This window comes from Oceanobacillus sp. FSL W8-0428, assembly GCF_038004405.1.
GTDB lineage: Bacteria > Bacillota > Bacilli > Bacillales > Amphibacillaceae > Oceanobacillus > Oceanobacillus sojae.
Map to the genome: position 1 here is coordinate 2,998,915 of NZ_JBBORB010000001.1, position 57,671 is coordinate 3,056,585.

The following is a 57,671-nucleotide window of genomic DNA, read 5'->3' on the forward strand; positions in this document are numbered from 1 at the left end:
AGAATGCTCCAGATCAAAAAGATGGGCAGATCCGCGTGCCATCGATCTTAGAATAAAGGAGGGAATAGGATTCATGTCTTTGTTTGACTATACAATAAAAGAATTAGAAGCAAAATTACATAATCATGAGATTACTGTAGAAGATTTAGTAAAAGAGTCTTACGCACAAATTAAAAAAGTGGATGGAGATGTCCATGCATTCTTAACACTTGATGAAGAAAAAGCATTGGAAAAAGCGCGAGAATTGGACAAGTGCGAGGATAAATCCGGTATCTTATTCGGTATTCCGGCAGGTATTAAGGATAATATCGTAACGAAAGGGCTTCGTACTACCTGTGCAAGTCAGTTTTTAGATAACTTTACAGATCCGCTGTACAATGCAACCGTTGTTGACAAGCTGGATGCTGAAAATCCGGTTGCTGTCGGCAAATTAAATATGGATGAATTCGCAATGGGTTCTTCCAATGAAAATTCAGGATACGAACCGACTCGTAATCCATGGAATATAGATCATGTTCCCGGCGGTTCCAGTGGTGGATCAGCTGCAGCAGTAGCAGCAGGTGAAGTATTGTTTTCACTTGGTTCTGATACAGGCGGATCTATCCGTCAGCCGGCAGCATTCTGTGGAGTTGTAGGAATGAAGCCGACATATGGCCGTGTGTCTCGTTTTGGTCTTGTGGCATTCGCCTCTTCATTAGACCAGATTGGCCCGTTAACTCGTACAGTAGAGGATAATGCACGCGTGCTGGAAGTTATTGCTGGTCATGACAAAATGGATTCTACCAGTGCGGATGTAGATGTTCCGGCTTATACAGAAGCATTAACCGGTGACGTGAAAGGCTTAAAAATCGCTGTACCCAAAGAATACCTCGCAGAAGGTGTTTCTGAAGAAGTGAAGAATTCTGTGATGGAAGCATTAAAGGTCTATGAATCACTTGGTGCAACCTGGGAAGAGGTTTCTTTACCGCATTCTAAATATGCCTTGGCAACTTATTATCTACTATCATCCTCAGAAGCATCTGCGAACTTAGCACGTTTTGACGGCGTCCGCTATGGTGTTCGCTCAGAGAATGCAGAAAATATGCTGGATATGTTCGTGAAATCCCGCAGTGAAGGCTTTGGTGATGAAGTAAAACGCCGTATTATGCTTGGAACGTTTGCGCTTAGCTCCGGATACTACGATGCTTACTATAAAAAAGCGCAAAAGGTACGTACATTAATTAAAAATGATTTTGATAAAATTTTAGAAGAATATGATGTGATTGTTGGACCGACAACACCAACACCAGCGTTTAAAGTTGGAGAAAAAACAAGCGATCCTTTAACCATGTATGTGAATGATATCCTGACCATTCCTGTTAACTTAGCAGGTGTGCCTGGAATATCTATTCCATGCGATTTCTCTGAAGAAGGGCTGCCGATCGGCTTGCAGATTATTGGAAACTATTTTGATGAAAGCACTGTTTATCGTGCTGCACACGCATTTGAACAAGCAACAGAACACCATAAAAAACGACCTCAACTGGGAGGTGCCAAGTAATGAATTTCGAAACAATTATTGGACTTGAGGTACACGTAGAACTAAAAACAGCATCAAAAATCTTCAGCCCGAGTACGAATGAATTTGGTTCAGCACCAAATACAAATGTGAATCCAATTGATTTGGGTTATCCCGGAACATTACCGGTGTTAAATGAAGAAGCGGTAAACTTTGCAATGAAGGCTGCAATGGCGCTCAATTGCGAGGTAGCAACTGATACAAAATTTGATCGTAAAAACTATTTCTATCCAGATAATCCGAAAGCCTATCAAATCTCGCAATTTGATCAGCCAATTGGTGAGCATGGCTGGATTGAAATTGAAGTAAATGGCAAGAAGAAAAAAATCGGCATCACCCGCCTGCATTTAGAAGAGGATGCAGGAAAACTGACACATGGGGAAGATGGCTATTCCTATGTCGACTACAATCGTCAGGGAACACCATTGATTGAAATTGTGTCTGAACCGGATATGCGTTCTCCGGAAGAAGCTTATGCATACTTGGAGAAGCTGAAAAATATTATTCAATATACAGGTGTATCTGATGTGAAGATGCAGGAAGGTTCTTTGCGCTGTGATGCCAATATTTCACTACGTCCAATCGGACAAGAAGAATTTGGTACAAAAGCAGAATTGAAAAACTTAAACTCCTTCTCCTTTGTACAAAAAGGATTAGAATTTGAAGAAAAACGCCAGGAAAAAGTACTATTATCCGGTGGAGAAATCCTGCAGGAAACACGCCGTTACGATGAAAAAACAAAAGAAACCATTCTTATGCGTATCAAAGAAGGATCTGATGACTATCGTTATTTCCCAGAACCGGATCTTGTTCCGCTGTATATTGATGAGGCATGGAAGGAACGAATCCGCAATGAAATTCCTGAGCTTCCAGATGCAAGAAGAGCCCGCTATGTGAGTGAGTTAGGTTTGTCTGAATATGATGCCAATGTTTTAACAGCGTCCAAGCAGATGTCTGATTTCTTTGAAGAAGCAGTAGGCTATGGAGCTGATGTGAAACAAGTATCCAACTGGTTAATGGGAGAAGTTTCCGCATATATGAATAAACATTATAAAGAAATTGAAGAGCTGGCCATTACACCAGATGCTCTGGCGAAAATGGTTAAACTGATTGAGGATGGTACAATCTCATCTAAAATTGCGAAGAAGGTATTCGCCGAACTGGTTGAAAATGGCGGAGATCCGGAAAAAATCGTTGAAGAAAAAGGTCTGGTTCAAATCTCTGATCCAGAGCAATTAAAACAGATTGTAAATGAAATTCTTGATCAAAATGAACAATCTATTATTGATTTCAAGGATGGAAAGAAAAAAGCAAAAGGCTTCCTGGTAGGGCAAATTATGAAAGCAACAAAAGGCCAGGCGAACCCGCCGCTTGTAAATCAGATTCTTGCAGCCGAGCTAGAGAAAAGATAAGCTCTCTTGATAAAAAAGCAAAAAGAATAGGTAATACCTAACAGATGGGCTGTCGCAGAAATTAGATGTGGCAGCCTATCCAATGGGAAAAAGATGAAAAAATCATTAGCAGCCATTGTAGAAAACAGTTTCGTTTTATCGAAGCCTGTTATTTTTTGTTCATTTTGCTTTTCAAACATATAAAAAAGGGCTATGATATGGATTAGGTGAGTTTGTTTAATAGGGAAGCATATAGTATGGTTTCAGAGATTTTTTCTGGAGACTTAAATATATGAATAACTTTATCTAACATCATAAAAGCGATCACCTCACTGGAATTTATTTTTATATGTGAGGTTTCGTTTTATAAGCTTTTTACAATGTATTATATATTTTTTAGCTAAGTTCTATGCAATGTATGTAACAAAGTAAAAACCTCTCAATAATCGAGGTTCACTTTAATTTATACGTGTCTGACAAAATCCAAATTACAATATCGACTGGACCGTATGGGGAGGAAAGAACATGAAAAAGGCCCGAATCATTTATAACCCAACTTCGGGACGCGAAGCTGTCAAAAAAGAATTGCCAAATATCTTGGAAAAGCTGGAAAGAGCGGGGTATGAGACATCAGCACATGCAACGACCTGTGAGGGAGATGCAACTGCTGCAGCAAAAACGGCTGTGGAAAGAGGCTATGATTTAATTGTTGCTGCCGGTGGTGACGGTACTATTAATGAAATCATTCACGGAATGGCAGAACAGGAGCATCGGCCAAAGCTGGCAATCTTACCTGCCGGAACTACAAACGATTTTGCCAGAGCGCTCAGTATTCCTAAGGATATCGGTAAAGCAGCTGACATTATTTTGGAAGGTAATTCGATGAAATTAGATATTGGAAAAGTGAATGAGCATTATTTTATCAATATTGCTGGAGGCGGGAAGCTGACAGAATTAACATATGATGTGCCCAGTAAATTAAAAACAATGATAGGCCAATTGGCATATTATATGAAAGGTATTGAAATGCTCCCTTCCTTAAAAGCGGCCAGGGTAAAGATTGAATATGATGATCAGGTGCTGGAAGAGGATATTATGCTTTTTCTAATTTCTAATACGAATTCCGTCGGCGGTTTTGAAAAGCTTGCTCCTGATGCGCGTTTAAATGACGGGTATTTTGATGTTCTGATTTTAAAGAAAACAAATCTGGCAGAGTTTATTCAAATTGCTACACTCGCACTTCGGGGAGAGCATTTAAAAAGTAAGAATATTATCTATACACAGGCAAAGCGTGTTAAGGTTACCAATGAGGAAAAAATGCAACTGAACATTGATGGAGAATATGGCGGCCTGCTTCCTGGAGAATTTATTAATCTACAGGAGCATATTGAGTTCATGGTTCCAGCTGAATTTATTGAACACCAGGAAGATTTGAAATAATTTTGAAAGCCTCTGAACATGACATTGTTTTGGAGGCTTTTATTATGCGTATGTAGTTTTTTCTGGAAAAGCACGGAACAAGATAAAACTGCCATTCCTTACGTCAAGAAAGCCTAATAAATGAGGACAGTTGTTGTTCTCTAAACGGGTATGATAAAATAAGGTATTAAAATCGATTACGAAAATAGAGGAAGATAAAAATGGCGAAATCACCAGGAAATACTCCTGTCCAAAAAAATGAACAATTAACTATTACGATTGAGGATATGACCCATGAAGGAAGCGGGGTAGGAAAAGTAGACGGTTACCCTTTATTTATTCCTAAGACCCTGCCGGGAGAAGAAGCAGTGATCAAAGTAGTCAAAGTAAATAAAAACTATGGCTTCGGGAAGCTGTTAGAATTGAAGAAAACAAGCCCTGAACGTGTAGAGCCGACCTGCCATGTCTATTGCGGAGGATGTCAGCTTCAGCATATGAGCTACTCTCTTCAATTGCAGATGAAGCAGAATCAGGTCCATAACGTGATGAAAAAAGTAGCACATCTGGAGCATGTTCTTATTTCTCCGATTATTGGTATGGATGACCCTTCTCATTATCGAAACAAGATTCAAATTCCTGTTGATGAAAAAAACGGTGAATTAATCACAGGCTACTACCAGAAAAGAAGCCACCGGATTTTAAAAAATCAAGATACCTGCTATGTTCACAGTCATGCAATGAATGAGGTTCTTCCATTTGTTCGTCATTTAATGAATAAATATGGCGTCAAAGCTTATGATGAAAAAACGCATCGCGGCGAATTGCGCCATATTATGATTCGGACAGGCCATTTCACAGGTGAAATGATGGTTGTCTTTGTGACTCGTACAGCAAAGCTGCCCGCAAAAGAACAAATTATTGAAGAATTGACAGAAAAATTCCCTTTTATCAGTTCGATCGTGCAGAATATTAATGATCAGCGTACGAATGTTATTTTAGGGAAAAAGACGAAAGTGCTATGGGGAGCAGCCTACATTCATGATACAATAGGCGACCTTACCTTTGCGATTTCTCCGAAGTCATTTTATCAGGTCAATCCGGTTCAGACAAAAGTGCTTTATGATAAAGCTTTGGAATATGCCAATATTGATGAAAATGATGTTGTAATTGATGCATATTGCGGGATAGGAACAATTTCTCTTTTCCTTGCTCAAAAAGCTAAAAAAGTCTACGGAATTGAAGTTGTTCCAGAAGCCATTGAAGATGCAAAGAAAAATGCAGAGCGCAACGGAATAGATAATGCTGAATTTACAGTAGGACGGGCTGAAAAGGTGATGCCTAAGTGGAAGAAGGAAGGGCTGAAACCGGATGTGATTGTCGTTGATCCTCCAAGAAAAGGCTGTGATCCTGAGTTTCTGGATGCAATGATTGCAATGGAACCGAAGCGAATTGTTTATGTTTCCTGTAATCCTTCGACGTTAGCTAGGGATTTAAGGATTTTGGAGGATGGCGGTTTTGAGACGAAGGAAGTTCAGCCGGTGGATATGTTTCCGAATACGGGGCACGTGGAGGCGGTAGCATTGATGTCAAGGGTGGTAGAGTAATAGCAGTTGAAGGGTTGATATAATAAGGTTTGAAGGGTTTCGCTCTAGTTTATCTTATGAATAAACGGGTGAAACCCTTTCTGTTATTGGTGTAAGAAGTGCTGGAAATTGAGGTTGAGTTGATAGAATAGATGAATAGTGTAAAACATAATATATTTTTCGGTTAATTTTTGATTTATATTTGCGAGGGTTTAGCATTATAGGTATAAAAACATCGACAAGAAAAGTGGAGTAAAGAACGATTGATCTGATTCTAAGCAATGAAAAATATATCGGTGCAGTTAGCTACTAAATGCGAGAGAACATTATGTCTCCGAAAATAATCATCCAGCAGCCATTTTAAAAGAGCAATTTGAAGCGGTGCAGATGGAAAAGAAGAGCAGGAATAATGTTGTGAAAAACGAAGATGGAGTACAAAGAAATATAGTTCAAAAAAGTAATAAGCAGACTTGATAATTCATTTTGATTTCTTACAAAATGTTGTTTGGGAGAGTGGGGATATCTTGGGGTATGATAAATTCAAAAATAAAGTATGTAATTATTATAGGACATACCAAAATACAAAAAATAAAATTGAACAGTTTAAGTATACTCTTGATAAAGTAGTTTCTCACGAACTTCCAAAAAGAGATAATGAACAGTTTTTTCAAGTTAGGGATTTTACAAACACTTCAGGGTTAAAATTAAACTTAAATTACAATAACATCATGTGCTATTATTCGAATGAAGAAAATGCATTGAAAGTGGGGGTTATTTGTCCTAATTGGAGTCGTGGGTGGAGAGGTATATCGAAAGACAAATTTGTTTCCGATCAGATAGATATTTTGTTCCATTTTATATCTCAGTATGTTTATCGTAGTTACCAAGTAAATTTAATAGGAGCCATTGCGTTATCTACAGGTATTCCAATAGATTTTAGAGGAAATACTCTTAAGTATATATACGGAGATAATGTTGCACAAGAGGTGAGAGGTTTTAAAAAATATATAGATGGGGAATCTTCTATTTTAAACTCGAAAACATTAAGTTATCTAAAATTAATAAATGCGCTGGATCCTTATGTAAATAAAGCAGTGTTTTATTATGTTAGATTTTTGGAGTTAGATGAATTTAACTTTACAGAAGAAGCTTTAACAGCAGCAGATAATATGGTCGATGTTATATTTCAGTCGTTAAAGAAGCGGCTTAAAAAACCAACACAAAGCCGTGAGCAAATGAGTAAATATATATATGATGAAATTAAGTTTTACGATAGTGTTGCAAAACATCATTTGGATAGATTGTATTTGTTAAGGTGTAGATTTACTGCACATCCATCAAAATCAAAATGGTGGGATTTTCATGAAATATACGAAGATGAGATAGAAGCAATAAAAATATCAGTTCGTAAATTATTGGTAGACTATTTAAAATATGAAAATGAAAATAGAGAAGTTGAAGCAAATCCTATGTTATGGAGTTCATGGTTCAAAGAGCACTGTGACATTATATATGATGCTGTATGGTTTCATGAAATACCGTAAAAATAGCTTAATCAAAATCTACATCTCGACTTGAAAATATTGATGTCAAGATACTTGATGATAAGGTTTTAGTCGGTTTTTTTACGAAGTATAGAATAGACTAAGTACATCATGTGGAGGCTATAGTTTCGATACAACGGAAAATTACGTAGAACTCCTTCGTTTCAATGCGTTCCGCAAAAATTACCAATTTGTGCCAGATGGTCAAAATGGCGCAAAAAAGTGCTAAAACACCATGTTGTCATTTCAGTGGGAATCAATCTGGTATATGGAGACACAACAAAATAAAAATTCCATAATAAGCAAGTTTAAAATTTTAGGCGTTCAAATAATTGAACGTCTATTTTTTTGTATTAATTGTAAAAAATGAGCTTTTGTTCAGCTAATCCCCTTTCTTATTCAAATATATACTTGAATATATAAAGGAAATAAGATAACCTATAATCAAATAAATATTTGAATGAAACGGAGTGATAAAATTGGCTAAAAAAGACATATGTGAAGTTTATTGTTATGACGAGGAAAAAGTCAATCGTATACAAGAAGAATTACTAAAAGAAGATTTATCTTACGTTTCCCAATTATTCAAAGTACTTGCAGATGAAAATCGAACAAAAATTTCCTATGCGTTATGTATAGATGATGAGTTGTGTGTATGTGATATAGCAAATATCATTGGTTCTACTGTAGCAACTGCCTCCCATCATTTAAGGACGCTTCATAAACAAAAAATTGTGAAGTATCGTAAAGAAGGAAAACTTGCTTTTTACTCATTGGATGATGAACATATTAAGCAATTAATATCAATTACATTAGTTCACCAAAAAGAGGTAAAAGCAAATGTCTGAATCATTAAGCAAAGAAGAAATGAAAGCTTATCGTGTACAAGGATTTAGTTGTGCAGGTTGTGCAAAAACTTTTGAAAATAACGTAAAGAAATTACAAGGTGTGGAAGATGCTGAAGTAAATTTTGGAGCATCAAAAGTTTTTGTGAAAGGGAAGATAACCATTGAGGAGCTAGAAAAAGCAGGATCATTTGAAAATTTAAAGGTGCGAGATGAAAAAGAACAAAAGGTAGTTCATGAACCTTTTTGGAAACAAAAAGAAAATATAAAGGTCTACATTTCAGCAATATTGCTTTTAGTTAGTTGGTTTTTAGGAAAACAATTAGGAGAAGAACACTTTCTTCCGACTATTTGGTATGCACTATCTATTTTAATTGGCGGCTACACGCTCTTTATTAAAGGTCTTAGAAATCTTAGTAGACTACAATTCGATATGAATACGCTTATGACTATCGCGATTATCGGTGCAGCCATCATTGGTGAATGGATGGAAGGAGCGACAGTTGTTATCCTTTTTGCTATTAGTGAAGCATTGGAACGTTATTCTATGGATAAAGCCCGTCAATCCATCGAGTCATTAATGGATATTGCACCAAAAGAAGCTTTAATTCGTCGAGGCAATGAAGAAATGAGTATCCATGTGGATGATATTCAAGTTGGTGACATTATGATTGTAAAGTCTGGTCAAAAATTAGCAATGGATGGCACAGTGTTGAAAGGAACATCCACCTTAAATCAAGCTGCCATTACAGGTGAAAGTGTTCCAGTTACAAAAACGGTAAACGACGAAGTATTTGCTGGAACTTTAAATGAAGAAGGTATGCTTGAAGTTAGAGTAACCAAAAGAGTGGAAGATACCACACTTTCCAAAATCATTCATCTTGTAGAAGAAGCCCAAGCAGAACGCGCACCTTCTCAGGCATTTGTAGATAAGTTTGCCAAATATTATACTCCCACTATCGTAATTTTAGCTATGTTAATAGCTATTATTCCACCATTGATTGTTGGTGACTGGAATACATGGGTTTATCAAGGTTTAGCTGTTCTCGTAGTTGGTTGCCCTTGTGCTCTCGTTGTTTCTACTCCAGTCGCCGTAGTTACTGCTATAGGAAACGCTGCAAAAAATGGTGTACTAATTAAGGGCGGTGTCTATTTAGAAGAGACTGGAAGCCTTAAAGTCATTGCTTTTGATAAAACAGGAACCTTAACAAAAGGGATTCCCGTTGTGACAGACATTGTAACGTATAGTGGAAATGAAGATGAATTAATGACGATTACAGCAGCAATTGAAAAAGGATCACAACACCCTCTTGCTTCCGCTATTATAAGAAAAGCAGAGGAAAAGAGATTACATTTCAATGATGTATCTATGGAAGAATTTCAATCTATAACAGGAAAAGGCGTCAAAGCACAGATAAATAATAAAATATATTATGTTGGAAGCCCAAGTCTTTTTGAAGAACTGCACAATCAAATAAGAAGTGATCAAAAAGAAAAAATTATCCATTTACAAACTGCAGGAAAAACGGTTATGGTTTTAGGGACGCAATCAGAAATTCTTGCATTTATTGCTGTAGCAGATGAAATAAGGGAAACATCCAAAGAAGTTATCAATCAACTAAATCATCTTGGAATAGAAACAGTCATGTTGACAGGTGATAATCGACGAACTGCAAAAGCTATTGGACAACAAGTAGGGGTTGTCGATGTTGAAGCTGATTTACTGCCAGAAGATAAGTTGACTTTTATTAAAGAACTTCGAAGAGAACATAAAAATGTCGCCATGGTTGGTGACGGTGTGAATGACGCTCCAGCACTGGCAGCTTCTACAGTTGGGGTAGCTATGGGTGGTGTAGGAACTGATACAGCATTAGAAACAGCAGATATTGCTCTTATGTCTGATGATTTAAATAAGCTGCCTTATACTGTTCAATTAAGTCGAAAAGCATTGACCATTATCAAGCAGAATATTACTTTTTCTTTGGGAATTAAAGCTCTTGCATTATTGTTAGTTGTACCTGGTTGGTTAACATTATGGATAGCGATATTCGCAGATATGGGAGCTACATTACTTGTAACATTAAACAGTTTACGATTACTGAGGATAAAAGATAAAAAATCAAATTTAAATTAAATACATCTATATTCATATTTGAAACGTTATGTGAACGGTATTTACTGACAGATAGCGTTTTTTTGTATTCAAAATTAGAGGCGAAATAATGATTAAACTCAAAAATGATAAAGAATTAAAAATTGGAAGCCTTTTTGATGGTATTGGAATTTTTCCTTTAGCAGCTTCTTGTTATGGAATGAAACATGTTTGGGCAAGCGAAGTAGAAAAAGCACCAATTTCTATTACTAAACATTATTTTACCAACATGCTTCATCTTGGGGATATTACAAAAGTAAATGGAGGAGAAATACCTCTTGGATGGTTCTCATCTGACATGCTTTTTTTATGGTTTAAAAGCAGGAAAGGAGAAAGATATATGATGTCTTTAAAAGAACAGGAAATATACGAAGAAAAGGTGATGGAGTGGATTGGGGATCATTTTGTGTTGAATGAGGTTGAAATTGAAGACTATCCGTTTTTTCTTCATGGAAAATTATTTCGAGATAAACAAGGCGAATCAATAGGTGTTTTTTTGGTGTGTGATATATGGACGTGTTGATTATCGTTTTCAAGACGCATAAACAGTTGCGATTGAAAGAATAAACTATTCTATTTTTTATAATATTCCACTGCCAATGAGCACTATCTCGAATAAAAATAGTGCTCTTTTTATGGGCAACTTTACCAATGTGGAATTATTTAATCGACAACATCCCCGAATTAGGATATTTGGGGAGGTGGAGCCTGCACCATCATTCTTTCAATTAAATCACAGTACCTTTTTCATAACGAGTCCAGTCTGAGGGTCGTTTATGTTATTCCAAGCATGAAAAAGACCATTACCAGTATATCGTTAAAATTAAAATCATCTGCTCCAGTCATATTAATCCTTCACAAGTAATTAAGAAAATCTGTGATTGAACTCATAAGCAAAAAACTTTGCGAACAAGTAACGTTTCATAAACAAGTTTTCCATACAAAAGTACTGAGGGGAGAAGCCTATTTGGAATTATGCACAAGTACATGAAACACAAGGACTCCAGGCTCTAAGCAATGCGTTTTTGGATGCTGATTTTCAGAAAGCCGTGGATTAAAAAGCATTAGTGCTTCTCAGCTTGCTCGTAAAACAATAAAATCAATCTTTCCATTTTAGCAACGCTGGTGATGATATAATAATTATTTGTTTCTTATCTATCGAAGATTTAATTCTACTAAATTCATTTTTGTTTTTCTGATATAACTTTATAGTCCTCAATTTATTGACATAAATTAAGAAAGATAATTATGGTTATTTAAGATGTTCCTAACTAATGAATTAATGATGCTCTCAAATCACAAATTCCATTTTCTAAATAACCCTTTAAACAAGTTAACATATATACCCAACCTTCTTTTTGTCCCAGCATTTTGCTTACTATTTCAGGATCATGTTCATTCAGGCCAGATTCGTTCACTTCAATAATTATACTCGTATTATCTAACTCTTTTAGTGTAATTGTAACAACTGTTACTTCATTAGATTCTTCACCCCATGAAAATTTGATTTCCTTATTTTTCTCAACTTTTAATACATTTATTATACCTTCTGCTTCATATTCATCATATCTCAAAGTGATGGACTTGCCTTGTTCCCAACTCTCGGAACTCGAAGAGAACCAGAAATTTCCGATTTTCAAAGGGTCTATTATTGCTTCAAACACCTCATTAGATGGTTTATATATTTTAAATTTTGTAGTTACTTGAGTATTCATAACAAAATCAACTCTCTTTCAAATTATTTAATACTTTTTTATCATTATATAATAAATGATGAAAAAGATAAAAAGCACCATTATTATTTCAATCGGATTTGACTAAGTAGTAGCATAGCACCCTGAAAATTTTATCATAATTTATTTTTATAATTTTAGGCATTCACTTACCTGGACGCTTATTTTTGATTTTAATCTTTCTAAATGTAATCGCATTTCAGATCCTGAAAATTCAATAGTCAGTTGTAAATAATGTGAAATTTTCAATATGTATTACCAGCAACTCAAATAGTCAGCTTTGCTGTAAGTTAAAAATTCAAAGGTGAATAATATATAGCGGTGAATCATAATTTTCCCGCCTAATAGATTCCTATTAATAGATAATTACGATAAAATAATATTGTTAAAATAAATTACTACAGAATCAACTCTCAGTTCTGAATGAATAATTTCCGCTTAGAGAAGATTTATTGGAGGAGGAATTGCTGCATGTTTAAAAAGATTGCTAGTGATGCATTAGGATTAAGTGACATTGGAAAAATTATTCGCCCGGATGATTTCGATAAAACGGAATCAGATGATTACGTATTGCATGAAGAAGGAGAGCAAATTCATTTTCTGATTAAATCTAAATCAGATGAGTATTGCTTTACAAACCGTGCCCTGATCCACTTAGATGGGGAAAAGGCAACAAGTAGTAAGCGGAATATTTATCGCTATGATTACTATCGCTATCCTATTCAAAATATTTCCGTTGAAACGGCTGGTACGATTGATCTCGATCTTGAAATAAAATTTACAATCGGCAGTCAGCCTATTTCTGTAGATATAGAGAAAAAAGAAGGCGAGGCTATTGCTGATTTATATAAATCATTAGTTACTATTTCACATATCCAGGACAGTGATGCACGTGTTAAAGGCTATGCAAAAGATAGTCTGGAATTATCCAAAACTTTATTCACTGACAATCGCTTCCAGGAAGGAACCATTGCTAATGAATTTGAAAAAGCTGCTAAATTTGCTTTTGATTGGCTAAATACAACATACAATGAGAATACAAGAAAAGATTTTGGCGATATCTTTAATAAATATATCCAAAATTAATAAGGATTATTTTTTATGAATGATGTTTCTTGATATAATACTGCAATCTGGTTTTCGCCAGTAGCTTCTGAATAAAAACAAGTGCATTGCAGAAGATAGAAGAACAATCGATAGCCATGAAAAATAATTAAAAGTCAGGAGAATGCCAAATGGTCAATGGAGTGGAATTTGATTTTGTTGTAAAAGACAGCAAAGCTGCGCTGGAGCAATACAAATCTATTTTTGATGTAGAAGTAGTAGAGGTGACAAATTTTAAGACAGGAAACAATGAAGCGGTGTTCAATATCTTTGGCACACGTTTTCATATGCTTGATGAGAATCCTGAATATCAGTTATTTGCTCCGAAAGAAGGGGATACGCAATCATTTTGGTTTAATGTCGTAGTCCCAAACATTCAAGAAACATATGACAAAGCGATGGCTGCTAATGCAACAGAAATACAGCCTGTCACAAGAATGGAGGAAATGGGTATTTCTAATGCCATGTTTTCCGATAGCTATGGGTATGTATGGATGTTACATGAGATTCATCGTGAAGTATCCTTTGAAGAACGCGTAGATATTTTAAGTAAAGATTTTGAATAAGTATTCTGTGCTTAAATAGCGCAGGATTTTTAAAGGACAAACAGCTTTCTATTATACATTAACTTATTGAAGAAGGGCGCTTACTAATTCCTTTATGGAAGATAGAAGCGTCTTTTTAGTTAAAAAACTATTTTTAATAAAAAAATTCATATGAGAAATGCAAATATAGTTGCTGCCACCCTTTGGATATTTCTATCTTCATTTGCAACCATATACTAACTTTTCTATAAACATGATAAAATGTAAAGCAAGTCATCTGGAGGTGTCTTTATGCCATTTCAAATTATTCGCAACGATATAACAAAAGTCCAGACAGATGCAATTGTGAATCCAGCTAATTCCACTTTGCTTGGAGGTGGAGGAGCAGATGGAGCAATTCATAGAGCGGCAGGACCTGAATTATTAGAGGAATGCCGCACTCTTGGAGGATGTAAAACAGGACAAGCTAAAATAACAAAGGGCTATCAGTTACCTGCCGAGTATGTTATTCACACTGTCGGACCAGTCTGGCATGGCGGAAAAAGTAATGAAGAGAAATTGCTGTCGGATTGCTATCGGCATTCCCTTGCATTAGCAAAGGAATATCAATTAGAGAGCATTGCTTTTCCACTCATCTCTTCGGGTGTTTACGGATATCCCAAGGATAAAGCGTTTAAAGTGGCAGTCTCCGTAATTAGCGATTTTTTGTTACAGAATGAGATGCAGGTTTATCTTGTTGTGTTTGATAATGCCGCATTTACCTTGTCAGAGAAGCTGTTTTCATCCATTAAGCAATATATTGATGATAAGTATGTAGAAGAACAGCCTGCAGATCGGGGAAATCGGTATGATGAAGTACGTCTTTTTAAAGAGGCTTCTCTGGGAGAACCAGAGGATGAATATGTAAGCAAGAGAAACTTAACAGATGTTGTTAACGGTATGGAAGCAACTTTTTCACAGATGCTGCTGCGCTTGATTGATGAAAAAGGTATGTCAGATGCAGAAGCGTATAAAAAAGCAAATATCGACCGGAAGCTGTTTTCAAAAATCCGTAATGATGTTCATTATCAGCCAAGTAAGTCTACAGTTATTTCCTTTGCGATGGCATTAAAGCTAAATCTTGATGAAACAAGGGATTTGTTACTTCGTGCCGGCTTTGCACTTTCACGAAGCAGTAAATTTGATATTATCATCGAGTATTTTATTGAAAAAGAAAATTATAATATTTTGGAGATCAATGAAGCTTTATTTGCTTTTGATCAAAAGCTTCTGGGAGTGTAAAGCACAGCAGAAATATGTCGCTTTGTATGCGACCTTTTTATTCATAGAGAATGATATTCTATCATCATAATAAGTGATTAGGAGATGATAGAATGAAAAAAGATTTAACAGAACTTGTATTTATTTTGGACAGAAGTGGTTCAATGAGAGGGCTTGAAGGAGAGACAATCTATGGATATAACACCCTCCTGGAGAAGCAGAAAAAGGAACCTGGTAATGCTGTTGTGACGACTGTTTTATTTGATAATGAGTATGAATTGCTGCATGATCGGGTGAATATTCAAGATATCGGGCCAATCACAGATAAAGAATATAATGTAAAAGGGTTTACGGCGCTTTTAGATGCAGCAGGAAAGACCGTGAACAACATCGGCAATGCATTAAAAAATACAGTTGAAGCGGAACGGCCGGAAAATGTGATGTTCGTCATTATTACGGATGGCCTGGAAAACGCAAGCCGGGAATTCGATTATGAAAAAGTCCATAAGATGATTGAACATCAAAAGAGTAAATATAACTGGGAATTTATTTTTCTTGGTGCAAATATCGATGCAGTTGCTGCAGCCGGCCGTTTTGGCATCGGAAAAGACAGAGCAGCAAATTACCATGCAGATAGTGTGGGGACCTCGCTTAATTATGATGTTATCAGTGAAACAGTAAGTCATTTTCGCTCCAATCATAGTATTTCCGAGAACTGGAAGGAACAGCTTGAAGATGATTTCGGGATGCGGGATGGTCAGGAATAAAAGTCTCAGTATTAATTTTTCTGTTGTATTTAAGGACGGAGTTAAAATATCTATGTGAATATAATCCTCGTAACGACCGTTAATCAGGAGGCAGGTTCTCTTGATTAATGGTTTTTTATACATAGGAAGTTGCCGGTGAAATATGCTATCAATGCTTATAGATATGGAGGAAATATATGAAGAAATTGGAGAAACAGTCCATTATAATTTGGATATTGGAAGATTTTCAGTATTTTTTTCTATAAGATGATAAATATTTTACCTTAGTACATGATAGAATAATAAATTAGATTACATACAAAAGGAGACAGTTACATGTACAAATCACTCTCCTGGATTGCTGTTATATTTTGGATGGCACTTATTTTTTATTTATCACATCAGCCAGCTGCAATTTCCAATGAACTCAGTTCAGGAATTACAGAAATGATTGTAAATACCTTGGATAAACTTGCTTCACAATTCCAATTTAACATTGAAGATATGCACCATATCGTTAGAAAAAATGCGCATTTTTTTGCCTACTTAACGTTGGGTATTCTCGTTTTGAACGGATTAAGAAGAAGTGGTGTAAATGCCAAGCAAGGTGCAGGGATTGCGCTGTTGATATGCATTCTATATGCCATAACAGATGAGGTGCATCAGCTGTATATCCCTGGAAGATCAGGAGAGGTAAGGGATGTTTTGATTGATAGTGCTGGTGCGAGTATAGGAATTATTATTTATTTAATTGTTTCCAGGCTTACAGGGTGCCTTAAGGATAAGCGTACCATCTGACTAATAGTTTATGGGATTTCGGGTAGAATAGGGGTATCTATATTGAAAGCAACAAATGAGTAAACTTTTTGTGAAGCTGTCTCTTCATGTCAATGGAACAAGCATAGAGGCGGTTTTATTCTTGTGAAAAAGGAAAGAAATACAGAAGTACTAAGGTTTGTTTTGTGTGCTGATATATTTCTTAAGAATGTTTAAATATACTTGAACAAATGCAATGTTGTATTTGATTTTTCTCTTTGAGGGAAAAAGCATCAAACAGGCTTTTATTACTTCATGAAGCGAAAAAAAGCAGGATAAATTTTATATTAATGAAATATACGAAGGTACGAGGTGTCTGTTTCATAGCAGAAAAAGGTAAATAGAGTGTGAGGAAAAATATGGTACAGAATAAAATGATGTTAAACCAGGAAGTAAGAAAGGCGACCAATATTGATGAAATTGTAAAGGTATATGCAAAAATAGATGAAGGCTGGCTCCGATTTCATTATAAATTATCAATATGGCTGGTAGCCTTTGCCTTTATAATAGAATGTCTCCTTAGCATCATGATTGTCCAGACAGATCTTTTAAGTACCTCCGTTCCTGTCTATATTTGGAGATATATTGCAGTGCCAAGCGGTGTGAACCTGATATGCATTGGCATCGGAACCGTTGTCATGCGTTCCCAGCGTAGTATCTCACATCAGGTGAAAATGTATACGATATCTCTTCTTTTAGTTGCTGTAGCTTTCATTTTATTTACAATCCATACGATATTTGTATCGAGCTATTTTATTTTTGCGATTGCAATTATGTTGAGTACTGCCTATACGTGCTATAAGGTAACCACAGTAACAATAACAGCAAGTCTTATTGGTTTTGCTGTATCAGAAATATTTATTGTATGGGATACGGAGAAAAGTATTATTTTTAACAATGCGTTAAGATTAGGTGATTTTTTAGTTGGATTAGTTATTCTCCTGGCTTTTTCTTTTATTTGTATGGTTTTTATTCACTACCAGAGAAAAAAATCTTGCCAGTATCCAGTTGGAATTAGAAAGATTCCGTTTAGAGAAAAAGCTGGAAATAGATGAAATGACAGGGGTCAATAATCGGACAGCTTTCCTGCGCAGTTTGAAAAATATAGAAGGTACTTTGGATAAAAAGTATATTCTGGCTATCGTGGATATTGATAATTTCAAAAAAATTAACGATACATGGGGGCATTATAGTGGCGATGAATGTATTGTCCAATTTTCAAGAGTGTTAAAAGAAAATAGTGAAAAGTATACTCCTTACCGTTATGGTGGAGACGAATTTTGTCTGATTTTTCAAGATATAGATCTGGAAGAAGCAGAAGAAATTTGCGGGAGAATACAGGAACAGTTAAATAAAGTAGATATCAAAAAACTTCCTGATTTGAATCTGACAACAAGCATTGGAATGGCGGTATATATAGATGAAATGGAAGTTTCTGAATGGTTTGGCTGCGCAGATCGAGCTTTATACCAGGCGAAAGAGGTACGGAATGCGATAAGAGTTTATTGAGAATATGTAGGGAGCTAGGGAATTACTTGAGCTATTTGTAATATGACATTGTTAATGTTACAAGAATAAAGATGATAAAAAAACGAAATCAGCGATGCTTCAATACGAAGTGTCGCTAATTTCATTAAAGAAACATGATTCTAGAAAATAACTAAAGGATTATAAGAAACGAAAAATCCTGGCTATTTTACAAAGACCGAGCTATTAGTATTTCATATTTATTCTGAGCTTCCATCTGTCAAATGGGATTCCAAGAACCAGAGACTTTTGTCCAGCTTACGGGATACCTCAGTAAATAAATCAGATGTATCCGGATCCTCGTCAGCCGAAATTTCAACCGCTTCCCGGATATTATTAGCCACAATTGCCCACCGTTCAGTCAGATTTTCAAGTACAAGAATATCTTTTGTATTTTGAAGTTCCCAGGCAGGAAGTCTTGTTTCTGATGCGATAAATTGTACCGGTTTTCCAGCAGACCCGCCTAAGCTTGCAGCCTGCTCCGCAAGAGAGTCAATTAATTCCGGAATTTCCCCGGCCAGGTCATCGAAAAATTCATGATAGGCAATGAAGTGTGGTCCACGGACGTTCCAATGTGCCAGCTTTGTCTGAATAAAAAGGTCAGTTAAGTCGGTTACCTGCTGATTAAGTAGTTCTATCATATGTTCTCTGGATTTTTCTGAATGTGCTTTTCTAAATGTACTCATTTTCTTTCCCTCCTGAAATGTTTTTCCTCCAATGTTTTCTGGATAGCCTCAACGGATGAATGTCTAAAGAGGCGGGAGTACCTTAATTGGCTGCAAAAATTATTAGAAAGATAGTATTGAGTAACTGAATCAATACAGTAATTCTAGATATAGCCGTGTAATTTAATGCTTAAGTATCAGGTACGTTTTGTTAAAAAACTGTTTAATTGTGCTACAGTTTTGTATCCATATAATCACATGAAAGGTATTTATTAAAATAATAAAGATACCCCTAAAATTACTAATACCCAATTTTATTAAATAGTAAACCTCTGCAATAAAAATCAGGAAAATATTGATGGTGAAAAATATAAAGATATATAGCTCTCATCAGTCAAATACAGTAAAACAAAATGCGTCCCAAATAACCTATTTCTAAAGTTGGAGGATCAGCATATAAAGGAACGCAATTTTAAATAAAATAATCTATCCAAATGAATATTATCTTCAAAAACTAAGTTAAAACAAATAAATATAGAGATGATAAGTAATTAAAAAGTAGATATTTATAAATACAACACATAACTTTTAATTTAAACGTAAGTGATTGAAGAAGAAAAGGCTTACCGTATTTATGCTGAATAATCTTTCAGAGATAAGGAAGGATTTATTTTTTGTTTTCGTGTAGGCTATTCTTATAGAGGTTGTGCAAAAAGTCTAATAAAACGACACTTCGAATTTCTATTCCGTCTTGAACTTCTTGGTCTTATTTATCGGACTTTTTGAACATGCACACATATACATTTTCTGGTAGGGAGGAAGCCCGCTATGAGAGAAGCAATTATGTTAATAGTGGATTTAATCAATGATATTCATGATGCGATTGCCGGTACATTTGGGGCTGGTATGACAGATAAAGAATTGCATTTCTGGATTTTTGGCATCCTGGGTATTGTAACGTTCTTTATTGTCTATATTGTATTTAAGATTCTGTCAAAAATAAAGTGGAGCATTGCTATTTTAGCATTTCTCTACACATTTACCGTGATGATCGTCCTTGTGTTTGCGGTTGAGATTCAGCAGGCTTATACACAACGGGGGAATATGGAATTTGCAGATGCGGTTATGGGTTTATGGGGATTTATTGTCTTTTTTGCTGTCTATGCAGTGATTGGTATTATAGGTTACTTTATCTATAAAGCTTTTAAGAAATAAACAAAGCACTTTGTCAGAGCTGGCAAGGTGCTTTGTTTATTTCAGGCTGTACCTGTCCTTATTCTATGCCTGCCGAAACAGATTCCGGTAACGTGCTTCCACCATCAATAACATACTGGCCGCCAGTCATATAGCTGGATTCATCACTTCCCAGAAAAGCTGCGAGCTCTCCAACCTCTTTAGGTAACCCAAGCCGGCGCATTGGAATAGCGGCTGCCATCTCTGTAAGAACAGATTCTGGATCGTCAGGATTGGACGTTTTTGCAATACTCTCAGCCATTGGCGTCCGGGCATAACCTAATTGCATGGCATTCACACGAATATTTTTAGCCGCGTATTCTACTGCTAATGATTTTGTAAATCCTATTAATGCTGCTTTTGATAGGGCATATGCTACTTCACCGGGGTCAGCAACGATATCCCCTGTTACAGAAGACATTACCACAATGCTGCCGCCGCCATTTTCAAGCATATGCGGCAGGACTGCTTTGGTTGTATTCCACACGCCCTTGATATTTACATCAATGTGAAAATCAAGATCAGCATCACTCATTTCCAGGAAATCACCTAACTTACATACACCAGCAATCGCTGCCAGTATATCAATTTGACCAAATTTGTTTACAGTTTCTGCAGCAGCAGCTTTACACGATTCCACATCAGTGACATCTACAATTTGTGCGGCAACTTCGACATCGTATTCTTTTATAATTTCTTTAGCAACCTTTTCTACCTTTGGATGAACGTCAACAATCATTAAGTTAGCACCATGCTTGGCATAAACATGTGCAATTCCTTCGCCGAGCCCCATCGCCGCTCCTGTAATAAATGCAGTTTTTCCTTCCAGTTTTTTCATGAAATCGCCTCCAATTTAGTAGTAAATAGAATAATCTCACTTTTATTATAACGTACATTATTTGTGTATATATTTAAATACTTTAAATATCAAAATTTTGTCATGGAGAACGATCTGAAAACTTCAGTTGAAGGAAGCTTTGTTTTTATGAAATAGCGGTGGTAGAATACAAGAGAAATTTAATTAATTGAAAATTCGAAGCATATACGTGTATCTTAATTAAAAAGGGGAGAGGGGAACCAGAATGATAGATTTAGGCCATAAACCTGTATTGGAAGGTGAAAAAGTTATACTTAGACCTTTTAAAGAAGAAGATTTTCCTTATATAAAAGAATGCTTAACAGATTACGAAGTGTTAAAGCTGACCGGAAGTGATATGGATTTTGATTTTGAGGAGGAAGCGGAAATCATTCTTGATTGGTACCGTACAAGACATACACAAACTGACCGCTTGGATCTTGCCATTGTTGATCAATCTCAGGGCATCTTAGTAGGTGAAGCAGTAATCAATTTATACGATGAAACAAATCATAGTATGAATTTCCGGATTCTTATGGGTCCAAAGGGAAGGAATCGCGGTTTAGGAACGGAAGCAACGCAGCTTATTATTGATTATGTATTTAAAAACACAACACTTAATCAATTGACTTTAAGTGTTTTGGATTTCAATCCAAGAGCCCGGCATGTTTATGAAAAAGTCGGCTTTGTAAAGGACAATATCGATGAAAAAGAAGTGGAATTTGAAGGAAGGTGGATTGACTCTATTAATATGAAATTACCCAGGGAAAAATGGCTGAGTAAGAAAGAAGTTTAATAGAATCTCCGTCGTGAAAGTTATTTGTTCCATATGAAAGTGTTATAATCTTACTTAACAGTGCTAATTTAAGAAGAGGTGACAGAATAATGACAATCGTAAAAGGGAAAACGATGGAGAAATGGATTAGTGAGTTTCCGGACCTGGGTCCTGTCATAAATTATACACCGTTTTATTGGAGTAACCCTTATGTGAAGGATAACAAAACAGCTTTCCAGGGACAGCCGCTTCAATTAAAAGATATACAAGATGCAGAGGAACGCTTAAAACGCTTTGCTCCATTTATCGTCAAAGCTTATCCGGAGACGGAAAAAACAAGAGGAATTATTGAATCTCCACTGAAAAAAGGAAATCAGGTTAAAGAAAGAATGGAAACGATTACAGGACAAAGAATTCCCGGTGCTTTATACATCAAGCTGGACAGTCATTTACCTATTTCCGGTTCAATCAAAGCAAGAGGCGGTATTTATGAAGTACTTAAATATGCAGAAACATTACTGTTGGAGCATAACCTATTATCGGAAAAGGATGACTACAGTAAAATTGCAGAAGATAAGTACAGGGAATTTTTCTCGCAATATACGATTCTTGTAGGTTCAACAGGGAATTTGGGACTGAGTATTGGAGTGATTAGTGCTAAGCTTGGATTTCGTGTGGTGGTCCATATGTCTGCGGACGCAAAGAAATGGAAAAAGGATTTATTAAGAGAGCGGGGAGTTCAGGTAGTTGAACATCCATCAGATTATAGCAAGGCTGTGGAGGAAGGAAGAAAAGAAGCAGAAAATGATCCCCAAAGCTATTTTATTGATGATGAAAATTCAGAAGACTTATTCCTGGGATATACAGTGGCGGCTATTCGTTTGAAAAAGCAGCTGGAAGAACAAGAGATTCAAGTAAGTCTGGAGAAACCGCTGCATGTTTACTTACCATGTGGTGTTGGCGGTGGTCCTGGTGGTGTCGCATTTGGTTTGAAAGCTATCTTTGGTGATGCTGTAAAATGTTATTTTGCAGAACCGACACATTCTCCTTGTATGCTTATTGGAATGATGACGAGAATGCATAATGAGATTTCAGTGAATGATTTTGGTTTAGATAACCGGACTGCCGCTGATGGACTAGCTGTCGGAAGACCATCCGGTTTTGTTGGAAAAGTGATGGAGCCGCTGATAAAAGGAATCTATACGGTGAGTGATGAGCAAATGTTCCGGCTTATTGCTGAGATGGCCGATGCAGAAGGGGTTCATCTTGAGCCATCTGCAGTTACGGGATTAATGGGGCCTTCTTATGTCGTTCAAAATTACCCAAAAGTAACAGAAGAAGATACGCATTTAATCTGGGCTACCGGTGGAAGTATGGTTCCAGATGAAATTAAAAAAGCGGAGTATCAGAAAGGGTTGGAGTATAAAATAAATCCTGATGCAAAATAGCTATAACTATATAAAAGCGCAAATCAGACATTTCATCTGATTTGCGTTTTCTTATGACCAGAATGATTAATCAACAGGAGATAATTCACTTTCTGTTACCCATTTATGATTCTTTATCTCTTCTCCACCAGTTGTTGGGACGAAGTCAACCATGTAGACTGTTGTCTTTTCTGCTGAATCAATCGTTGCTGTTGCCCCTTTCATTCCATCCATATGATTAGCCTCCAATACAACCTCCGTTCCTGGCTCTAAAGGAGCTTCGTCAGCATTTTTAATTTCTTCCTGAATAACCCATTTGTGATTTTTTACTTCTTCTCCGCCGGTAGTTGGTTTATATGTTACCGTATAGGCGATTGTATCATAAGCACCTGTAATCGTTGCTTTAGCCCCTTTCATGCCTTCCATATGATCAGCTTCGATGATGGCATGACTGCCGACTTTATAGGTTGGATTTTCAGCTTTCTTCAAGTTTTCAGGAACTTCTCCGGAACCGGACTTATGATGCCCTTCATGTGCAGAAGCATCTGTTTTTTCCTGTGTTTTTATACCTGAATTTTCTCCGCTATTTTTATTTTCAGGACTGTTTCCACATGCTGCTAATAATAATAGCAGACAGGTTCCAAAAATAATGATCCAAAATTTATTTCGCTTCATTTTATCCCTCCGTTGTTTGTGTCCGGATTAATTTCCCCGATATTTGGAAATCTATAAGCGATTTAACGAAGTTTTTACTATAATCATTATTCACGCGGGATAAAGATGGAAATTATATTTAGGATTGCTTACTTTTCAACAATCTGGCATTGAAAGCCACGATAATCGTACTGAGTGACATCAATACTGCACCGACTGCAGGGTTCAGTAGAATACCCCAAGGGGCTAAAATTCCTGCGGCCAGTGGAATAGCAATAATATTATAGCCGGCTGCCCACCAGAGATTTTGAATCATTTTACGATAGGTTAAGCGGGAAAGTTCAATAATAGAAACGACGTCTGCCGGATTACTATTGACCAATACGATGTCTGCTGTCTCCATGGCTACATCTGTTCCAGCACCGACTGCAACTCCTAAGTCTGCAGTAGCTAGAGCTGGAGAGTCATTGATTCCATCACCAGTCATGACAGTTCTTTTCTTATTTGCTTGCAGCTGTTTAATCTGATCTGCTTTTTGATCTGGGAGCACCTCTGCAATGACATTGTCAATACCGATTTCTTTGGCAACATTATTAGCTACAGTTTCATTATCACCAGTCAGCATTAGTGCTTCGATACCAAGCTCATGTAAACGGCGTACGGCTTCTTTAGAAGAATCCTTGATTTGATCAGCAAGTGCAATCATTCCGATAAATTGTTCTTCTTCCAGAATAAAAATGACCGTTTTTCCTGCATTGGATAACTTGTTAAAGGTCTCCTGGTCATAAGGAATATCGTTTTTATTCATATACCCGGGACTTGCTGCTAAAAGCCGGGCATTTTCCAGTTTAGCTTTTACACCGGCACCCGTGATCGAATCAAACTCTTCAGGTGTTATTAAATTTATATTCTGTTGTTTGGCAGAAGCAACAATACCTGCAGCGATAGGATGCTCAGACTGAGATTCCATCGAAGCTGCTTTTTGTAAGAGCTCTTTTTCTGTGGTGTTACCGCTTGGAATAATGTCCGTCACAGCAAATTTCCCTTTAGTTAATGTTCCTGTTTTATCAAAAACAACAGTATTAATTTTTCTTGCATCCTCAAAGCTGGCGCGGTTTCGGATAAATAGTCCGTTTTGTGCTGATAAATAAGTGGAACGGGCAACTACTAACGGAATTGCTAACCCGAGTGCATGCGGGCAGGAAATAACTAATACTGTAACCATTCGTGTCATTGCTTCTTCCATGCCATAACCAAGAGAAATCCAAATAATGAATGTAAGGATTCCGGCAGCTACAGCAACATAAAATAGCAGTTTTGCCGCACGGTCGGATAGTTTTTGCGTTTTTGATTTACTTTCCTGAGCTTCTTTAACAAGTTGAACAACCTGGGAAAGATAACCTTCTTCACTTGTTTTCGAAACTTCAATTGTTAATGACCCGGATGTGTTAATCGAACCGCCGATAGCTTCATCTTTTATTTGTTTTTCAACAGGAACTGATTCTCCAGTCAGCATCGATTCATCGACAGAGGATTTTCCATCAATAATGATACCATCTGCAGGTATTTTTTCACCTGGTTTAATAAGAACATAATCGCCTTTCTTAAGCTCTGAAACTGAAATAACCTTAGTGTTACCCTCTTTATCTATTTTTGTTGCCTCCTGTGGCATCAGTTCTACTAAAGCTTCCATAGAATCAGATGCTTTGCTGACAGAGCGCATTTCCACCCAGTGGCCAAGCAGCATAATGGCAATCAGCGTTGCTAATTCCCAGAATAAATCATGCCCCTTGAGGCCGAATACAGTTGCTGCACTATAAACATAGGCTACGGAAATCGCAAAGCCAATTAAAGTCATCATCCCTGGAGATTTCTGTTTTAATTCATCGATGGCACCAGTTAAGAAAGGCCAGCCGCCATAAAAGAAAATAATAGACGCCAGTATTAATTCTACCCAGTGATCTCCAGCAAAAGATAGTGAGTAATTAAAGAAAGACTGGATCATAGCTGAAAGCAGAATAATCGGCAGGGCTAATATAAGTGAAATATAGAACCTCTTTTTAAAATCAGCAATCATATGTTCATGGTGATGCTGATGAGAATGAGAACCGTGATTCCCATGATGGTGCTCGTGATTAGATTGATGCGTCATGTGATGATTATGTTGTTCATGCATTTTAATCTACTCCTTTCACTTATAAATACTATACCCCTATAAGGTATTTGTAAAACATTTGATTTCTGTATTATATATAACTGTCGAATTACCAGTTATAAAGTTCTGGTTTTAACTATAGGCAGAAAAATTACTAATATTTGTACAGAAAATGATATAGTGAATTAACGAAAGTATTGGAAATAGTAGGGGAGCTTATTGGAAAGAAAGATAGAAATTGCTGCTCATTGTACAGGGTGGGGAGAAACTTTCCTGGAGTTGAAAAGTGTATTAAATCAACAAATAGGTGATATTGTATTAGGGATTGAACATGTAGGCAGTACATCTGTAAATGGACTGGCTGCAAAGCCTATTCTAGATATTGATATTATTATTGAAAGTTATCATGTTTTTCTAGAGGTCACAGCACGCCTAAAAGAGCTGGGCTATTTTCATGAAGGAGATAAAGGAATTGAAGAAAGGGAGGCCTTTGGCAGGAGAGATAACGAGGTGCCCTGGAAAAAAGATAAAAGAAGCTGGATGGAGCATCATCTGTATGTTTGTTCAAAAGACAGTAAAGAATTAACCAGGCATTTAGCTTTTCGTAATTATCTCAGAGAGCATCCTGGAACAGCTGATGAGTATGCAAAACTCAAAAGAAGGTTAGCCAAAACAGCAGCAAGCAGAGAGGCATATACACTTGGGAAAACAGCATTTATTGAAAGGGTGCTGGAAACAGCATTTGATGCGTTAGCATGAAATATGAAAAATAAGCCGTTATTCCGAGACAGGTTAAAATAATTTGTCTCAAGAATAACAGCTCTATAAAATGGAATGTAAGAACGCTAAATAATTATGTTTGTATTTTATTAGGATGAAAGATTAAATAAATTATTTTTTAATGCAAATTCCACTAGCTCACTTTTCTTGTTAATATTCAGTTTATGAAAAATTCTTGTTTTATGCGTATCTACGGTTTTAATACTGATAATTAACTCTTCAGCGATTTCCGTTAACGAATGTCCTTTTACAATTAATTGCAATATCTCTTTTTCGCGGGGGCTCAGCGATGCATATAATTTAAATGCGCTGCCCTCTGTTTGTTTGAATTTCATGATAGAAGTTACTTCTTTTGGCCGCAGGTAGATATAACCTTCCATAACAGTATCAATCGCTGTATACAGTTCTTCATCTACAGCTGCTTTTGGGATATAGCCTGAAGCGCCGGCCTCCATAATAAGCGAAATGTATTCCTCATCTTCATACATTGTCAGTACAATAATTTTTGCATTTTCATCTATTTGTTTAATATGCTTTAATACTTCTAATCCATTCATATCCGGTAATGAAATATCTAAAATCATCAAATGAGGTTTCAGCTTTTCATATAGCTCAATCGCTTTTTCTCCATTTTCTGCAACCCCGGCTACTTGAAAAGGTTCCCGTTTTTGAAGTAACAGCTTTAGTCCGGAGATGAGTATGGCATGATCATCAACCAGTACAATATTAATTTTGTTTTGCTCTCCATGCGCCATCATGATAACCTGCCTTTCTGTATTAACGGCAATGAAACGATGATTTTGGTCCCGCCAAGCTGATTTGTCAGTATAGTAAAAGATCCGTTTTGAACTTCTACCCGTTCTTTCATACCATGAATGCCAATCCGGTTTTGTGCTTGAGCTTTCATGAAATCAGCTTCTTTAATACCTTGTCCATTATCACTCACCGTCAATTTGATATTGTTATCCTCCAGAATTAAACCAACCTTAATTCTAGTAGCTTCGGTATGTTTTATTACGTTATTAAGGCTCTCCTGAACAATTCTGTAAATTGCTAAAGCAACATTTTCATCTAAGTCAGTAATTTCCGTAACCGATGTATAGAATGATACATCGACATCGTATTTTTCTTTAAAATCTTTAATGTATTTTTTTATAGCTGATACTACTCCCATATTATCCAGTATTGGAGGACGTAAATCGACAGCCAGGTCACGGATTTGCCGTAAGATGTCTGCTGCAATATCTCTGCTTGTGAAAAGCAGTTGCTGCTGCTCCTCATCCTTTGCTTCATTAGCTAGGACACGCATCGTAACCATTAGAGAAGTAAGTGCCTGGCTTGTTTCATCATGAAGCTCCCGGGAAATCCTTCTCCGTTCATCCTCCTGTACAGATAATAATTGTAAAATTAATTTGCTGCGAAGCTTCTCTTTTTCCTGCAGTTGTTTTAACAGCGTGTCTATTTGATTATTTGAATTAATTAAGTTATCAGCCATCGCATTAAATGTGCTTGCAAGCTCTCCTACTTCATCGTTTTTAATACTTTTAACCCGCAGCGATAAGTCACCGGCAGAAATTCCGGAAGCAACATCTACCAAACGCTGAATAGGGCTGGTAATTCTTCTTGAAATAAAATAAGCAACTCCTGTTGCGAACAGCGCAACGATTAATGTAACGATTAATAGTTCAGTCATTTTAGAAAAAATATACTGATTAGCCTGCTTTTCAGACATTCCGACCCGGGCATAACCTACCTCACCATCTTCAATAGGAACGATAATATCTTGAATTGCACCTTCATCAGAGGAGATAGTTTTTGCATTGGAGGTATTTTCGTTATAATCCGAATGAGCATTTATAATACCTTTTGGAAGAAAATCAGAAAAAGTGTGTTCATACACAGCACTATTACTATCCAAAACCATAATATAACGGACATCTTCATTTAGCTCATAGGTTTCCGTAATTAATTGATGAACGGCGTAGTTATCATCGAATAAAATATAATCCGAACTGGTTTCTGAAATATGTATAGCAATATTGTTTCCGCGGTTGATTAAATCCTCTCTCATCATATTTGTCAAAGAATCCCAAATAATCCATCCTAATAGAATAGCGAGCGAAAATAAGGAAGCGAGAATGGTTATAAATATTTTTTGACGTATATTTAATTTAATCATGTGAGTCACCAGATGTTGGATAGAGATTTGGATCAAATGGAATGAAACGATCAATATATAATCCTTCTAATGCTTGCTTCATGGATGAATCATCTGTCATATTCAGAAAGCTATCCGTAATAATTTCTTTCTCTTTATCCGGTAAATCACTTCGGACCAGAACAGGACCAGTACCCATCGCTTCTGATTGGGAAATAATTTTTAAATCTTTTGTTAAATCTGAATCGGTAAGCTCCATGTTTTCATAGGAAAGAGAGTGAACAGCTGCCGCATCCACTACATTATTTTTTACAGCATTAATCGAACCTTCATGACTGTATGTAAAAAGATGACTTTTAAAAAAGCTGTCAGGCGTTTCATCCCATGATGCTAATTTTTCTTTAACAAAGGTATAACCTGAATAACTCGTTGGATCAAAAAAGGCAATATCCTTTCCTTTTAAATCTTCCAGGCTTTCTATACTGCTATCCTCCTTGGCAACAATATATCCGTAGTAATAAGAACTACCAAGTCTTTCCTGCATGGCTACGCCTTCTAAATTATCATGTAAGCCATAGTTAATATAGGCACCCGTCGGAAATAAAGCAATATCTGCACCGCCATTTACCATTAAATTATTAATTTCATTATAGCTCCTGCGTTGAATCACAATAGCAGGTCTATCGAGCTGCTCTCCAATAAAGGAGGCGATTTCACGATAGTTCTTCACTGTCTCTGTAGGAGAGAGCACGCTGGAAATTGCTATTCGAATGGGAGGAGGACCATTATCCTGTGCACCTTCATAATCTATTTCTGACTTAGAAAAATCAATATCATAAGCAGCTTGCTTCGGCTGACAGCCAGAGCTAATAAACAAAATAGAAATAATTAGAAACAATAATATACGTGATATTTTCATAAATATCTCCCAGCTTTTAATTATAAGGTGTTTAGACAGTAACCATAATATAGCATAGTTGATTTTTGTCAACAGGGCAGGGGCAATGGATACTTTTACTGTCTTTCTCCAGTTTGTAGGATATTTTCTGACAAAGTAGTCTCCTTTTTCTGATAAAAAATCAGAGTTTTGCTGATAGTTTCTATATACAGCTTTACGATAAGCTTTCATAAGAAAGAAAGGAATAATATTTAAATGAAACCCCTTTCTTTGCTGGAAATCTATTTGAAAGAGTTAAGAGGAGGTTTTTTTATGTCGGCTAAGCACGGACTGGGAGAAAAGACACCTGGATTTGCAGAATATCTTGCCCGAAGAAAAATTGTTTTTCTAGTTACATATTTTGGCTACATTTCTTGTTATTTAGTTCGAAATAATTTTAAGCTGTTGAGTGAAGAGTTAAGAATTGCGAATGATTGGTCTTTAACAGAAGTTGGGTTTATTTTGACTGCATTTACGATTACCTATGGATCAGGGAAATTTGTTATGGGGATGGTGGTTGATCAATTTAAGCTCAACCGGGTTTTTGCTATATCACTTGCCATTAGTGCAGTTGCAGCTATTATGATGGGATTTGTTGAAAGTATTGTCTTGATGTTTATCTTGATGCTGATTTTAGGGTTAGCTCAAGGAGCAACAGCTCCAGCGACTTTATCTATGATAGGTGCCTGGTACAATAACCATTTAAGAGGATCTCGCGTAGCTGTTTGGAATACGGCACAAAATCTGGGAGCTGCACTATTGCCAATCGTTATTGCCGGATTATTAGCATTAGCAGGACCTTCGAATTTGGCAGTTGCTTTCTGGGTTCCCGGCTTAGTAGTGCTAGTATGTTGTTTTTTCTTTTACAAGTATGGGGGAGATCGCCCAGAGTCAGAAGGCTTACCGAGCTTGAAAGAAATGTTTGGAGAGGCTGGTCAGCCTAAAGCAAAACATGTAGAGGGAGATACATATTGGAAGATTTTAAGACAAGAAGTATTAACAAGCAGGGTACTTCTTATGATTGCGCTTGTTAACGCACTTCTTTACTTTTTACGATTTGGAATTTTAAACTGGATGCCTGCCTATTTAGGAGGAGACAAGATGTTTACTGTCTTCCAGGTACAAGCAGCAATATCTGTATTGGAATGGCTGGCAATTCCTGGATCATTATTCTTTGCATGGCTGGCAATTAAATGGCCAAATAAGCAATCCATGGTTGGAAGTATATCCATGCTGATCTGTGGTTCTGCTGTTTTCTTCTATATTATTGTTGATAGCTTTGTAGGCATATTAATTATTGTGGCAGTATTAGGAACTACAATTTACGGTCCGCAGCTTATTATTAATATTATGACGCTGAATTTTGTATCCTCACGATCTTCAGGAGCTGCAGTAGGATTTGTTGGTCTGGCAGGCTATATTCTTGGAGAATTAAGTGCAAATTTTGTAATGCCGATTGCAGCAGAAAATTTCTCATGGACAGTAAGTATTTCCTTAGTAATTGTTGTAGCTGTTTTATGTATTCTTTGTTATGGCTCACTATATAGAGCTGAGAGACGTATTGTGAAAACAGAAGAAGCTTAGAAATAAGCATATAGATCAGAAAGAGACTATGATGAAGCGTAGTCTCTTTTGTTTTTAATGGAAAATTAATTAAAGACGAAGAATATATTAATTATTTCAACCTAATTATTAATATTTTTAACTATTTGATTGATTATATTAATTTGATGTGATATTCTTTTAGCTATAGAGAGGAGAATAGCATATGCCCTATCCAATGATTCAAACTTGCCCAACCTGTAACCACACATTACATGCGACCCGGCTGGAATGCTCGAATTGCCATACCACCATAGAAAACCACTTCGAATTCTCGAAATTTTCCACATTGAATGAAGAACAGCTGCATTTTATTGAAGTATTTCTTTTGAGCAGAGGAAACATCAAAGAAGTTGAAAAAGAGCTGGGAGTTTCCTACCCGACTGTCCGCGGTAAATTGAATGATATTATTGCAAAGCTTGGACATAGGAAAAGAGAAAAAACAGAACCACAAAACAAATCCCGGATTATTACGATGTTTGAAAATGGAGAAATCAATACAGATGAAGCAATTGAATTATTACAAAAGAAAAGAGGGGATGAAGAATGAGAGAAGATATTCGCAAAATTATTGAGTCTGTTAAGCAAGGGAATTTAGATGTGGATGAAGCGAGCCAATTAATTGAAGCACTAAAAACAGAGCCGAAGTCAAACAACACAGCAGATTATTTGAAAAAAAGCCTCCGAATTGATATTGAATCAGCCACTAGAGAGGATGTCCATGTGAAGATTCCTATTAAAATGGTGAAAACAATGCTTAAGTTAGGAAGTAACTTAATGGATAAAATTCCAGCTTCTGTACACTATAGCAGCGAAATTGATATGAATGTAGTTATTCATGCCATTGATAATGAAATAGAGGGTACAATTATTGAAGTAGATTCAAATAATGGAGATGTTATCGTCATTTCCATTAAATAGATATCTTCAAGAAAGCATTGCTTTTTAAAATTGTTATCAGGGCGTTTCCTTATCAAATATAAAATTGTAAGGGAACGCTTTTAGGTTTGAAGATGAAGCCTATTTACATGTCAGGTTATCCTGTTGTATACTGTTTTACATAGATTAGATTTCAATGATATTCAAATAAATAAGGAGTGTGCTGTGTGAGTATTGTAGTAGGTTCTATATAGGATAATTTAAAACGAAATAAATATGGGAATAATTAGGTCTAATTGGCCTTTTATTTGCTGTGTATTTATTTCTCCCTATGAAGATACCTGCTGAACTTATAAGCACCTATCCATAATAGTATTGTCCAGTTGTTTTGTCTGTTATTTTAAATAGATGTACACGACAGGGGTGGATTATTATGGTCAAAAAGCTGCGGTATCCCTGCGGCTTTTTTTATTTGAGAAGATTTCTATTTGAAATGGATAAGAAGATGCACATTGAAATCTAATGAGCAGGTATCTTCATTCATACAGTCTCTTTTAATCGGAAGAGCAATTTGATTACTTCAACGACTATAATACGAGGAGAGCAAAAAAATGAATGAGATAACCTATGAAAAATTACAATATAACGAATTAAAACAAATTATCAGATCTTATTGTATCAGTGGGCTGGGAAAGCAGTTAATGGATAAATTAAAACCCAGTTCAAATATCAATATTGTGAAAGAACGGTTGAATGAAACGACAGAAGCGGTTGCAGTACTGAATACAAATAGCCGTGTTCCCTTCCTGGGTGTTTCAAGCATTGAACATATCCTGAAAAACCTTGAAAAGGGCATCATTTTACAGCCAGATGATTTAGTAAATGTATCTGATTTTCTTCGGGGCTGCCGGAAAATCAAAAAATATATGCTTGATAAAGAATTTATAGCACCTGTTATAGCTTCCTATGCAAATTCAATGACCATCTTTCAAAGCATTGAAGAGGAAATCGATTTTTCAATAAAAGGAAATCGAATTGATTCAGCAGCAAGTAAAGAATTAAAACGAATTCGAAATAATATACAAGCTGTTGAGTCGAAGATGGAAGAACGGTTAAATCGATTTTTGAAAAGCAGTGCGAATAAAAAATATATTCAAGAGGCTTTTATCAGTAAAAAAGATGATCGTTACACGATTCCAATTAAAGCTGCTTATAAGCATCATGTCGATGGGGCGATTGTAGATACTTCCTCCAAAGGATCAACGGTTTTTATTGAACCTGCTGCTGTCAGCAAATTAAACAATGAATTGGCTGTACAAAAGGCAGAAGAGCAGATGGAAGAATATCAGATTTTAGCAACCTTATCAGGAATGATTTTAGAAAATATTTATGAGCTTAAAATAAATATGGAATTGATTGGTCAATATGACATGGTATTTGCCAAAGCCAAATTTAGTAAACAGATAGATGGGATAGAGCCGAAATTAAATGATTATGGCTTTATTAAACTGGTCGATTGTAAACATCCGCTATTGACAGGTGACGCAGTGCCTTTGAATTTTGAAATAGGAGAAGATTTCCGGAGCTTAATTATCACCGGGCCTAATGCTGGAGGCAAAACCGTTGTGTTAAAAACGATTGGGCTCTTAACATTATCTGTGATGTCAGGTTTTCATATCACAGCCAATAAAGAAACAGAAATCAGCTTATTTGAAAGTATTTTTGTGGATATTGGCGATAATCAAAGTATTGAAAATGCATTAAGTACCTTTTCTTCCCACATGCAGAATATAGCAGGTATTATGCAGCGGGCTAATAATCGCTCTTTAGTGCTCTTTGATGAAATCGGGAGCGGGACAGAGCCTAATGAGGGAGCGGCGCTTGCTATTTCTATTTTAGAAGAATTTTATCATATGGGCTGTATTACCGTAGCTACAACGCATTATGGGGAAATAAAACGCTTCTCAGAAAGACATCCGGACTTTATGAATGCTGCAATGCAGTTTAATAGCGAAACATTGGAGCCGCTATATAAATTGATTTTAGGGAAATCAGGCGAAAGTAATGCTTTATGGATTTCTCAAAAAATGAATATGAGAGAGCAGGTCCTTCAAAGAGCGAAGGATTATATGAATAATAAAGAATATGATTTACAACGTATTGATAAAAATAAAATCAGGAAACCTAAACCTGTTAAGCAGAAATCAGAAGTATTTACCGGATATGAAAAAGGGGACCGCGTGAAGTTATTGGAATATGATGATTTTGGGATTATCTATAAAGGGATAGATTCACAAAATAATGTAGCTGTTTTTTATAAAAATAAGCTGATCACTACGAATGTAAAGCGGGTTGCACTAGATATTAAAGGGGAAAATTTATACCCGGAAGGCTATAACTTGGATGCTTTATTCGAGGAATATAGTTCCCGGAAAATGCAGCATGATTTGGAGCGGGGGTCTAAAAAAGCTCTGCGTAATATTGAGAAACAAATTAGAAAAGGTAAAAATTAAGCGAAGTAGACAGTTGTAGAAAAAGGTTAGTCATATCCTGTTGTTAAAGTATGACTAACCTTTTTATTTTGACAGCAAGTATAATTAAAGATTAATCCAATATCTTCGGACAAGTTCTCCATCACTATTATCCACTATTTTATTTTCTAGCGTACCATTATTTTCCTCAATTACTCTGGCAGAAGCAAGATTTGAATCATCACAGTTAATGAGAACACGATTTAAATTGTTTTCTTTCGCCTCTTTTAGAGTTAATTCTAGTATTTTCTTTCCATAGCCTTTTCCTCTTTCATCAGGATATAATTAATGAAAACATCCAGGATTGCTAAAAGAGCGGGGAAAAAAGGAAGATAAAAATAATTATAGAACATACGTTTGTTTTTATCAGAATCCTATGTTAATCTAGAGATAGATCATACATTTGAATAAGTCATCAAACTCCAATGATGAAAGGACTCGGTAATTTTGCAGATTCAAAACCCGCATGACAAAATTTTTAAAGAAACATTTTCAAATGTGGACGTTGCTAAAGATTTTATTACCCACTTCTTACCGCCTTCTGTACATAATACCATTGATGTAACATCCATTCAGCCCCCAAAAAGATAGCTTTGTCAGTCACGACCTCCAAGAATATTTCTCCGATTTGATATTCCAGACGAAAATTCATCAAAAAAACGCTTATGTATATTTTCTGTTCGAGCATAAAAGCTATCATGATTACTATACTGCTCTGCAGTTACTGCGGTATATGGCGGAGATATGGGAAACCAAGCGGGATAATAAAGAAGAAAAGAGGCTGCCGATCATCATGCCGATTGTTTTGTATCATGGCAATACGGATTGGTATGTCGGAGCTTCGTTCAGTAATCTTTTGGAAGGGTACCGGGATTTTCCTCAGGAACTGCAGAAACTCGTTCCTGATCATGAATTCTTTATATACGAGGTATCTGCTTACGACGATGAAGATAAGCAATTAAATGTGTTCCTGCGAATCATACTGATGGTGTTTCGGGATATCGGTAATAGTGATATACAGTCATATTGAATACGATTTATCGATCCATTGATTATTTGCGGCAATTACAGGATCAGAAAATGGCAACAGAGTACCTTGAAACATTGTTTTATTATATCTTCCGTGCCCATCGTCATCTTACCAAAAAACAATATTATGATTTAATCAACCATATAGAAAACACTTATCAAGAAGGGAGCGAATTGGCAATGACTTTAGCAGAGATTTTTCGAAATGAAGGGAAAGAGGAAGGGAAAGCAGAAGGTATAGCCAATACCACCATTCGATTAATCACAAAGTTTGTAGCTCCACCTGCAGAAGATGTAAAGAAAAAGGTGCACGAACAGGAAATAAGCACGCTGGAAACCATAATAGATCATATAGATGAATTTGAAACTATAGAAGACGTTAAACAATACTTGAAATAGATAAAGTTTGGAAATATCATGATGTGATAAATCAATACAAAAAGTACGAATCATGCATTTCCACTTTAAATTACAAGCAGTAAAAAAATAATTTTAAATTTCCTCTTCCAATTCTCTGATAAATCTGATAAGATAGTGAAAATATAAAAAGTTGCAATGCGAAGATAAGGAATAGTACTTGCTGAAGTGTTTTCAGAAAGTTGCTGGCTGATGAGAAGCAACAGCAGGAAAGCAGGGAACTCACCTTAGAGCAGCCTTAGTGAAATGAATTTGTTACAGTAATTAAGGACGGAACCCCGCCGTTACACGGGAAGGATATAAGGCATAATTGTCTGTATCTGGATAAGTGCATGATAATATTGGTTTATCATGAAACCGGGGTGGTACCGCGTAAGAATAAGTCTTTCGTCTCCAAGCAAAGTAAATTGCTGGAGAGGAGAGGCTTTTTTATTTTTAACTTAATCTGAGGAGGAATGTATCATGTTTAATCATCAAAAATACGGAAAGCAATATTTTATGCCGCCAACATTGTCTTATGACTGGGTGAAGAAAGAAACGATAGAGAAAGCTCCGACATGGTGCAGCGTGGACCTGAGGGATGGAAATCAGGCATTGCCGATTCCAATGAATTTAGAAGAAAAGCTTGAGATGTTTCAGCTATTAGTAGATATCGGATTTAAAGAAATCGAGGTTGCTTTTCCAGCTGCTTCAGATACAGAATTTAAGCTGCTGCGGACTCTGATTGATAATAATATGATACCCGATGATGTAACAATTATGGTAATTACGCAGGCGAGGGAGCATATTATCCGCCGGACCTTTGAAGCAATTAAGGGAGCACCGAGAGCTATTGTGCATTTATATAATTCAACTTCAGAAGCACAGCGTAGACAGGTATTTAGAAAATCGCAGGAAGAAATTAAACAAATTGCAGTTAATGGAGCGATTTTAGTAAAAGAGCTGGCTGAACAAACAGAGGGGAATTTTTATTTCCAATATAGCCCGGAAAGCTTTCCTGGAACAGAGGTAGAATATGCGTTGGATATTTGTAATAGTGTGTTGGATATTTGGAAGCCGACACCTGACCATAAAGCAATCATTAATATACCAACAACTGTTGAAATTGCGATGCCACATATTTTTGCCAGCCAAATCGAGTACATTCATAAAAATCTGTCATACCGAGATGGGGTCACTCTATCTATTCACCCGCACAATGACCGTGGAAGTGGAGTGAGTGATGCAGAATTCGGTGTTCTGGCAGGTGCGGAACGAGTAGAGGGTACTCTATTTGGTATCGGTGAACGGACAGGAAATGTAGATTTGATTACTTTAGCGATGAATATGTATTCTCAAGGATTCGATCCTGAATTGGATTTCAGTCAGATGAATGCGATTCGTAAGAAGTATGAGCAGTTAACTAGAACCGAAGTGCATGAAAGACATCCATATTCAGGTGATCTTGTTTTTACAGCCTTTTCCGGTTCTCATCAGGATGCGATTTCCAAAGGGATGAAATATCGTCAGGAAACGAATACAGAAAAGTGGGATGTACCATATATTCCGGTTGATCCTCAGGATATTGGAAGGAATTATCAAACCGATGTTATCCGGATTAACAGCCAGTCTGGAAAAGGCGGAATTGGTTATATGCTTGAAACGAATTATGGAATCAAGCTGCCATATAAAATGAATGAAGCAATGGGCTATGCAACGAAAAAAGTATCTGATGAAACAAGCAAAGAGCTTTCATCTGCGGAAATCTATCAGGTCTTTAGAGAGAATTATATTGAATATCATCCATATTTCGAATTGGTAGACTATCATTTCCATAAAGGGACAGGGCAGGAAGTTACTTTAACCGTACGGAAAGATAATGAACAGATTGAAATGTATGGAGAAGGTGCCGGAAGTCTGGATGCCATCAGCAATGCATTAAAAGCCTATTTTGATATTGATTATGCATTGGAGGTTTATGAGCAGCATTCTTTAGGTAAGGATTCCTCTGCTGAAGCCTGTGCGCAAATCGGGATTTCCCATCACGGAGAGATTTACTGGGGGGCAGGAATTCATGAGGATATTACAGCGGCATCGGTTTATGCTTTAGTCGTGGCTGTAAATAGATTGAAGGATTTCGCGGCAAGCCAAAAAGAAATCGTGAAGTAACACAATAAATAGATTATCAAGTAAATAAACTATAAATGGAAGAGCTATTCTTAAGTATATGCTTAAAAATAGCTCTTCTTCAATCAAGATTCAATTTTTAGTCTTTGTAGTCCTGATAGGCGTCATCTAAATAGTGCTTATAATCATGATAAATTTCCCATGTGCTAATAAATCCAAATAGTGATTCTTTTAAATCATCTTCTACCCAAAATCCATAAGTGACCAGATAATAGCTTTCATAGTAAGCATCTACAAATGGAAAAATTTCTTCAGAGATGTCTTCATCTGTAAATTTTCCGTCACAATTTTTAATAGAAAATTCTATCCCTGACATAGTTTCATCTCTTACAGCTTTTAGATCATCATTTGCTATCTCTTTCAACAATTCACCTTCAAAATGATTTTGAATAATCCAGGTCAGAAAGAAGCCGATATGATTTCCGGCATAATACTCAATCGCATCTGTATCTTCTTCTGTCAGTTCTTCCTCGTCCTTTTGAAATTTGTGCATATACTGTTCGTAAGCAGGTTCATGGTGATAATCAATTCTGTCAATATACATGGTCTTTTCACCTTTATTCAATTTTCAACGTTTTAGTATAATGAGTGTATCATACAACAAATATATGTGGATACTGCTTTCCGGTTATACAGGTTGATAAATGTAAAAAAAGGAATGTACTTATGAGATAAAATCAAGGAGTGAACATTTCTTGAGATAAAGTAATGTTTCCTATTATAATAAGAACATTCATATTTTAAGAAGGTGTTCGATTCTTTTACAAATGTTTTTGAAAGATTTATACTGTGAGATGATAATTCAGAATAAAGTACTGTAGAAAAGCTATGATAAGAAAGGAATCCATTTGGATTAAAACAGAAAAGTAGTAAGACGCATCGCGGAAAGGGATAGATAATATGTTAGTTAAATTATTAGAACCATTAAATGTTCCGGATTCACTCATTGAGAAATTGGCAGAGCCAATTAAACAGAAAGGCCATGAATTTGTTTATTACAACAATAAAACAACAGACAGCACGGAGTTGGCAAAACGCAGTGAAGGTGCAGATGTTGTGATGATTGCCAATAATCCGTATCCGACGGAAGTAATTGATCAAAATGATAATTTAAAATTAATTAATGTTGCCTTTACAGGTGTTGATCACGTAGGAATAGCAGATGCAAAAAAACAGGATATTCTGGTATGTAATGCAGCCGGATATGCAAACCAGGCAGTAACAGAATTAACCATCGGTCTGGTAATGGATTTATATCGCGGCATTACACAGGGAAATAGTGATGTCCGTGCCGCTGATTATCCGGGAGCTTACCAGGGAAATGAAATTAAAGGAAAAACTGTCGGTATCATCGGTACAGGGAAAATAGGGATCGAGGTTGCCCGTTTATTTAAAGCATTCGGTACAAAATTAGTTGCTTCTAATCAGGCCAGCATTAATCCGGAAGCAGTGGAGCTGGGCGTAGAGTATATGAATTTAGATGATGTCTTATCTCAATCAGATATTGTAACATTACATGTACCATTACTTCCAAGTACAAAAGGTCTGCTCTCTAAAGAGAAAATAAAATTGATGAAAGAATCGGCTGTTTTGATTAACTGTGCAAGGGGGCCGATTGTTGATAATGATGCACTGGCGGATGCCCTGAACAATGGAGAGATAGCTGGAGCGGGTATCGATGTATTCGATATGGAACCGCCAATTCCGGATGATTACAGACTATTACATGCAAAAAATGCAATTTTAACACCTCATGTAGGATTTTTGACAGATGAGGCAATGGAGCTTCGCGCCCAAGTTGCATTTGATAATACGATAGCATTTTTAGAAGGTAACCCTCAGAATGTGATGAAGCGAAAATAAAGCTGCATATAAAAAATAAATGATATGCTTTACTCTAAAAAGGGATGATTGTGCCATATTGCAGGCATAGTCATCCCTTTTAAAGCTTATTTATTCTTTTACCCTGTACCAATACTTATAAATCTCTGAATAGCCAATTTTGGAATAAAGCTTCAACGCAGGTTTGTTATTTAAAAGAACAGCTAAGTAACTGTATTTAGCTCCTATTTCTTTTCCCCATTTTAATAAATTCAATAGCAGCTGTTCAGCAATTCCCTGGTTCCTGAAATTAATATCAGTAACAATATCATAAATCCCTATGTATTCTCTTTCGACAACGCCCAGCCCGCAGGCAATTACATTTTCCTCATGGTAGAGTGATATAAAACATTTTTGAGTTACGATATTTGATAGCATTTGCTTCATGGTATGTTTGTTTTGTTCCTCCACATGATTCAATCTGCAAAAATGGTCCAGCCACTCAATTGTTATATCCTCATCTAAATTCACAGAATGAACTGTCGGCTCCTTCATATCTTTTAAATTCATGATTTGCACGCTGGTACTGTCAATTAATGAATAAGCCATTCCTTTTAGAATATCATCTAAATTATCCGGTTTAACAAAAGGAGTTATTTTAAATATGGTTCGTAAATTATTTGCTGAATAGATTTTTTCACATGCTTCTATTTTTTGAATTAATTCGCAGGTTGAATAGAGAATCGGCTGAATCGAATTGCTTCTTTTGGTATAGCCATTTGAAAATCTCAGTATCCAGCCATCATAAAGCAAGGTAGACAGCGACGGCCAATTGTTTAAAGACAATTCCTCAATCATTTTATAATTCATTTTATTTCTCCCAATTGGTTTTTTTGAATTATAATACAATGAATGTATAAATATGCAATCAAAATCTTTCTTTAGTAGGTATATTTTGTTATTGCTGTCTGTAAAAAAGCTTCATTTTTTAATAGCTGAAAATGAATTTCTGAAGTGAGTGCTTTCCTTGTAACTATTTTATAGCTATGATATTTTAGAGTTATTCAATTGAATAACTAAAAGGGCGGTGTAAAAATGGCTAAGCCAAATGGAGTCAGTAAGCAGGAGTTAATTCAATATGCAAAGCAATGTCTGGTCGAGAAGGGGATGGAGAAATTCACTTTAAGAGCGGTAGCGGACACTGCGGGAGTAACCCAGGGGACGATTTATTATCATTTCCGTACAAAGGAGCAATTATTGTTAGGTATTGTAGAGGATATTTGTGAAACAAGCTGGGAAGAAATCTCGAAAAGCAATACCTATGTACTTGAACAGGCAATCGCTTCAGCTAAAAGCCGTTGTTCCTATGATTCCTTTTTTCATCAATTGTCTCTTTTAATCACAGCAGCAAGCTTTAAGAATGACAAAATAAGATATCAGTTATCAGAAATAATAAAGGCAGAGAATCAGGCCTTATCAGAGAATTTATTAAAAATATGGCCTGAATCCCCTGTCAAAGGTGTGTCCATAGATACGTGGGGGATTATGTTTAACGCAATGGTTGATGGATTAGCGATGCAGGCATTATTGCAAAAAGATTTTCCGGTTGAAAAAGTATATCAGGAATTGGAGTATCTTGTAGGAGCGCTCACTAATTTTGGCAAGAAGGAGGCAATAGAATGAAAACCTATTTGTTCACAGCTGCATGGGGCGTCATAGTCTGGATAATTGCCACGTTATTTTTTCGGATTTTTGGAGAGGATGTTCTTTTTACTCCTGGTACAGATGCATTTATGTATAGTACCGCCATACTTTTAGTTGGAACAGCTATTTTATTAACGCTGGTTATTTATCTCTATACATTATTTGATAAAAAGGATTATGCAGCGATAAGATTTGGAATTGTAGGAACGATGACTGGATTGGTGCTGGATAGCTTTGTTTTTTCAAACTATCAAATGATATTTCCAAATTTAGATGAGACACAGATTATTGCTTTTTCGTCCTGGATGTCTTTTGCTTATGCCTTGTATTTAGTTATTCCATTTCTTTTTCAGCAGAGAAGCAGGCAAAAACAAGCTGTAAAAGGAAAATAGAAGTTTTCATATCTTGCTTTTTAATTGGATAAATATTTATTTCTTACTCTTCAGGTGTACAATAATAGAAGAGGTGATTGCCAATGAGTAGTAAAATAACTGCAGAGCAGCGGAAGGCGATTATGGAAAATGATAAGACATATGACGGACAGTTCTTATATGCTGTGAAAACTACTAAAATCTTTTGCCGTCCTTCTTGTAAATCAAGAGTACCCAACTTCGATAATGTAACGATTTTTAGAACGGCAGAGGAAGCCTTGCAAGCTGGTTACAGGCCATGTAAGAGATGTAAATCTGGAGGAAGCAGCTTGCCGGATGAAGAATGGGTTATGCAGGCAGAAGCGTATATTAAAGAAAATTATGCCATGTCTTTCACATTAAGTGATCTTGCTGAAGCTTGTCATGGCAGCCCTTATCACCTGCACCGCGTGTTTAAAAGATTAAAGGGAGTAAGCCCTCTGGTTTATCAGCAGAAAATTCGTATGGAGAAAGCAAAAGTCTGTTTAATAGAAACCGATTTATCTGTAAAGGAGATAGCAGGGCTTGTTGGAATTTCGAACCCAGCTCGATTTATAACATTATTTAAAGAGAAAAATAATCAAACACCGGGTCAATATAGAAAGGAATATGCAGGAAGGGGCGTATGCAATGAAAAATAATCAGAAGGAAATTATTTATTATGGCAAAATAGAGCATAATAACTGGTCTATGTATCTTGCAGCAACAGATAATGGATTATGTTATGTCGGGTCACAAGATAAAGGCTTAGATGAAATAGAAACCAGGACAGCTAAAAAAAGAGCAGATGCAAAGCTGGTTCACGATGAAGAGAAAATTAATATTTACAAAAAACAGCTGGTTTCTTATTTAGATGGGGAAAGAAAAGAATTTGATTTGCCAGTTGATTTAAAGGGGACTGCTTTTCAGGAATCTGTTTGGGAAGCGCTGCAGCATATTCCTTATGGAAAAACCGTTTCGTATATGGATATAGCAGAGAAAATAGAGAAACCGAAAGCAGTAAGAGCTGTTGGTGCGGCTATTGGTGCGAATCCGGTAATGATTCTGGTCCCCTGTCATCGTGTGATTGCAAAGGACGGCAAGCTGACAGGATTTCGGGGAGGTATTCCGATGAAGGAACGTTTATTAGCGCTGGAGCAAGGGTAAGTACTTGGGACATGCATTTATAATATTAGAAACCGCTAAGGATAAAAAAGCATTAGAAAACGTAGCTGCCTGCCAAGTTTTCTAATGCTTTAACAATTTCACCGCTATTTTAGAGAAAGTCTTGACAGGAAACTAACAGGTCAATCTTTTTCCATTGTATATCCTCATCAATAGAATTTCCTTCTTCCACAGAAGCAAAACCGCATTGTGGAGATAGCGCAATATTGTCCCCAACTATGGATTTTGCTTCCAGGTATCTTTTCTTAAGTTCATCATGTGCTTCCAGTACAGGATTTTTAGTGGAAATAAGACCAACCACAAATGTAGCGCCTGTATCTTTCAGCACTTTCCAAGGCGCAAAGGAACCAGAACGTGCATCATCATATTCAACAAAGAAACCGTCATAAGGGATTGTACTGATAACCTCTGCAACAGAATCATAAAAACCTGAAAAAAGTGGATTCCCTTTAAAGTTTCCTTTGCAGAAATGCGTTGCTATCGTCATTCCTTCCGGTTTCTGTTCTAGAGCTTTTGCAGAAGCTTTTCTAAACCATTCCAGAACCTCTTCTTTTGTGTAGCCGAGAGCAGTAACTTTTTCGTTGAATTTATCATCAATCATATATGTCCATGAGGTATCATCAATTTGTAAATATCGACATCCATGATTATATAAATCCTGGATTGCTTTCTGATATGCTGTTCCAATATCCTCAATAACTAAACCAATATCGTTGCCGTAATAGGGTGTATCCTTGATGCCCAGCTGAAGAAAATGATCAACGAGAATCATATTTGGTCCGGAGATAGATTTCTTTGCTTCTACTCCATTGTATTTTTTAGCAAGGCTATGTAAATAATCCCAAGCCTCTATTTCCGGATGACTCTTATTTTTATCATAAGAAATTTTTCCTTCAATATATCCTAATTCAATTTTATTAGTTACACCGTTGATTACTTTATCAAAATGCTTTGTAGTAAAGCCATCAAATTCTTTCAGCCAGTCGAGATGCCACCATCTGCGTCTGAACTCACCGTCTGTAACAAACTTGAGGCCGTGTACCACTTCTTTTTCCACTAAATCTGAAATTGCCTGATTCTCAATCTCTCTCAGTGCTTTTAAATCAATTTCTCCATTAAAATATTTTGCACGGGCATTTTTGATTTCTTCAGGACTTAAGAAAGAACCTACAATATCATATTTTATATCCAGCATTGTTATATCTCCTCGCAGTACATATTTACTCACAGTAATAGTGTTAATTATATGGTGAAATCGAAAAGTTTGTAAAATAGCTAAAACATATTGTTGGATATAGTTTTAAGATATAGCGGATTATCTGATTTGATGAAAAAGTCTTTCAGAACAGGTTATTTTGTCCTGTGATAAATATAAAAAAAAGGGAAGTTTTTAATAGGATAAATTTATTTTTATTCTTTTTTAGTATTTTTTATTGATTTTCGATAAATAATTATCTATAATCAATGGTAATAATAAAACTATTAGATGGGGATTGAAAAAATGAGAGCAATGAAACAGCTGATTCGATTCGGCTATGAACAAGCATTATCCTGTATCTTTCCAGTCATTATTTTTGCATCCTTGGCAATTACAAAATTTATTGAGATTCCTTTTCTGTCGAGATATGATTTATTATTAATCATTTGTCTGGTGACACAGGCTTTTATGATAGCTTCCGGATTGGAGACCAAAAAAGAACTTGTTGTTATCACATTATTTCATATAATTGGATTGACTTTAGAAATTTTTAAGGTGAACATGGGATCATGGGTCTATCCGGAAGAAGCGTATACGAAGTTTTTTGGAGTCCCGCTATATAGCGGATTTATGTATGCAAGTGTAGCAAGCTATTTATGCCAGGCCTGGAGAAGATTAGATGTTCGGTTGGTAAAATGGCCATCCATCTTTTTAGCGGGTCCTCTGGCAGCTGCGATTTATTTGAATTTCTTTACACATCACTATTGGCTGGACATCAGATGGTGGCTGTCCGCAATAGTGCTTATCGTATTCTTAAGAGCATGGGTGGACTATAAGGTAGGCAATAAACGTTATCGTATGCCGATCGTTCTTTCCTTTTTCCTGATAGGCTTCTTTATTTGGATTGCGGAGAATATAGCAACCTTCTTCCAGGCGTGGGAATATCCAAATCAGGCAGAGGTATGGAGCATGGTACACTTGGGGAAAGTAAGCTCCTGGCTGTTGTTAGTCATTGTCAGCTTTTTAATTGTAGCAATGCTAAAGCAATCACAGGCAAAAATTGAAGGATTGCTGGAAGGGAATAATCAAGGGTTTATCAAAAGTAAAAGCTAATCAGAGAAAAGAATTTTATAAATGAGGTGATTTTTATGCCAAAAAGCTCGACAGCATTTTTGAAAACAGTAATTTATATAATGGGATTAATTATGATTGCTTTATCAGTTATTTTAATTCCGCAAATTATCATCAATATTTCGGATAGCTCTTCCATGGTTAAATGGATAGTATATCCAATTGTGATAGGAGTTTTTTTAACAACCATTCCATTTTATCTGGCGCTTTATCAAGCCTTAAAGCTGTTAAGACTGATTGATCAGAAGCAGACATTTTCAGAAGAAGCTGTTTTTACTCTAAAAAGAATCAAGCAATGTGCTTTAACCATTACCGGTATTTATATTTTGACAATGCCGTTTATTTATCTGTTTGCAGAGAAGGATGATGCTCCAGGTGCAATTATAATTGGAATGGTACCATTGTTTGTATCGTTTGTTGTTGCTGTATTTGCTTCCCTTTTACAGAAGCTGTTTAAAAATGCGTTAGAAATTAAAACAGAAAATGATTTGACTGTGTGAGGGGTGATGATATGGCTATAGTGATTCATATTGATGTGATGCTGGCAAAACGAAAAATGAGCGTGACGGAATTAACAGAGAAGGTTGGTATTACGATGGCAAACCTTTCTATCTTGAAAAATGGAAAGGCAAAGGCAATTCGTTTTTCAACACTGGAAAGAATTTGTGAAGCTTTGGAATGTCAGCCCGGGGATATTTTAGAGTATGTTCCGGATGAAGAAGGGGAACGACATGAATAAGCCAATTATTTATGTCACTATCATCGGTATATTATTGATTGCTGCGCTATTGAATTTCTTATTTGTTTATCCATTTCTGCTGATCCAGTATACAATCTATGTTTTTATTATATCGGGATTATTGTTTACCCTTCTTTTTGGCTGGTTTGCAATTAGAAAAGAATATCCGTTCATAATCGTCAGCAATATACTTATTCTGTTATTGATTGTTTTATTTGTGGTTTTTATTTATTTTTTTGGAGAATGCGGTTATCCGCCCGCTATTAACCTCTTCAATAATGAAATAAACGTATAAACACTTAATCAAATTAAAATGAAAAAGTTACCTTATCTTCAATAATTATGTTATATAAATAAGGTAACTTTTTATATTATTTATCCTGTTCCTTCAACAAATCAATCAATTTATAAAGATAATAAGCCCCTCTTAATTGCTGTTCAATTTGATAATCCATATAATCCAACGCATCGATAACAATCTTTCTGGCGTCTGTTAAACTGTGATGCTGTATTTTATCCAGTATATCGCGTACAGTGGCCAATAAATAAACTGACGATTGTACGGTTTTAATAATTAATACTCTTCTCATGTCTTCCCTTGTATATAGCCGGTAGCCATTTTCGGGGTTTCTTTCAGGCGTGATTAATCCTTCTTTTTCCCAATGTCTGAGGGTTGTTGCAGCGACATGCAATTCATCTTCTACCTCTCCAATTGTATAATACTTCTTTTGCTGTTTTGTCATGAAATCCTGCATGTTATCAGGGCTTAAGATGGTGGCAGCGTCCAGTGCCTGCTGCTTTCTCTCAAATAACTCAGCCTGCACTTCGTTCACTGTCCATAGTGCTTCAATAAATTTATTTTCCTGTAACAAGGGCATGACTTTGCGTACAGTTCCCATACCAAATCCCGGGTACATTGCCCGGATGCACAGAAAATAAGCCTCATGGATCTCGGTATATACACGATAACCATTTGCTTTACGGATAGCTTTTGGTACTATGCCCCATTCTTCATAATGTCTTAATGCACTCGTCCCAACATCCAGTTTTTTTGCTATATCAATTGGTCTCAGTTCCATATTCACCTCCGAAGATTCAATTAAAACCTTATAGCTCCATGACGGGTTTTTTCTTTTGAAAGCTATTATAGCTTATTATTATATGCAAAACTTTGCACTTGCACAAATGTTATATGATTGTAATAGATGCTTTAAAGGAGGGATATCAAGATGCAATTGGTTATTAAAACACTATTTTATCACGCCACCATGAAAAGAACATTGCACTTGCAAGCAGGAAGTACGAAGGAAACAGAAGTTATGGAGGAGGAAAAACGATATGCATAATATGATGACAGTAAAAGGAGCCCGTGAAAATAATTTAAAGAATCTTTCTGTGACTATCCCTAAAAATAAACTGATTGTTGTTACTGGCCCTTCGGGTTCCGGTAAATCTACACTGGCATTGGATACTTTATTCAATGAATGTCAGCGCCAATATTTAGAATCAATGGGGATGCAGGGAATTAATAAGCCTAAAGTTGATTCTATCAGTGGTCTGTCGCCTGCAATCAGTATCAATCAGCATATTACTAATCGGAATCCACGCTCGACAGTGGGAACGATGACGGATATGTACACGAGCATACGGATGGTATTCGAAAAGCTTGGAGAAAGAAGTTGTCCAAAGTGTCAGCAAAGAATCAATCCAATGACATATGAAGGAGCAGTGGAAAAAGAAGAAGATAGCTTTACAGAATATATCTTTTGCCCGAATTGTAAAGAAAAAATGGAAAAGCTGACTCGTACCCATTTTTCTTATAATACAACAGAAGGTGCCTGTCCAACCTGTAAAGGATTAGGGAAAACAGTGGATATTCATCTGCCGTCTGTTTTTCATGAAGAGATTTCCTTAGAGGATGGTGCGGTAGATATATTTGCAGGACGTTACGGGGAATACCAGATTGCTGTTTTAAAAGCAGCTTTTCGTTATTACAAACTGCCAGATGCAGAAAACATACCTATAAAGGATTTTAATGAGGGGCAAAAGGCAATCCTTTACTATGGTGTAGAAAGTGCTGAGGTGAAGCAGCTTTTTCCAGATGTGAAGCCTCCAAAAACAGTGGAGAAAGGAAAATTTCCTGGTGTACTAACCTCCATGTGGCGCCGCTATTCAGAGCATGACGGTTCTTCGGCAGAAGCAGAAGCTTATTTTTATTCGCAAACCTGCCCGGATTGTCATGGTGATCGTTTAAATGCGGTAAGCAGAGCGGTTACTGTTGATGGCTGGACGATACCGCAATTAGTTGTGGATTCCTTAGAAGAAATGTCTGCCTGGGCAGCTAAACTGGAGGAGTCATTGGAGCAAACAAGTTATCAGCTTGTCGAAACATTTATTCAAGATATAAAAACAAAGCTCTCCCGTATTATTAAAATAGGATTAGGGTATCTGACGCTGGACAGGCAAGTAATTACTTTATCTGGTGGAGAGGCACAGCGAATAAGGCTGTCAGCCCTTCTAGATTCTGCACTTACAGGCGTGCTGTATATTATGGACGAGCCGACAGTAGGATTGCACCCTAAGGATACAGCAGGTTTGATCAGTGTATTAAAGCATCTGCGTGATTTAGGAAATACGGTTTTATTAATTGAGCATGATGTGGATGTGATGAAAGAAGCCGATTATATTATTGATATTGGCCCTGGAGCAGGAAAGCTTGGAGGAACTGTGGTTGGGCAAGGAATCTTAAAAGAATTAATTGATGAAGAAAAATCAATTACAGGACAGTATTTACGTACAGAAAAGCCAATGAAGACTAATTATCGAACTGGGAAAAAGGAAGGTATAACGATATATCATGCTACTGCAAATAATCTCCAGGATGTGACAGTAACCTTTCCAAAAGCCTGTTTAACAGCAGTAACAGGTGTTTCGGGCTCAGGTAAGTCATCACTGTTATTTGAAGTACTAGCAAAAGCAAATGATACGATCCCTGAAGGCTTTGAAAAGGTAACAGGCATGGATACCTTTGGTCAGATGATTATTGTCGGCCAATCACCGCTCAGCAGAATGAAACGATCAAATACAGCGACTTATATTGATTTATTTACACCAGTTCGTTCACTGTATGCTAAATTGCCTAAAGCAAAGGAAAAGAAGCTAACTGCCAAGCATTTCTCTTTTAATACAGCAGGGGGGCGCTGTGAAAACTGCCAGGGGCTTGGCTATGTGACCACAAATATGCTCTTTTTTCCCGATTTAGAGGTAGTATGTCCGGAATGTCAGGGGAGAAGGTTTAAGCAAGAGGTGTTAGCGGTGAAATATCAAGGTCATTCCATTAATGATATTTTGGAATGTTCAGTGCATGAGTGCCTCTCTGTTTTTGAAGGAGAAAAGAAGATACAAGCCATTTTAAAGCTCTTAACAGAAATAGGTTTAGGTTATCTAAAAATGGGACAATCCTTAACTACTCTGTCAGGTGGAGAAGGGCAAAGGCTGAAGCTTGCGAAAGAGTTAATGAAGCAGGGGAAAAAGACTTCTCTTTATTTATTGGATGAACCAACCACCGGATTACACCCGAATGATACAATTCAACTCTTCAAGCTGTTAAACAGGTTAGTAGATGCAGGGAATACGGTAATTATGGTGGAGCATAACAGCCAGGTTATCGAAGCAGCGGACTGGGTTGTTGATTTAGGTCCTGAAGGCGGGGCAAAAGGAGGACAGGTGATAACTGAAGGAACGCCGGAAATGATTAGGAAAAATAAAGATTCATTTACGGGGCAGTATTTATAAGTCAGATTGAATTTAATATCTTTTAAACTCAAAGGTCATTCTTATAAAAAGGATGGCTTTTTAGCTTGTAAAGACTTTGCATAAAAAAGTAAAGAACATTTCCAATAAAATAGAATGAATCTTTGCAGGGTGAAGTAACGTAAATAGAAGAGAAGGATATTTATTAGTATATTTGTCAGGGGATTGTATGAACATTAGATAGATGATAATAAAGAGGAGGTGTAATAAAGTGAGCTATGGGTTTCATGCTGCAGCGATGATAATTGTTACACTCACAGTTGTATTGGCAATATTATTATTCCGTAAATCCAACAGCAGGCTATCTATTCTAATTGGTCTGATTAGCTGGGTTGCATTAAGCGCCTACTTTATGATAGAAGCGATTGTTATTCGTGCGACTACAGAACCTTACAGTTTCTTGAATCAGCCAATGAGTGACTTAGGTGTAACTGCTTGTGGGACAGATACCTATGTACTCGCAAGCTATATGATTTGTTCACCTCATCACTGGCTGATGAACTGGACTTTTTTCTTAACAGGCTTGTTTATTTTGATTGGTGCAGTTTTACTTTACCCACTATGGCCGAAGGTTCGTTCTATAAAAACAGCAAGTATTTTCATTGGTATTTTTGGAGTAAGCTATGGAATCTCTGGAATTGTCCCTGCTGACATTGATTTTTACTGGCACACGTTAACTGCACTTCCGGGTATGGTTGTACAGATTCCTGCAATGATTTTAATCAGTATTGCTACTCATAAAAAAATGCCCCGTATATTTTGGTGGACAATTATTTGTACAATAGTTACCACAGCAGCTCTTTTAAGTCTGTTCTTACAACCAGTATTTACTGGGGTTCCCGGTGGTTTACTTCAGCGTATACTCTATGCTTCTGTATATATTTGGCTGACAGGTACTGCAATTGGCCTTTGGAGCAGGCGAATTCGTGAGGCAAAGTAGAAAGGAAACTTGAGGTACTAAAAAGACTCTTGTCTGAAGTAAGTTCGTTTAAGATCAGGGGTCTTTTAAGTAGGAAAATACCAATTAGAAGTATCTTTCAGTCTGCCATCGGTATTCTAATCAGCTGATTATCATTATTTCGGAGAGAGCCTCGTCTATCTGATTACTAACTAAAATTTTTGGAATGAACAAATTATATTGAACTGGCAGATGCTTAGTGCTATGATTTTCATATTCTAATAAATTCAGATAATTGATGGAGGAAGGAAGATTAGATCTTGAAAGAAAAGAAAGAACAAATAAACGAATACATAGAATCACCTGAAAAACAGCAGCAGCTGTATAAAAGAACTTTGATGGTTGTTATTCTTGCACAAATTTTCGGAGGAGCAGGCCTTGCTGTTGGAGTTACAGTTGGAGCTTTGTTAGCACAGGATTTATTAGGATCAGATAGTGTGACAGGCTTACCATCCATGTTGTTTACACTAGGGGCTGCAGGAGCCGCCTTATTTGTCGGGCGGGCATCTCAACGTTATGGCAGGCGGTTTGGACTTACTGCCGGATTCTTAGGTGGAGCGCTTGGAGCTGTTGGAATAATTATAGCGGCAGTTTCAGAAAATATTATTTTGCTATTCTTTGCTTTACTGGTCTATGGAGCAGGTTCAGCGACTAATCTGCAGGCCCGATATGCAGGAACGGATTTAGCGAATTCAAACCAGCGTGCAAAAGCGGTAAGCATGGCCATGGTATCGAGTACTTTGGGAGCTGTAGCTGGTCCTAATTTAGTCAGTGTGATGGGGAATGTTGCAGAATCCATTGGAATACCAGCTCTTGCCGGACCTTTTATATTAGCTGCAGCTGCATATTTTTTTGCCGGACTTATCTTCTTTATTTTATTAAGACCTGATCCATTTATTGTAGCTAAAGAAATCAGGCTGGCAGAGGCCATAACCAATACGCAGTCTGCAGCTGCTGAAGAAGAAACTCTGGAAAAAGATAAAAGAGGAATTTTTGCCGGTGCTTTTATTATGATTATCAGTCAGTTTACGATGGTCGCTATTATGACGATGACACCTATACATATGGGGCATCATGGTCACGGACTAAGTGATGTTGGATTTGTCATTGGTCTCCATGTCGGGGCAATGTATCTTCCTTCTCTAATTACTGGTTATCTGGTGGATAAGGTTGGAAGGGTAAATATGGCATTTGCATCTGGTATTACACTCATGCTGGCGGGAATATCAGCAGCTTTTGGACCGGCAGAATCCACGATGGCTCATGTAACTGCTTTAGTATTGCTGGGGCTTGGGTGGAATTTTGGTTTGATTAGCGGAACCGCTATGCTGGTAGATGCAACTCCTGCAAATACCCGTGCGAAATCACAAGGATCGGTGGATGTCTGGATATCTCTAGCCGGCGCAATTGGCGGAGGATTATCAGGAGTGATTGTTGCCCAGGCGAGTTATATGACATTAACTTTATCCGGAGCATTGCTTGCCGTAAGCATTATTCCAGTTGTTATTTTAACAGTGGGCTATTTAAGAGGCTGGCGCTGGAATCATTAAGAAGTGCATTTTACTAGAAAAGAAGAGTGGAATATAGTATTCTAGCGTAATAATTAACAGACTTTTCAATCAGATAGAGGGGATAAAAAATGGAGAATATTGTTTATTTTAATCAGATAACATGGCGCAGAAATAATCAGGAAATTTTAAAGGATATTAATTGGCAAATTAAAGAAGGGGAGCAATGGGCTATTTTAGGTTTAAATGGTTCAGGAAAAACTTCTCTTTTAAATATTATAACTGGCTATAACTATCCAACATCCGGAAAGATGACGGTATTGGATCAACTTTTCGGCAGAACAGATTTATCTGAATTACGGAAATCAATTGGTTATGTAAGCAGTGCACTGGACCGTTTTCAAGATACAATCCAGCTTGAATCAGTTGAAAATGTGATTGTCAGCGGGAAATTTGCTTCCTTTGGTATTTATGAAGAAGTATCAGAAGCAGATTGGCGTCTGGTTGATCGAATACTTTTCGATCTTCGATTAGAGTATTTAAAAGGAAAAAAATACAGTGTGCTTTCCCAGGGAGAAAGAAGGCGGGTTCTGATTGGCCGTGCACTAATGAGCAGACCTGAGATTCTGATTTTGGATGAGCCATGCTCCGGATTGGATATTTTATCGCGTGAAGAAGTACTGGAATTAATGGATGATTTAAAAGAGAATACACATTTGCTTTATGTTACACACCATATTGAAGAGATTACAGAAGCAATTACTCATGTTGCCTTGGTGCGTGATGGTGAATTGGTTGCTACGGGGGAAAAGCGCGATGTCCTGACGGATGCTTTATTAAGCGAAACATTTAAAATCCCTGTTCAAGTGCATTGGGATGGCGGTAGACCCTGGTTAACGATTGAAAAAAGAAAATAGCTGCATGGATGAAGCTTCCCTCTTTGAAAGATATTTCTAATTTCCAGGAAAAAGTGTATGATAGAGAAGAAGAAACTCGAAATGGGGGAAAATATGGTGAAAAGCAGACTTTTTATGGTTCTTGCCATAGCTATGGTATTGTTGCTGGGAGCTTGCAGTAAAGACAAAGAAGAAGAGCAAGAACCGGCTCTAGAACCAGAGGAACAGACAGAAGAAATTCCTGAATTAGAGGAAGAAGAAGCGAAAGAAGTATTACAAACTTATGAAGAGATCTATCAAAATGTGGTTGAAAATGCAGAAGAAGATGGAGAATTAGCTGATTTTGATTCTATAGATGAACTTCATGAAAAATTCTTAAACGCTATGTCGGAAGAACTGGCTGATGACTTAATTGATACTTACTTTGAGGAAGATGAAGAAGGTCTCATCTACATAGATACATCAGAAGCTCCTGTCTGGTTTGATGAAGAAGAAGCGTATGAATTTGAAAAAGTAGAAGATGATTTATATGAGATAGAGCAGGAACAGGAAGAAAATCAAGTGATTGTTACTTATTCTATCTCCTGGGATGAAGAGAAATGGATCGTTTCAGATGTAGAGACAGAAGAAATTCCATCCGAGGAAAGTGATATTTCAAATGATGGCTCGGAATCTGATATGGATGATAGTCAATCTGAACAAGAAGACAATGAAGCAGCAAACGAAGGAACAGGCGTTACTGAAGAAAATGAATCTAATGATAGTGCTGGTAACACGATGGAGGAAGAGGAAGAAAATCAAGCTGGTTCTGATAGTGAGGAAAACAATTCCAATCAGGGCGATTCTGATGGCAGCGGAACCTCAAACGACACCGATACCTCAGAGGATGATCAGAATTCGGACCTGGCAGAGGATGACGGCGGAAATACGGAAGAAACAGCAGGGTCAATTAGTGAGTCAGAGGCTGAAAGCATTGTTAAAGAGTATTTAAGCATTGTCGATGATGAATTGAATGTTGTGACCGATCATCAGGATGAAAATGGAAATTATGTAGTTCAGGTATACTCTGTTGTTGGAGAGGGAGACTCTTCCCACACTTCTACTTACGGCTGGTTTATCGTGAATAAAGAAACTGGTGCAGTGGAGCAGATGCAATAACGAAAGAGTATAGTGAATAGGTTAGAAGCTGGCAGGATAATCTTAATGAGAGAGATTATCCTGCCAGCTTTTTTAAATCCAGTAAAAAACATGATTTTCGTGCTGGGAAGCAAATTTAAGTATTCCTATTACATTGCAGTCTTTCGTTTTAAGATTATTGTATAATGTAAAAGAAAGATTCTTTTTAGGAATACAATTCATGCAATATTTTTCAGCAGGTCGAGTAAATGCAATTCAAGTTCCGAAATATTTCGATGCAATAAAAATTGTTATTTTTAAAGGAGCGGAAAAGGTGAAAAAGGTCGCTTTAATTATAAATTCTCAAGCGGGAAAGTGTAAATTAGAAAAGGAACTAGATAAAATTGAATCCAGACTGACGAAAGCATTTGCGAAAGTTACTATTTATCAGACTGGGCAGGAAGGTGATGGAAAACGATTTGTAGAACAGCATGCAGAAGAAATCGATTTATTGATAGCTGGAGGTGGAGATGGCACTGTTTTTGAAATAATGAATGCCCTGGTTCCTTTAGAAAATAGACCCGTGTTTGCCATCTTACCAGGTGGTACCTGCAACGATTTTTCACGGACGCTTGGTATTAGCCAAAAACCACTGGAGGCACTGGAGCAAATTATTATGCAGAAGTGTATGCACGTCGATATAGGCAGCTATCATAAGCATTACTTTTTAAATTTCTGGGGAATTGGTATTATTTCAAAGGTTGCTGAGGAAATGGATGATGCCAATAAGCAGCTGCTCGGACGAATTTCTTATTATCTGAATACATCAAAGCTTGTTTTTCAAGATAAAGCATTTTCTTTAAAAATACGCAGTGAGGAGCTTCACTATGATGAGAAAGCAGAACTGCTTGTTGTCGGAAATGGCTCCTATCTTGGCGGAATCCAATCCTTTTTTCCTCACGCGGATGTACAGGATGGAAAATTCGATGTATTAATTGTCAAGGAAGCAAAGCTGAAGTATCTGAAGAAATGGCTGGAGGCGAAAATTCAGGATGATTATCCGGAAAATGAAAAAGATGATGACATTATTTATTTCCGGACAAGTAAATTAGAAGTCTCTGCTTCTCCGGAACAGAATATCGATTGTGATGGAGAATTTTTAGATAAAACACCTGCTATAGTAGAGGTGCTTCCTAAACATCTGAAAATGATTTATGGAGAGATACAATAAGTTTTAAAAGCTGACGGACAGAGCATGCTCATCTTGGTAAAGGATGAAGCAAGTAATTGTCCGTCAGCTTTTTTATTTTAGCGTTTAAGCTTCTTCATCAGTTTATCTCCTTCTTTTGCCTGTGAAGTATAGCTGTTATTTTTCCAGTGATTCCAGATTTCTGATACGAATAAAGCGATAAGGGATAGCACTGAAACAAGATCTTCATTTGAAAGAGGAATGATTCGATAACCTAATAGCATTGCAGCAGTATTAATAAATACAATAACTAAAACAGTCAGCCGTACCCACTTATTATTTATTCTTGCCAAGTTTTCACTCATGGACCAAGCCTCCTTTTTATAAGGTATGGGAGAATGCGGTGGATTATGAGAAGGAGCAGTCGCTATTAAAAACGGAAATGTTACATAAATATTAAAAATATTACAATATTGTTAAACATTATAATCTTTGTTGACGCTTTCAATTTTAGTGCTAATATAAAGTTAAGATGGTTGTAAATTAAATACAAAATTGACAATTTTACCTTTGCAGCTTAGATATTTTTGGCTCTTGATCTATAACCGTCTAAACAAATAAAGGAGGAGTTTTATTTATGCAAAGGTTATTTCAGGACAAGTCGTTGAAGTATCTCGGAACATCAATTGTTTCACTCGTCTTTTTCATGTTTGTTGGACTGGGGGCTGCTGCTGCACATGGATATATTGAGCAGCCGAAATCAAGAGGATTATTATGTAAAGAACAGGTGAACACAAATTGTGGAGGCGTTCAATGGGAGCCTCAAAGTCTGGAAGCACCGAAAGGATTTCCTGGAGCAAGCATCCCGGATGGAGAAATCGCTTCTGCTGGAGGGACATTTCCTGAATTGGATGCACAAACTGCTGACCGCTGGGCAAAGGTTAATTTGAATTCTGGTGTAAACACATTTACTTGGCATTTAACAGCGAAGCATGCAACAACAAAATGGCATTATTATATTACCAAGCCGGATTGGAATCCGAATCAGCCGCTGACAAGGGATCAATTTGAACTCATTCCATTCTATGAAGTTTATGACGGAGGCGCAAGGCCAGGTGAGAAGGTGACACATCAAGTGACAATCCCGGAACGGACAGGCTATCATGTGATTTTAGGAGTATGGGATGTGTATGATACAGCCAATGCTTTCTACAATGTAATTGATGTTAACTTTGGCGGTGAAGGAACAAACCCAGGGCCGGGAGAACCCGATCCAGAAGTTCCTGGCTATCCAGCATGGGATGCTAACAATGTCTATCTTGGAGGAGACAAGGTTACGTATAATGGAAAAGTATATCAGGCAAAATGGTGGACCACTGGAGAAACACCAGGAAGTGCTGGAGTATGGGAGCTTGTAGAGTAATTTGAATTAAATTATCAAAATGTTTAAATAAATTAACGAAGCAGATTATTTTACTAAAAATAAGAAAGAATGTTGCATAAATGTAAAAATTCTAGTATGATAATTTATAATTTA

General features: G+C 36.7%; 57 protein-coding genes, 1 pseudogene and 1 other annotated feature (1 of these 59 running past the window's edge). Of the genes and pseudogenes, 44 read left to right on the forward strand and 14 right to left on the reverse strand.

The genetic code is table 11. The annotated features are described in order from the left end of the window. The 9 genes from gatC to MKY30_RS14300 form a co-directional block, all read left to right on the forward strand. Positions 1–56 carry the end of an Asp-tRNA(Asn)/Glu-tRNA(Gln) amidotransferase subunit GatC gene (gene gatC, locus MKY30_RS14260; protein WP_077603800.1) on the forward strand. Its footprint begins 235 nt before the window's first position, so the window shows 56 of its 291 coding nt (coding positions 236–291); the start codon falls outside the window, past its left edge; it ends in the stop codon at positions 54–56. Between the two features lie 17 nt (positions 57–73). Further along, entirely contained in the window at positions 74–1,540 is a 1,467-nt protein-coding gene (gene gatA, locus MKY30_RS14265) for an Asp-tRNA(Asn)/Glu-tRNA(Gln) amidotransferase subunit GatA (RefSeq protein WP_341084402.1), read from the forward strand. After that, the gene (gene gatB / locus MKY30_RS14270) at positions 1,540–2,970 is read left to right on the forward strand and encodes an Asp-tRNA(Asn)/Glu-tRNA(Gln) amidotransferase subunit GatB (RefSeq protein ID WP_147209756.1); all 1,431 of its coding nucleotides are present in this window, start codon (positions 1,540–1,542) and stop codon (positions 2,968–2,970) included. The genes gatA and gatB overlap by 1 nt, the downstream gene beginning before the upstream one ends. A 504-nt stretch (positions 2,971–3,474) precedes the next feature. After that, the gene (locus MKY30_RS14275) at positions 3,475–4,389 is read left to right on the forward strand and encodes a diacylglycerol kinase (RefSeq protein ID WP_147209755.1); all 915 of its coding nucleotides are present in this window, start codon (positions 3,475–3,477) and stop codon (positions 4,387–4,389) included. A gap of 200 nt (positions 4,390–4,589) precedes the next feature. Next, positions 4,590–5,972, forward strand: coding sequence for a 23S rRNA (uracil(1939)-C(5))-methyltransferase RlmD (gene rlmD, locus MKY30_RS14280; protein ID WP_341084404.1), 1,383 nt, complete (start codon positions 4,590–4,592; stop codon positions 5,970–5,972). A 503-nt stretch (positions 5,973–6,475) separates the two neighbouring features. After that, positions 6,476–7,495 carry a hypothetical protein gene (locus tag MKY30_RS14285; protein WP_341084405.1) on the forward strand — a complete coding sequence of 340 codons (1,020 nt, stop codon included), beginning with the start codon at positions 6,476–6,478 and terminating at the stop codon, positions 7,493–7,495. A gap of 479 nt (positions 7,496–7,974) precedes the next feature. Next, positions 7,975–8,343 (forward strand): ArsR/SmtB family transcription factor, encoded by a 369-nt coding sequence (locus MKY30_RS14290; protein ID WP_339285432.1) that lies wholly within the window; start codon positions 7,975–7,977, stop codon positions 8,341–8,343. Then, the gene (locus MKY30_RS14295; protein ID WP_341084406.1) at positions 8,336–10,474 is read left to right on the forward strand and encodes a heavy metal translocating P-type ATPase; all 2,139 of its coding nucleotides are present in this window, start codon (positions 8,336–8,338) and stop codon (positions 10,472–10,474) included. Before MKY30_RS14290 ends, MKY30_RS14295 begins: the two co-directional genes overlap by 8 nt. An 88-nt stretch (positions 10,475–10,562) precedes the next feature. Next, on the forward strand, positions 10,563–11,015 hold the full coding sequence (locus MKY30_RS14300) for a DNA cytosine methyltransferase (protein WP_339285436.1): 453 nt from the start codon (positions 10,563–10,565) through the stop codon (positions 11,013–11,015). A gap of 748 nt (positions 11,016–11,763) precedes the next feature. Here the strand turns inward: MKY30_RS14300 and MKY30_RS14305 are convergent. Next, positions 11,764–12,207, reverse strand: a complete 444-nt coding sequence (locus MKY30_RS14305) for an SRPBCC domain-containing protein (protein WP_341084408.1) — start codon at positions 12,205–12,207, stop codon at positions 11,764–11,766. A gap of 489 nt (positions 12,208–12,696) precedes the next feature. Here MKY30_RS14305 and MKY30_RS14310 point away from each other — a divergent pair, with 489 nt between their 5' ends. From MKY30_RS14310 to MKY30_RS14340, 7 genes are all read left to right on the forward strand, one after another. After that, the gene (locus tag MKY30_RS14310; protein WP_147209753.1) at positions 12,697–13,311 is read left to right on the forward strand and encodes a PH domain-containing protein; all 615 of its coding nucleotides are present in this window, start codon (positions 12,697–12,699) and stop codon (positions 13,309–13,311) included. Between the two features lie 149 nt (positions 13,312–13,460). After that, positions 13,461–13,895, forward strand: a complete 435-nt coding sequence (locus MKY30_RS14315) for a VOC family protein (RefSeq protein ID WP_156987247.1) — start codon at positions 13,461–13,463, stop codon at positions 13,893–13,895. A 270-nt stretch (positions 13,896–14,165) separates the two neighbouring features. Continuing rightward, the gene (locus MKY30_RS14320) at positions 14,166–15,155 is read left to right on the forward strand and encodes an O-acetyl-ADP-ribose deacetylase (protein ID WP_156987244.1); all 990 of its coding nucleotides are present in this window, start codon (positions 14,166–14,168) and stop codon (positions 15,153–15,155) included. Positions 15,156–15,247: 92 nt separating this feature from the next. Next, positions 15,248–15,901 carry a vWA domain-containing protein gene (locus MKY30_RS14325; protein WP_339285443.1) on the forward strand — a complete coding sequence of 218 codons (654 nt, stop codon included), beginning with the start codon at positions 15,248–15,250 and terminating at the stop codon, positions 15,899–15,901. 315 nt (positions 15,902–16,216) lie between these two features. Beyond that, the gene (locus tag MKY30_RS14330; protein ID WP_341084413.1) at positions 16,217–16,678 is read left to right on the forward strand and encodes a VanZ family protein; all 462 of its coding nucleotides are present in this window, start codon (positions 16,217–16,219) and stop codon (positions 16,676–16,678) included. Between the two features lie 377 nt (positions 16,679–17,055). Further along, positions 17,056–17,751 carry a hypothetical protein gene (locus MKY30_RS14335; RefSeq protein ID WP_341084414.1) on the forward strand — a complete coding sequence of 232 codons (696 nt, stop codon included), beginning with the start codon at positions 17,056–17,058 and terminating at the stop codon, positions 17,749–17,751. Between the two features lies 1 nt (position 17,752). Then, positions 17,753–18,205 (forward strand): GGDEF domain-containing protein, encoded by a 453-nt coding sequence (locus MKY30_RS14340; protein ID WP_341084415.1) that lies wholly within the window; start codon positions 17,753–17,755, stop codon positions 18,203–18,205. 218 nt (positions 18,206–18,423) lie between these two features. Here MKY30_RS14340 and dps read toward each other — a convergent pair whose 3' ends face one another. After that, positions 18,424–18,909, reverse strand: a complete 486-nt coding sequence (dps, locus tag MKY30_RS14345) for a DNA starvation/stationary phase protection protein Dps (protein WP_147209741.1) — start codon at positions 18,907–18,909, stop codon at positions 18,424–18,426. Positions 18,910–19,716: 807 nt separating this feature from the next. Between dps and MKY30_RS14350 the strand changes: the two genes are divergently transcribed. Beyond that, positions 19,717–20,103 carry a hypothetical protein gene (locus tag MKY30_RS14350; protein ID WP_339285456.1) on the forward strand — a complete coding sequence of 129 codons (387 nt, stop codon included), beginning with the start codon at positions 19,717–19,719 and terminating at the stop codon, positions 20,101–20,103. Between the two features lie 58 nt (positions 20,104–20,161). Here MKY30_RS14350 and ucpA read toward each other — a convergent pair whose 3' ends face one another. Next, positions 20,162–20,959: an SDR family oxidoreductase UcpA gene (ucpA, locus tag MKY30_RS14355; protein ID WP_147209739.1), complete on the reverse strand. Its 798-nt coding sequence runs from the start codon at positions 20,957–20,959 to the stop codon at positions 20,162–20,164. Between the two features lie 244 nt (positions 20,960–21,203). On the opposite strand from ucpA, the gene MKY30_RS14360 reads away from it, so the two are divergent. Then, positions 21,204–21,773, forward strand: coding sequence for a GNAT family N-acetyltransferase (locus MKY30_RS14360; RefSeq protein ID WP_147209738.1), 570 nt, complete (start codon positions 21,204–21,206; stop codon positions 21,771–21,773). Between the two features lie 89 nt (positions 21,774–21,862). Next, a complete protein-coding gene (locus MKY30_RS14365) occupies positions 21,863–23,200 on the forward strand; it encodes a D-serine ammonia-lyase (protein WP_445667717.1) in 1,338 nt (445 codons plus the stop codon). Positions 23,201–23,266: 66 nt separating this feature from the next. Here MKY30_RS14365 and MKY30_RS14370 read toward each other — a convergent pair whose 3' ends face one another. Together MKY30_RS14370 and MKY30_RS14375 are read right to left on the reverse strand one after the other, a co-directional pair. After that, on the reverse strand, positions 23,267–23,854 hold the full coding sequence (locus MKY30_RS14370; protein ID WP_341084418.1) for a YdhK family protein: 588 nt from the start codon (positions 23,852–23,854) through the stop codon (positions 23,267–23,269). Between the two features lie 118 nt (positions 23,855–23,972). Then, on the reverse strand, positions 23,973–26,009 hold the full coding sequence (locus MKY30_RS14375) for a copper-translocating P-type ATPase (RefSeq protein WP_445667718.1): 2,037 nt from the start codon (positions 26,007–26,009) through the stop codon (positions 23,973–23,975). A gap of 198 nt (positions 26,010–26,207) precedes the next feature. Between MKY30_RS14375 and MKY30_RS14380 the strand changes: the two genes are divergently transcribed. Continuing rightward, complete coding sequence (locus MKY30_RS14380; RefSeq protein WP_156987230.1) at positions 26,208–26,747, forward strand: GrpB family protein; 540 nt, start codon at positions 26,208–26,210, stop codon at positions 26,745–26,747. A gap of 110 nt (positions 26,748–26,857) precedes the next feature. Here MKY30_RS14380 and MKY30_RS14385 read toward each other — a convergent pair whose 3' ends face one another. The 3 genes from MKY30_RS14385 to MKY30_RS14395 are packed head-to-tail and all read right to left on the reverse strand — an operon-like array spanning position 26,858 to position 29,845. After that, positions 26,858–27,526, reverse strand: a complete 669-nt coding sequence (locus MKY30_RS14385) for a response regulator transcription factor (RefSeq protein WP_339285460.1) — start codon at positions 27,524–27,526, stop codon at positions 26,858–26,860. Then, positions 27,523–28,947, reverse strand: a complete 1,425-nt coding sequence (locus tag MKY30_RS14390) for a sensor histidine kinase (protein ID WP_341084422.1) — start codon at positions 28,945–28,947, stop codon at positions 27,523–27,525. The genes MKY30_RS14385 and MKY30_RS14390 overlap by 4 nt, the downstream gene beginning before the upstream one ends. Beyond that, complete coding sequence (locus MKY30_RS14395) at positions 28,940–29,845, reverse strand: substrate-binding domain-containing protein (protein ID WP_147209941.1); 906 nt, start codon at positions 29,843–29,845, stop codon at positions 28,940–28,942. Before MKY30_RS14395 ends, MKY30_RS14390 begins: the two co-directional genes overlap by 8 nt. 291 nt (positions 29,846–30,136) lie before the next feature. Here MKY30_RS14395 and MKY30_RS14400 point away from each other — a divergent pair, with 291 nt between their 5' ends. From MKY30_RS14400 to MKY30_RS14415, 4 genes are all read left to right on the forward strand, one after another. Continuing rightward, entirely contained in the window at positions 30,137–31,447 is a 1,311-nt protein-coding gene (locus MKY30_RS14400) for an MFS transporter (protein ID WP_186813577.1), read from the forward strand. Positions 31,448–31,631: 184 nt separating this feature from the next. Next, positions 31,632–32,015, forward strand: a complete 384-nt coding sequence (locus MKY30_RS14405) for a DUF2089 domain-containing protein (protein WP_147209731.1) — start codon at positions 31,632–31,634, stop codon at positions 32,013–32,015. Then, positions 32,012–32,386: an SHOCT-like domain-containing protein gene (locus MKY30_RS14410; protein WP_339285465.1), complete on the forward strand. Its 375-nt coding sequence runs from the start codon at positions 32,012–32,014 to the stop codon at positions 32,384–32,386. Before MKY30_RS14405 ends, MKY30_RS14410 begins: the two co-directional genes overlap by 4 nt. Positions 32,387–32,955: 569 nt before the next feature. Next, positions 32,956–34,857 carry an endonuclease MutS2 gene (locus tag MKY30_RS14415; RefSeq protein WP_341084424.1) on the forward strand — a complete coding sequence of 634 codons (1,902 nt, stop codon included), beginning with the start codon at positions 32,956–32,958 and terminating at the stop codon, positions 34,855–34,857. An 84-nt stretch (positions 34,858–34,941) separates the two neighbouring features. Here MKY30_RS14415 and MKY30_RS24165 read toward each other — a convergent pair. Next, a pseudogene (locus tag MKY30_RS24165) lies at positions 34,942–35,148 on the reverse strand (GNAT family N-acetyltransferase); the annotation flags it as partial. A gap of 174 nt (positions 35,149–35,322) precedes the next feature. Here MKY30_RS24165 and MKY30_RS24170 point away from each other — a divergent pair. The 4 genes from MKY30_RS24170 (at position 35,323) to MKY30_RS14430 (ending at position 38,469) form a co-directional block, all read left to right on the forward strand. After that, positions 35,323–35,466, forward strand: a complete 144-nt coding sequence (locus tag MKY30_RS24170) for an Rpn family recombination-promoting nuclease/putative transposase (protein ID WP_445667719.1) — start codon at positions 35,323–35,325, stop codon at positions 35,464–35,466. Positions 35,467–35,503: 37 nt separating this feature from the next. After that, entirely contained in the window at positions 35,504–35,905 is a 402-nt protein-coding gene (locus tag MKY30_RS14420) for an Rpn family recombination-promoting nuclease/putative transposase (RefSeq protein ID WP_341084425.1), read from the forward strand. Then, positions 35,902–36,303, forward strand: coding sequence for a hypothetical protein (locus MKY30_RS14425; protein WP_341084426.1), 402 nt, complete (start codon positions 35,902–35,904; stop codon positions 36,301–36,303). The genes MKY30_RS14420 and MKY30_RS14425 overlap by 4 nt, the downstream gene beginning before the upstream one ends. A gap of 152 nt (positions 36,304–36,455) precedes the next feature. Beyond that, positions 36,456–36,719: a binding site (T-box leader), on the forward strand. A gap of 64 nt (positions 36,720–36,783) precedes the next feature. Next, positions 36,784–38,469, forward strand: a complete 1,686-nt coding sequence (locus tag MKY30_RS14430; RefSeq protein ID WP_147209728.1) for a 2-isopropylmalate synthase — start codon at positions 36,784–36,786, stop codon at positions 38,467–38,469. A 97-nt stretch (positions 38,470–38,566) separates the two neighbouring features. Here MKY30_RS14430 and MKY30_RS14435 read toward each other — a convergent pair whose 3' ends face one another. Then, entirely contained in the window at positions 38,567–39,031 is a 465-nt protein-coding gene (locus MKY30_RS14435) for a DUF7832 domain-containing protein (protein ID WP_341084428.1), read from the reverse strand. Positions 39,032–39,387: 356 nt separating this feature from the next. Here MKY30_RS14435 and MKY30_RS14440 point away from each other — a divergent pair, with 356 nt between their 5' ends. Then, the gene (locus MKY30_RS14440) at positions 39,388–40,350 is read left to right on the forward strand and encodes an NAD(P)-dependent oxidoreductase (protein ID WP_341084430.1); all 963 of its coding nucleotides are present in this window, start codon (positions 39,388–39,390) and stop codon (positions 40,348–40,350) included. A gap of 90 nt (positions 40,351–40,440) precedes the next feature. Here MKY30_RS14440 and MKY30_RS14445 read toward each other — a convergent pair whose 3' ends face one another. Further along, complete coding sequence (locus MKY30_RS14445; RefSeq protein ID WP_341084431.1) at positions 40,441–41,178, reverse strand: GNAT family N-acetyltransferase; 738 nt, start codon at positions 41,176–41,178, stop codon at positions 40,441–40,443. Positions 41,179–41,403: 225 nt separating this feature from the next. Between MKY30_RS14445 and MKY30_RS14450 the strand changes: the two genes are divergently transcribed. The 4 genes from MKY30_RS14450 (at position 41,404) to MKY30_RS14465 (ending at position 43,568) form a co-directional block, all read left to right on the forward strand. Further along, positions 41,404–41,991: a TetR/AcrR family transcriptional regulator gene (locus MKY30_RS14450; protein ID WP_341084432.1), complete on the forward strand. Its 588-nt coding sequence runs from the start codon at positions 41,404–41,406 to the stop codon at positions 41,989–41,991. After that, complete coding sequence (locus MKY30_RS14455; protein WP_147209723.1) at positions 41,988–42,404, forward strand: DUF5367 family protein; 417 nt, start codon at positions 41,988–41,990, stop codon at positions 42,402–42,404. The genes MKY30_RS14450 and MKY30_RS14455 overlap by 4 nt, the downstream gene beginning before the upstream one ends. 83 nt (positions 42,405–42,487) lie before the next feature. Next, positions 42,488–43,063, forward strand: a complete 576-nt coding sequence (locus MKY30_RS14460; RefSeq protein WP_147209722.1) for a bifunctional transcriptional activator/DNA repair enzyme AdaA — start codon at positions 42,488–42,490, stop codon at positions 43,061–43,063. Next, on the forward strand, positions 43,053–43,568 hold the full coding sequence (locus MKY30_RS14465; protein ID WP_341084434.1) for a methylated-DNA--[protein]-cysteine S-methyltransferase: 516 nt from the start codon (positions 43,053–43,055) through the stop codon (positions 43,566–43,568). Before MKY30_RS14460 ends, MKY30_RS14465 begins: the two co-directional genes overlap by 11 nt. Before the next feature lie 109 nt (positions 43,569–43,677). On the opposite strand, the gene MKY30_RS14470 is transcribed toward MKY30_RS14465, so the two are convergent. After that, complete coding sequence (locus tag MKY30_RS14470; protein ID WP_341084435.1) at positions 43,678–44,781, reverse strand: 5-methyltetrahydropteroyltriglutamate--homocysteine methyltransferase; 1,104 nt, start codon at positions 44,779–44,781, stop codon at positions 43,678–43,680. A gap of 306 nt (positions 44,782–45,087) precedes the next feature. On the opposite strand from MKY30_RS14470, the gene MKY30_RS14475 reads away from it, so the two are divergent. Genes MKY30_RS14475 through MKY30_RS14490 form a run of 4 tightly spaced genes read left to right on the forward strand, consistent with a single transcriptional unit; the run spans position 45,088 to position 46,949 of the window. Further along, positions 45,088–45,897 (forward strand): DUF817 family protein, encoded by an 810-nt coding sequence (locus MKY30_RS14475; RefSeq protein WP_156987214.1) that lies wholly within the window; start codon positions 45,088–45,090, stop codon positions 45,895–45,897. A 35-nt stretch (positions 45,898–45,932) separates the two neighbouring features. Beyond that, positions 45,933–46,415, forward strand: a complete 483-nt coding sequence (locus MKY30_RS14480; RefSeq protein WP_147209718.1) for a DUF2975 domain-containing protein — start codon at positions 45,933–45,935, stop codon at positions 46,413–46,415. A gap of 11 nt (positions 46,416–46,426) precedes the next feature. Continuing rightward, positions 46,427–46,654, forward strand: coding sequence for a helix-turn-helix domain-containing protein (locus MKY30_RS14485; protein WP_147209717.1), 228 nt, complete (start codon positions 46,427–46,429; stop codon positions 46,652–46,654). After that, positions 46,647–46,949 carry a hypothetical protein gene (locus MKY30_RS14490; RefSeq protein ID WP_341084437.1) on the forward strand — a complete coding sequence of 101 codons (303 nt, stop codon included), beginning with the start codon at positions 46,647–46,649 and terminating at the stop codon, positions 46,947–46,949. Before MKY30_RS14485 ends, MKY30_RS14490 begins: the two co-directional genes overlap by 8 nt. Positions 46,950–47,025: 76 nt before the next feature. Here the strand turns inward: MKY30_RS14490 and MKY30_RS14495 are convergent, their stop codons facing one another. Further along, on the reverse strand, positions 47,026–47,733 hold the full coding sequence (locus MKY30_RS14495) for a MerR family transcriptional regulator (RefSeq protein ID WP_147209715.1): 708 nt from the start codon (positions 47,731–47,733) through the stop codon (positions 47,026–47,028). A 259-nt stretch (positions 47,734–47,992) separates the two neighbouring features. On the opposite strand from MKY30_RS14495, the gene MKY30_RS14500 reads away from it, so the two are divergent. The 6 genes from MKY30_RS14500 to MKY30_RS14525 all read left to right on the forward strand — a co-directional run bounded on the left by MKY30_RS14500 (position 47,993) and on the right by MKY30_RS14525 (position 56,176). Further along, positions 47,993–50,449 (forward strand): excinuclease ABC subunit UvrA, encoded by a 2,457-nt coding sequence (locus tag MKY30_RS14500; protein ID WP_341084439.1) that lies wholly within the window; start codon positions 47,993–47,995, stop codon positions 50,447–50,449. Between the two features lie 229 nt (positions 50,450–50,678). Next, entirely contained in the window at positions 50,679–51,407 is a 729-nt protein-coding gene (locus MKY30_RS14505; RefSeq protein WP_246145079.1) for a DUF998 domain-containing protein, read from the forward strand. 278 nt (positions 51,408–51,685) lie between these two features. Next, entirely contained in the window at positions 51,686–52,975 is a 1,290-nt protein-coding gene (locus MKY30_RS14510; protein ID WP_339285485.1) for an MFS transporter, read from the forward strand. A gap of 89 nt (positions 52,976–53,064) precedes the next feature. Next, entirely contained in the window at positions 53,065–53,850 is a 786-nt protein-coding gene (locus MKY30_RS14515; RefSeq protein WP_147209713.1) for an ABC transporter ATP-binding protein, read from the forward strand. A gap of 57 nt (positions 53,851–53,907) precedes the next feature. Beyond that, positions 53,908–54,987, forward strand: a complete 1,080-nt coding sequence (locus tag MKY30_RS14520) for a hypothetical protein (RefSeq protein WP_156987207.1) — start codon at positions 53,908–53,910, stop codon at positions 54,985–54,987. Positions 54,988–55,186: 199 nt separating this feature from the next. After that, entirely contained in the window at positions 55,187–56,176 is a 990-nt protein-coding gene (locus tag MKY30_RS14525) for a diacylglycerol/lipid kinase family protein (RefSeq protein WP_341084443.1), read from the forward strand. Positions 56,177–56,253: 77 nt separating this feature from the next. Here MKY30_RS14525 and MKY30_RS14530 read toward each other — a convergent pair whose 3' ends face one another. After that, the gene (locus MKY30_RS14530) at positions 56,254–56,499 is read right to left on the reverse strand and encodes a phage holin (protein WP_147209711.1); all 246 of its coding nucleotides are present in this window, start codon (positions 56,497–56,499) and stop codon (positions 56,254–56,256) included. A gap of 272 nt (positions 56,500–56,771) precedes the next feature. Between MKY30_RS14530 and MKY30_RS14535 the strand changes: the two genes are divergently transcribed. Next, positions 56,772–57,557 (forward strand): lytic polysaccharide monooxygenase, encoded by a 786-nt coding sequence (locus MKY30_RS14535; RefSeq protein WP_147209710.1) that lies wholly within the window; start codon positions 56,772–56,774, stop codon positions 57,555–57,557. The last annotated feature ends 114 nt before the right edge of the window (positions 57,558–57,671 follow it).

Excerpts from the sequence above, each read along its gene's own strand:
- MKY30_RS14455 (WP_147209723.1), top strand. The coding sequence starts at position 41,988 with ATGAAAACCTATTTGTTCACAGCTGCATGGGGCGTCATAGTCTGGATA.
- MKY30_RS14475 (WP_156987214.1), top strand. The coding sequence starts at position 45,088 with ATGAGAGCAATGAAACAGCTGATTCGATTCGGCTATGAACAAGCATTA.
- MKY30_RS14450 (WP_341084432.1), top strand. The coding sequence starts at position 41,404 with ATGGCTAAGCCAAATGGAGTCAGTAAGCAGGAGTTAATTCAATATGCA.
- rlmD (WP_341084404.1), top strand. The coding sequence starts at position 4,590 with ATGGCGAAATCACCAGGAAATACTCCTGTCCAAAAAAATGAACAATTA.
- MKY30_RS14480 (WP_147209718.1), top strand. The coding sequence starts at position 45,933 with ATGCCAAAAAGCTCGACAGCATTTTTGAAAACAGTAATTTATATAATG.
- ucpA (WP_147209739.1), bottom strand. The coding sequence starts at position 20,959 with ATGAAAAAACTGGAAGGAAAAACTGCATTTATTACAGGAGCGGCGATG.
- MKY30_RS14330 (WP_341084413.1), top strand. The coding sequence starts at position 16,217 with ATGTACAAATCACTCTCCTGGATTGCTGTTATATTTTGGATGGCACTT.
- MKY30_RS14360 (WP_147209738.1), top strand. The coding sequence starts at position 21,204 with ATGATAGATTTAGGCCATAAACCTGTATTGGAAGGTGAAAAAGTTATA.
- MKY30_RS14390 (WP_341084422.1), bottom strand. The coding sequence starts at position 28,947 with ATGATTAAATTAAATATACGTCAAAAAATATTTATAACCATTCTCGCT.
- MKY30_RS14340 (WP_341084415.1), top strand. The coding sequence starts at position 17,753 with ATGACAGGGGTCAATAATCGGACAGCTTTCCTGCGCAGTTTGAAAAAT.
- MKY30_RS14535 (WP_147209710.1), top strand. The coding sequence starts at position 56,772 with ATGCAAAGGTTATTTCAGGACAAGTCGTTGAAGTATCTCGGAACATCA.
- MKY30_RS14395 (WP_147209941.1), bottom strand. The coding sequence starts at position 29,845 with ATGAAAATATCACGTATATTATTGTTTCTAATTATTTCTATTTTGTTT.
- MKY30_RS14300 (WP_339285436.1), top strand. The coding sequence starts at position 10,563 with ATGATTAAACTCAAAAATGATAAAGAATTAAAAATTGGAAGCCTTTTT.
- MKY30_RS14365 (WP_445667717.1), top strand. The coding sequence starts at position 21,863 with ATGACAATCGTAAAAGGGAAAACGATGGAGAAATGGATTAGTGAGTTT.
- MKY30_RS14485 (WP_147209717.1), top strand. The coding sequence starts at position 46,427 with ATGGCTATAGTGATTCATATTGATGTGATGCTGGCAAAACGAAAAATG.
- MKY30_RS14490 (WP_341084437.1), top strand. The coding sequence starts at position 46,647 with ATGAATAAGCCAATTATTTATGTCACTATCATCGGTATATTATTGATT.
- MKY30_RS14400 (WP_186813577.1), top strand. The coding sequence starts at position 30,137 with ATGTCGGCTAAGCACGGACTGGGAGAAAAGACACCTGGATTTGCAGAA.
- dps (WP_147209741.1), bottom strand. The coding sequence starts at position 18,909 with ATGAGTACATTTAGAAAAGCACATTCAGAAAAATCCAGAGAACATATG.
- MKY30_RS14440 (WP_341084430.1), top strand. The coding sequence starts at position 39,388 with ATGTTAGTTAAATTATTAGAACCATTAAATGTTCCGGATTCACTCATT.
- MKY30_RS14530 (WP_147209711.1), bottom strand. The coding sequence starts at position 56,499 with ATGAGTGAAAACTTGGCAAGAATAAATAATAAGTGGGTACGGCTGACT.
- MKY30_RS14525 (WP_341084443.1), top strand. The coding sequence starts at position 55,187 with ATGCAATATTTTTCAGCAGGTCGAGTAAATGCAATTCAAGTTCCGAAA.
- MKY30_RS14325 (WP_339285443.1), top strand. The coding sequence starts at position 15,248 with ATGAAAAAAGATTTAACAGAACTTGTATTTATTTTGGACAGAAGTGGT.
- gatB (WP_147209756.1), top strand. The coding sequence starts at position 1,540 with ATGAATTTCGAAACAATTATTGGACTTGAGGTACACGTAGAACTAAAA.
- MKY30_RS14430 (WP_147209728.1), top strand. The coding sequence starts at position 36,784 with ATGTTTAATCATCAAAAATACGGAAAGCAATATTTTATGCCGCCAACA.
- MKY30_RS14335 (WP_341084414.1), top strand. The coding sequence starts at position 17,056 with ATGGTACAGAATAAAATGATGTTAAACCAGGAAGTAAGAAAGGCGACC.
- MKY30_RS14350 (WP_339285456.1), top strand. The coding sequence starts at position 19,717 with ATGAGAGAAGCAATTATGTTAATAGTGGATTTAATCAATGATATTCAT.
- gatA (WP_341084402.1), top strand. The coding sequence starts at position 74 with ATGTCTTTGTTTGACTATACAATAAAAGAATTAGAAGCAAAATTACAT.
- MKY30_RS14500 (WP_341084439.1), top strand. The coding sequence starts at position 47,993 with ATGCATAATATGATGACAGTAAAAGGAGCCCGTGAAAATAATTTAAAG.
- MKY30_RS14315 (WP_156987247.1), top strand. The coding sequence starts at position 13,461 with ATGGTCAATGGAGTGGAATTTGATTTTGTTGTAAAAGACAGCAAAGCT.
- MKY30_RS14375 (WP_445667718.1), bottom strand. The coding sequence starts at position 26,009 with ATGCATGAACAACATAATCATCACATGACGCATCAATCTAATCACGAG.
- MKY30_RS14320 (WP_156987244.1), top strand. The coding sequence starts at position 14,166 with ATGCCATTTCAAATTATTCGCAACGATATAACAAAAGTCCAGACAGAT.
- MKY30_RS14295 (WP_341084406.1), top strand. The coding sequence starts at position 8,336 with ATGTCTGAATCATTAAGCAAAGAAGAAATGAAAGCTTATCGTGTACAA.
- MKY30_RS14495 (WP_147209715.1), bottom strand. The coding sequence starts at position 47,733 with ATGGAACTGAGACCAATTGATATAGCAAAAAAACTGGATGTTGGGACG.
- MKY30_RS14460 (WP_147209722.1), top strand. The coding sequence starts at position 42,488 with ATGAGTAGTAAAATAACTGCAGAGCAGCGGAAGGCGATTATGGAAAAT.
- MKY30_RS14310 (WP_147209753.1), top strand. The coding sequence starts at position 12,697 with ATGTTTAAAAAGATTGCTAGTGATGCATTAGGATTAAGTGACATTGGA.
- MKY30_RS14275 (WP_147209755.1), top strand. The coding sequence starts at position 3,475 with ATGAAAAAGGCCCGAATCATTTATAACCCAACTTCGGGACGCGAAGCT.
- MKY30_RS14385 (WP_339285460.1), bottom strand. The coding sequence starts at position 27,526 with ATGATGGCGCATGGAGAGCAAAACAAAATTAATATTGTACTGGTTGAT.
- MKY30_RS14520 (WP_156987207.1), top strand. The coding sequence starts at position 53,908 with ATGATAGAGAAGAAGAAACTCGAAATGGGGGAAAATATGGTGAAAAGC.
- MKY30_RS14405 (WP_147209731.1), top strand. The coding sequence starts at position 31,632 with ATGCCCTATCCAATGATTCAAACTTGCCCAACCTGTAACCACACATTA.
- MKY30_RS14465 (WP_341084434.1), top strand. The coding sequence starts at position 43,053 with ATGAAAAATAATCAGAAGGAAATTATTTATTATGGCAAAATAGAGCAT.
- MKY30_RS14370 (WP_341084418.1), bottom strand. The coding sequence starts at position 23,854 with ATGAAGCGAAATAAATTTTGGATCATTATTTTTGGAACCTGTCTGCTA.
- MKY30_RS14435 (WP_341084428.1), bottom strand. The coding sequence starts at position 39,031 with ATGTATATTGACAGAATTGATTATCACCATGAACCTGCTTACGAACAG.
- MKY30_RS14445 (WP_341084431.1), bottom strand. The coding sequence starts at position 41,178 with ATGAATTATAAAATGATTGAGGAATTGTCTTTAAACAATTGGCCGTCG.
- MKY30_RS14470 (WP_341084435.1), bottom strand. The coding sequence starts at position 44,781 with ATGCTGGATATAAAATATGATATTGTAGGTTCTTTCTTAAGTCCTGAA.
- MKY30_RS14515 (WP_147209713.1), top strand. The coding sequence starts at position 53,065 with ATGGAGAATATTGTTTATTTTAATCAGATAACATGGCGCAGAAATAAT.
- MKY30_RS14410 (WP_339285465.1), top strand. The coding sequence starts at position 32,012 with ATGAGAGAAGATATTCGCAAAATTATTGAGTCTGTTAAGCAAGGGAAT.
- MKY30_RS14305 (WP_341084408.1), bottom strand. The coding sequence starts at position 12,207 with ATGAATACTCAAGTAACTACAAAATTTAAAATATATAAACCATCTAAT.
- MKY30_RS14415 (WP_341084424.1), top strand. The coding sequence starts at position 32,956 with ATGAATGAGATAACCTATGAAAAATTACAATATAACGAATTAAAACAA.